This window comes from Bacteriovorax sp. BAL6_X (genome assembly GCF_000443995.1).
Lineage (GTDB): Bacteria > Bdellovibrionota > Bacteriovoracia > Bacteriovoracales > Bacteriovoracaceae > Halobacteriovorax_A.
In genome coordinates this window covers 173,015-230,685 of record NZ_AUMC01000006.1, presented here as the reverse complement: position 1 = coordinate 230,685, position 57,671 = coordinate 173,015, and the positions used below count along the sequence as shown (strand labels likewise).

Genomic DNA, 57,671 nt, shown 5'->3' with positions numbered 1-57,671 from the left:
CCCAATTTCTCGATGCAGCAGAGATATCGGAATAATTTCTTAGAATAAGCAGATGTGAGGCGCGTTATAACGTGCCTTGCCTTGTCAAAATCCCTTATAAATAGATAGAATTGCACAGTTTATTACAAAAGTTTGAGGCAATTTCTATGACTATTTCAGGGACGCTACCTATCGTTTCTAAAGTTGATCGCTCTAGTGACGACTTTAGAGAAAATTTCAATTTTCATTTTTCAAATGTAGAAGAATTAAGAAACAAAGTTAAACATGCTCATCTGGGGGGAGGGGAAAAATCTGTTTCTCGTCACCATTCTCGTGGAAAGCTACTTCCACGCGAGCGTATCGATAAGATCCTCGATGCAGGATCTCCATTTATTGAATTATCTTCATTAGCTGCTAATGGTATGTACGGCATGGATATTCCAAGTGCTGGTATCGTAACAGGTATCGGTAAAGTTCACGGTGTCTGGTGTATGTTTGTTGCAAATGACGCCACAGTTAAAGGTGGAACTTATTTTCCAATGACTGTTAAGAAGCACTTAAGAGCGCAAGAAGTGGCACGAGAAAATCGACTACCTTGTATTTATCTTGTTGACTCTGGAGGTGCTTTCCTACCAATGCAAGATGAAGTATTTCCAGATAAAGAACACTTTGGGAGAATCTTTTTCAATCAAGCACAAATGTCTGCTCAAGGGATTCCACAAATTGCAGTTGTTCTTGGTTCATGTACTGCTGGTGGGGCATATGTTCCTGCAATGGCAGATGAATCAATTATCGTAAAAGATAATGGAACGATCTTCTTAGGTGGGCCACCGTTAGTAAAAGCGGCGACAGGAGAAGAAGTTGATGCTCAAACTCTAGGTGGGGCAAAGGTTCACACAAGTGAATCAGGTGTAGCTGATCATTTTGCAGAAGATGAAGAAGATGCTCTAGCTATTACGAGATCAATCGTTGAAAATACAAACTTCGTGCAAAATGAAGAAGATTTTAATTTTGAAATGCCTAAGTATGACGCTGAAGATATCTACGGTATCCTTCCTCGTGACACTAAGAAGCCATTTGATATTCGTGAAATCATCGCTTGTCTTGTTGATGGTTCACGTTTTCATGAGTTTAAAGAAAAGTATGGGCCAACTCTAGTTTGTGGTTTCGCAAAGATTTGTGGTGAAAGAGTAGGGATTGTTGCTAACAACGGTATTCTATTTTCTGAATCTGCAATTAAAGGCTCTCACTTTATTCAGTTATGTGGTCAAAGAAATATTCCACTCGTTTTTCTACAAAATATTACAGGCTTCATGGTTGGTTCAAAATATGAAGCAGAAGGGATTGCAAAGCACGGTGCTAAAATGGTTACGGCCGTATCAACGGTTAATGTTCCTAAATTTACTGTTGTAATCGGTGGATCATTTGGAGCTGGGAACTACGGTATGTGTGGACGTGCTTATTCACCACGTTTCTTATGGATGTGGCCAAATGCTCGTATCTCAGTAATGGGTGGAGAGCAAGCTGCTGGAGTTCTTGCTACTGTTCGCCAAGATGGACTTAAGGCCAAAGGTGAAAAACCAATGAGTACAGAGGAAGAAGCGAAGTTTAAGCAACCAATCTTAGATAAGTACGAAAATGAAGGTAGTGCATATTACTCAACAGCTAGACTGTGGGATGATGGTGTGATCGAGCCACACAAGACTCGTGACATCTTAGGAGCAGCTCTAAAGGCAAGTAAGCAAGCACCTATTGAAGAGACTAAGTTTGGTGTCTTTAGAATGTAATTAATAAGAAAGGATTTTTTATGACAGGATTTACAAAAGAGATAAGAACAGGTGAAGAAAGTGGAATTTGTTTTATTACACTTAATCGCCCTGAAGTACATAATGCGTTCAATGATGAAATGATTGCAGCTCTTACAGAAGAATTCTTAGCACTTGAAAACGATGATAGCGTACGCGTTGTGATTCTAACTGGTGCTGGAAAATCATTCTGTGCAGGAGCAGATCTTAATTGGATGAAGAAAATGAAAGATTACTCGATGGATGAGAATATTGCTGACTCGAAAAAGTTAGCAGGATTATTCCATGCAATTAATAATCTTTCTAAGCCAGTGATTGGTCGAGTAAACGGTGCTGCCCTTGGCGGTGGTGTTGGACTCGTTGCTTGTTGTGACTTTGTTATTGCAAGTGAAAGTGCAAAATTTGGATTAACAGAAGTTAACCTTGGTCTAGTACCTGCTGTCATTTCTCCGTTTGTCATGGCCAAGATTGGAGAGTCAAATGCACGCCACTTATTTCTAACGGGTGAAAGATTTGATGGTAAACGTGCTCTAGAGATTGGCCTGATTCATAAGGTATCACTTGATCGCTACTATGATGCGGATATCGTTAGTATGGCAAAAGAATTAATCAAGGTTGCCCCAAATGCACAAAGAGTTGCAAAAAAACTTATTTTTGGTGTGAAAGAGCGTCTTGGAAATGATGAAGAGACGATGAATTACACTTGTGAAGTAATTGCCAAGCAAAGAATTTCTGATGAAGGTCAGGAAGGGATGACTGCATTACTTGAAAAAAGAAAACCTAACTGGAAATAAATAGTATGAAGAAGATTGAAAAAGTATTAATCGCCAACCGCGCTGAGATTGCACTAAGAGTTATTAAAACTTGTCGCAACCTTGGTATGAAAACTGTAACTCTTTACACTTTTGAAGAAAGAAATCTTCCTCAAAGAGAGTTTGCTGATGAGTCTTATTACCTAGAAGGGAAGCTTCTTAGTGAAACTTATCTAAATATGGATAAGATTATTCAGATAGCTAAAGATAGTGGTTGTGATGCCATTCACCCTGGTTATGGATTCCTATCGGAAAATGCTACTTTTTCTCAAAAAGTAACAGATGCAGGTCTTATCTTTATTGGCCCTACTCCTGAGCATATTGTTTTAATGGGTGATAAAAAGGGATCAAAAGATAAGATGATCGAAATCGGTGTCCCTGTAATTCCTGGATATAATGGTGAAAATCAAGAACCAGAGTTTCTTAAAGCTGAAGCTGATAAGATGGGGTACCCTGTTCTGATTAAAGCATCTGCCGGTGGTGGTGGTAAAGGAATGAGAGTTGTAAATGACTCAAAAGAATTTCTCGCTGAGCTTGAAAGTTGTAAGCGTGAAGCCTTAAGCTCTTTCGGGTCCGATATTGTTCTTATTGAGAAATTTATTACAAGTCCTCGTCACATCGAAATTCAGGTGATGAGTGATACTCATGGAAACCACTTCCACTTCTTTGAAAGAGAGTGTTCAATCCAAAGACGTCACCAGAAAATTATTGAAGAAACTCCTTCAATGGCACTTAGTGATGAATTAAGAAAACGTATGACGGACTCTGCTGTGAAAATCACTACTGCAATTGATTATCACGGTGCCGGTACTGTTGAGCTAATTCTTGATGGTGAAGAATTTTACTTCCTAGAGATGAATACTAGGCTACAAGTTGAACACCCTGTAACAGAGATGGTTACAGGTTATGATCTTGTTGAGCTACAGCTGATGGCCGCTAGTGGTGAAAAATTTGACTTTACTCAAGACGATATTAAGCAAGTAGGACATGCTATTGAATGTCGTATCTATGCTGAAGACCCTGATAATGACTTTATGCCAGCAATTGGCCGTCTTGAATATATCGGTGACGCTATCGATGGTGTACGTCTTGATACGGGGTATAAGAATGGAAACTCAATCACAGTTAATTTTGATCCTATGATTGCAAAAGTGATCACTTGGGGAGCTGAAAGAAACGAAGCTATTGGGACTATGATTGCAGGTCTTAACCACCTTCCATTTGAAGGTCTAACGACAAATAATGATTACCTTGTAAGAATCCTAAAACATGAGGCATTCTTAGCAGGGAATACATATACTCACTTTGTAAAAACATATGAAGCAGACCTTGCTCCTGCTGAAGTCTATGCAGAAGAAATTGCAGCTGCACTTGCTCATGACTTTTTAAAGGATGATATTCTTTTTGATTCTTTTAGAATGAGTGGAGATACTGGGGAAAAGAGAGTCTACGAATTTGGTGAAAACACTTTTGAGGCATTCTTCAAATTCTCCGGAGTAAGTACTTTAGTTGTTCGTTTTGAAGGCTTTACATGTGCTGTTGATATAGAAGAGGATGCACTTTGGATTAATGAAGTGCCATTTCATATTTTAACTCAAAAAGACGCTTATATTGTAAATAGTAAGCGTGTTGAAATTAAAAGAAGTGTTGCAAAACGTTCTGGTGCCGCAACTGGTGAGGCCCACGAAATGAGCTCTCCGATGCCTGGAAAGATCCTTAAGGTTCTTGTTGAGGCAGGTCAAGAAGTAAAGATTGGTGATGCTCTTGTTGTGATGGAGGCCATGAAAATGGAGCACACAGTAAAGGCGTCTCGTGATGGAAAGATTGATGCTATACTTGTTCAAGAAGGCCAAACAATTGATGGTGGAGTTGACCTCGTAGAATTAAACTAACTCGGATTAACTATGACTAAGAAAATTAAGATTGTTGAAGTAGGACCTCGTGATGGATTGCAAAATGAAAAGAGTTTTGTGGCCACAGAAGATAAGCTTGAGTTTATCAGGCTTCTTAGTGAAACAGGTTTATCAACGATTGAAGTAACAAGCTTTGTTCGTCCAGATAAAATTCCTCAAATGAAGGATGCTGCGAATCTTTATCCACAGGTGTTAAAGTTTACGCAGGAAAAAGGAATTGCAACCCCTTGCTTAGTTCCAAATCTAAAAGGTCTTGAAGTTGCAAAAGAGCTTGGGGTAACAGAAATTAGTATGTTCACGGCAACATCTAGTACTTTTAACCAGAAGAATATCAATGCAACAATCGAAGAGGCCCATGCAAGACAAATTGAAGTAGCAAAGGCCGCTCTCAATGAAGGTATGAAGGTTAGAGGGTATCTCTCGACAGTATTTGGTTGCCCGTATGAAAAAGATATCGAGGATAAAGACATTCTCGATGGAATTCAAAGATTATTGGATCTTGGATGTTATGAGATTTCTTTAGGTGATACAATTGGTGTTGCTAATCCGGACCAGGTAAAACGAATAACAAAACTCATCGCCAAAAATTTTGACTTAAAGCAAATGGCCATGCATTTTCACGATACAGAAGGGATGGCATTGGCAAATATCTATGCTTCTCTTGAAGAGGGGATCGAAGTTTTTGATTCATCTGCGGCAGGTCTTGGTGGTTGTCCATATGCTAAAGGGGCAAGTGGTAACGTTGCAACTGATGATGTTGTTAATCTCTTACATAAACTAGGTTATGAAACTGGTGTGGATATGGATAAGCTTCACGACGCTAGTTCATTTATCATTTCTAAAATCGGTCACACAGCACCGTCTAAGTTTTTTCAAGCTTATAAAGGAAGAAAGTAATGTCTATTTACGGCTACGAATTTGAACATTTAAAAATTGAAAAGAAAGATGCAGCCCTTTGGGTAAGTCTTGATAATACAAAGATGGCAAACGCTATCACAAATAAAATGATTGCTTCTCTTACTGAAGTTCTGACATTTGCTGATGGCGATCCTGATATTCGTGTAATTGTTCTAAGAGGCGAAGGGGAGAACTTTTGTGCTGGTGGCGATATCAAGGCAATGATTGCTCGCAAGGGTATGTTTGCTGGAGAATCATTTGAGTTAAGAAATCGTTACTCAAAAGGAATTCAAAATATTCCAAGAGTCATTGAAAGACTTCAAAAACCAATAATAGCTATGGTTCACGGTGGTGCAATAGGGGCCGGTTGTGATCTTGTGGCAATGTGTGACCTTGCAGTGGCAAGTGATGATGCTAAATTTGGTGAGACTTTCTGTAAGCTTTCACTTGTTCCAGGTGATGGTGGCCCATATTTTCTTACGAGAAAAGTTGGCTACACTAAAGCAATGGAGATGTACTTAACTGGCCGTATCTATACAGCTAAAGAGGCTATGCAAATGGGACTCGTTAATAATATTGTAACAGGTGAAGATCTTGAACTAGCGGTAAGTGCATTTGCAAATGAAATCTCTGCTAATGCTCCTGTTGCGGTTCAATTAACAAAAACTGCGATGAAACGTGCTGCACATGACGATTTAGAATCGCACTTAAACCTTATGAGTGCTTATCAAGGGATTGCTCAACGAACAAATGATCATTTTGAAGGATTATCTGCTCTAAAAGAAAAGAGAAATCCAGACTTCAAAGGAAATTAGTATTAAGCTTATCGTTTTGGCCTTCATGGTTATAGTTCTCTCGTCTTGCTCTAACACTCTCTATAGTGGAGAAGGTGAGAGAATATTGCATATTTCAAAACATGCTAACCGAGAGGCCATTACACTAAAAGCTAATCATGAAGTTCAAAATATGTTCTATGGAACTCTTCCAAAACAACACCATGTGAAATTAGGAAATGATTTCTTTCGACGTCGAAGTGAGTATGTCTCACGTATCGAAATTCAAGAGGTGGAGTCACCCCTTGATCAATTCATTAAATTTTTAAGCTTTGGACTCTTTTCAAAAAAACAAATTGAAGTAAAGGCCGCAACAGATATTGGAGAGAATGAGTATGAAGTTTACTAGATTTATCTTTCTTCCTTTACTACTGTTGGTTGCATCTTGTGCTTCAAGTGGAGTAAAGCTCAATAGCCAATTCTGCGGTTCAAGAAGTGGAGTATGGGGCAATTCCGAAGAGAAACTTCAATATCAAGTTTCAAAAAATATTTCTGGTTTTGGAATTGAAGAAAGAAGAATTCGCGATATCTTTAAGCAAAGAAGTTATGACTGTCGCATGGTTAGTAAAATGCGAGTCACAATTAAACAGGGATTCTTCGAGGCATTAATTAGCCTTATTCCTGGTTATTCTTCAAATACTGTTATCATTGATTTTAATCTAGAAGATTCATAAGGCCTGAAAAGAAGTCTTTCTTATAGGCGTCCACTTCTTCTTGTGACTCAAGGTGACCAAAGTTCTGGCGATCTTGTTTGACAAAGAAGCTCTTAGCTTTGTCCGTACAAAGAAATCGAGAGTGGTGACGTGTTAGCATATTTCCATAGATTTTTCTCTGCTTACAAACTGTCATAATTAACTTTTCTTGAGCACGTGTGATTCCAACGTAACAAAGTCTACGCTCCTCTGCGTCTCCTTCGCCGTTAACAATTGTTCTCTTGTGCGGAAGGATTTCTTCTTCAACACCAACCATATAAACTTGCTTAAACTCTAGGCCTTTAGAAGAATGAAGTGTCATCATTGTCACTTCATTCTTTCTCACATCATCATCCTCTTCATCATCTTTTGAATCTTGAGAGTCCTGTAACATGAGCTTTTCCATGAACTTATTAAGGGTTGCTTGCTCTTTAAAATTTTCTGTAAAGCGGGCCGCTGACTCAATGAAAAAGTGAATATCATCCTTTCTTCTCGAAGCCTGTTTAACTTGATCATAGCATTTATCAATATACTCAAAATACTTTAGATCCTCAGTAAGGCTTGTAATGGCCTGACTTAGCGGCTGTCTTTCAAAATATCCTTTTGCCGTTTCGATCAATTGAACAAATGCTGATATCTTCTCAGCTCTTGGCCCTGCAAGCTCTGGAGCACCTTTCATCGCACTAAAGAGATCTATTTGATGGGCCTCACTTTCTTCTAGGAATTTTTCTAGCGTCTTCATCCCTATTCCGCGATTTGGAACATTTAGAATTCTTCGAAGCGCCATCTGATCGGCCGGGTTCTTAATAACCGAAAGGTATGCCATGATATCTTTTACTTCTTTCTTTTCGTAAAATTTCTGACCACCAATAATTGTATATGGAACTTGTGAAAGTCTTAGCTGTTCTTCAATTGGGGCAGCTTGTGTATTTGAGCGGTAAAGAATTGCAATATCACCAAGGTGTCCACCTTTTGACTGGTGAGAGATAATATCCTCAACAATTATTTCCGCTTCATGATCAGTATCTTCAAGCTCCCAAAGAATTGGTTTGTGATCACTTGGTTTATCTGACCAAAGTGTCTTATCTCTTCGATCTGTATTTTCTTGAATAACAGCGTTAGCTAGTTTTAGAATTGGAGAAACTGAACGATAGTTTTGCTCAAGCTTAATAATTTTTGCTCGGGAGAAATCTCTCTCAAATCCAATAATATTTGCAATATCGGCGCCTCTAAATGAATAGATGGCCTGATCATCATCACCAACAACACATAGGTTATCGTGTGCACAAGTTAAGTGACGAATAAGTCTAAATTGAAGCGGGTTTGTATCCTGATACTCATCAACCATGATGTACTTAAAGCCATTTGAATACTCGAGAGCGATCTCAGGATTGTCATCAAATAGTTTTACAGTAAGTAGAAGAATATCATCAAAGTCGATGGCATTATAAAACTTAAGCTTTTCTTGATAGTACTCGTAAAGAAAATTGACTGCGTGATCGTATGGATCCTCACCATCAAAGAAAGGTGAGTCTGCAAAATTTTCAGGTGTAATCCCTTCATTTTTGAGCTTACCAATTTTTGATTGAATAACTTCTTTTTTAAAAGAGCCTTTATTATCGTGATAAAGTCTAAGTCCTTCACGAATGATACTCATCTGATCTGTTTGATCATAAATAGAGAAATTTTTATGATAACCAAGATGAGTAATTTCTTTCTTAAGAATTTTTAGACCTAGAGAATGAAATGTCGCTAATGTCATTCCTCGAGATTTATTCTTCCCAAGGAGACCGTGGACTCTTTCCTTCATTTCTTTTGCGGCCTTATTTGTAAATGATACGGCCAGGATCTGCTTACCTGGAATATGCAGGTTATCAACCATATGCGCAATACGGTACGTGATAGTACGTGTTTTACCACTTCCAGCACCTGCTAAAATCAGTACTGGACCTTCGATGGTCTCAGCCGCCGCGCGTTGTTTGTCGTTTAATCCTGCCAATGAAATCATGCTTATAATGTGCCTCTAGAGAGTCGATTAGGCAATCGCTTTATCAAATCAGCACTACTTTTTTAAATGCATTGCATCTTGATAAAACCGAGCTAAAGAGTCAGAATTTCATGCATGAACACAACACAGCTACGATCGATTTTATTGAATTTAGTAATTCTACTGGGTGCGCTATACACCCAAGCATCAGAGCTTCCTAGTCGAAGCGATATCCATGGGTTAATTGGTCATCAAACTTCCGTTAAATCTCAAGGCTCTCGCGGTACATGCACAATGTTTAGTGCAATTGGAATTGTTGAGCACTTACTTATTCGTAAGCACGGAGTTCTTCCTGTTGAGCTCGACTTATCAGAACAGTGGATGGAATATCTCATCATGAAGGATAAGAATACTGAAGGCTCGACAACGTCAAGAAATATGCGTGCCATTCTTGATTGGGGAGTAGTTCACGAGAAGACATGGCCTTACTCTCGTAAGAAATGGCCATCTCTTGATGAAGACTATCCAGAGATTACAATGGCCAAACAAGCCTGTGGCCACTTAGTTTCATTACCTAAATATTTAAAGTCATGCCTTCTTGGTCAAAGAGATCCTCGTTTATTTGAAATGGCCGATTATGATATTGCTCAAATCGACCCTGAATTTATTCCAATTAGAAAAGAGGCAATATATTTACGAGATACACTTGTGAATGATCTGTACTCAAGAAAGAAGTCTTATCTGTCGAAAGACCAATCTAAAATTAAGAAATGGTTAAGTGATGGAAAGTCAGTTATTCTAGGGACTAAGTTATACTATGGTTCGTGGAATTCTAAAAAAACTGAAACATATGAAATTCAAGAGCGAGATAAGTCCAAATGGTATGCTGGTATTGTTGGTTATCCTGAAGTAGGGACTCGTGATCGTCGAATTTCAAGAACCAATGGCGGTGGCCATTCGATGATTCTTGTTGGCTATGATGACGATATTGTCGTTAAAACAAGAATGCAGATGGAAGATGGTTCGTGGCAAGAGTTTGAGTACAAAGGTGTTTATTACTTTAAAAACTCTTGGGGCGTTAAAGGATTCGGAAAAAGATTTAAGTTAGATGGAGTAAGCTATCCAGGTTATGGAATGATTACTCAGAAATATGCACATGATTTTGGAAATTTTTTCTATATAGATTAAGGAGACGGCCATGGCCAAGAAGAAAGTAGCAAAGAAAAAAGTTGCTAAAAAAGCGACAAAAAAAGTAACGAAGAAAAAAGTAACTAAGAAAAAATTAGCAAAGAAAGTAGCAAAGAAAGCGACTAAGAAAAAAGTAGCAAAGAAAGCGACTAAGAAAAAAGTAGCAAAGAAAGCGACTAAGAAAAAAGTAGCTAAGAAAAAAGTAGCAAAGAAAGCGACAAAGAAAAAAGTTACTAAGAAAAAAGTAGCAAAGAAAGCGACAAAGAAAAAAGTTACTAAGAAAAAAGTTGCAAAGAAAGCGACAAAGAAAAAAGTTGCAAAGAAAGCGACTAAGAAGAAAGTAGCAAAGAAAGTTACGAAGAAAGCGACTAAGAAAAAAGTAGCTAAAAAAACAACTAAGAAAGTAGCTCCAAAGAAAGCAGCTAAAAAAGTAAATCCTTCAAAGGATCTTTTTGACTCTCTATTAGAACTAATCAGAGTTACTTCAACAGTTCTTCCTGACGATATTCAACGTGTTGTTCTTGACGCTCTTCACAGAGAAGAAAAGAATACAACTGCTGAATACGCAATGAATATTATTCAAGCAAATATTAAGATGGCAGAGAAAAAGTCTCAGCCACTTTGCCAAGATACAGGGACAATCGTATTCAAGGTTTATCACCCAAGAGACTTCGACCAAGCTGCATTTAGAAAAGTTTGTGAAAAGGCCGTTCTTGAAGCAACTAAAATTGGTTACCTAAGACAGAACTCAGTTGATTCACTAACAGGTAAGAATGATTGTATGAATGTTGGTGGTGGACATCCTGTTATCAAATTTGAGCAACACAAGTCTAAGAACCTAGAAGTTAAGCTTATGCTTAAAGGTGGGGGATGTGAAAATGTTGGTGCTCAATACTCTCTTCCAAATACAGAACTAAACGCTGGACGTGACCTTGATGGTGTAAGAAAAGCAATCCTTGATTGTGTTCAAAAAGCACAAGGTAAAGGATGTGGACCAGGCGTACTTGGTGTTTGTATTGGTGGTGATAGAGGAACAGGACACGTCGCAGCTAAGGACCAATTCCTAAGAAAGCTAGATGATACAAACGCTAAGCCAGAACTTGCTGCTCTTGAAGCTGATATCGTTGAAACTGCAAATAAACTTGGTATTGGGCCAATGGGATTCGGTGGTAAGACAACACTTCTAGGTTGTAAAGTTACTGACCTTAATCGTTTACCAGCATCATTCTTTGTTTCTGTGTCTTATATGTGTTGGGCATTTAGAAGACAAGGAATTGCACTTAAACCTAATAACCAAATTAAAAACTGGCTATACTAAGAGGCGTATATGAAACGTTTAGATTATCCATTTACAAAAGAACAAATTAGAGAACTTAAAGTTGGAGATATGGTTTTAATCTCTGGAAAGATGTTTACGGGGCGCGATGCTGTTCACAAACGTCTTCACGAAGGGACAAAGCCACCAGTTGATTTAAATAACCAAATTATCTACCACTGTGGACCTGTTGTCCTTGAGAATGAAGATGGGACATATGAAGTTAAGGCCGCTGGCCCGACGACTTCGATCCGTGAAGAACCATACCAGTGGGAAGTCATGCGCGACCACGGTATCCTTGGTGTTATCGGTAAAGGTGGCATGGGACAGAAGACTCTGGACGGGTGTCGTGAGTACGGATGTGTTTACTTCCACGGTATCGGTGGTGCTGCACAGGTTTTAGCTGAGAAAATTAAGTCTGTAGACAATGTTTATTGGCGTGATCTTGGTTCACCTGAAGCAATTTGGGAATTAACTGTTGATGAATTTCCTGTTGTTGTAACAATGGATGCTCATGGAAACTCTCTGCACTCAAAAGTTGAAGCGGAGAGTGCTGAAATTCTAAAGGGACTAGTTTAGTTTTAACTAAGCAATTTGAGGTTAGAAGAAGTGAATAAAATTTTATATACGCCAAGTAGCGAGCGAATTCAGTCATCAAATATGATGGAGTTTATAAGACAAATTAATAAGTCCCAAGGACTAGATTGTAAGTCTTATCACTCGCTACATAAGTACTCGGTGGATAATCCAAAAAGCTTTTGGAAAGAATTCGTGAAGTTCTTTGATGTTGATTATAGTGGCGACCTAGAGCCAGTATGTACCGACCTTAGCTTTGATACTTATGGATGGTTTCCAAAGGTAAAATTAAACTTCGCAAAGAATCTTCTAAAAAATGGCCGAGATGTATCCATCGCTCTAAATAGCGTTAGAGAAAATGGCCAAACTCAAAAAATCTCATATAAAGACTTAAAAAATACGGTAGCTGGCCTTCAAGAAGTTATCGCTCCTTATATTTCAAAGGGCGATGTTCTTGCTGGCTATATGCCAAATATTGCTGAGACAGCCGCTTCAATGTTAGCGACAACATCTCTTGGTGGTGTCTTTACGTCGACGTCTTGTGACTTTGGTATCGAAGGTGTTATTGATCGCTTTGGGCAATCAAGGCCTAAGATTCTCGTAACAGTTAGTGGTTACGAGTACGGTGGTAAGTATTTCGATTTAACAGATAAGATTAATGCTGTTGTTGAGGCCGTTGACTCTATTGAGAAAGTCATCGTTGTTGACTTCAAAGGTGAGGGGTTTGATGCAAGCTCTATTCATAAGGGAGTTAGCTGGAGTGAAGTTGTAAAACCAGTCGATAAAGAGATCGAATATACAGAGTGTGACTTTGCTGACCCTCTATATATTATGTACTCATCTGGAACAACTGGAAAACCTAAGTGTATCGTTCATAGTATTGGTGGAACTCTTGTTAATCATATTAAAGAACTGGGGCTTCATACTGATCTAAAAGAAGACAAATCAATCTTCTTCTTCACGACTTGTGGTTGGATGATGTGGAACTGGCTTGTTTCATCATTATACTTTGGTTCAACTGTTGTTCTATATGAAGGATCTCCTGGTTTCCCAACATTTGGCGACTTTGTTTCACTTATTGAAAAAGAGCAGCTAAATATTTTTGGGACGAGTCCAAAATTCTTAAAAGCATTAGAAGATTCAAATATTGATCTTTCTAAGTATGATATGTCATCTCTTGAAACAATCCTTTCAACAGGAGCACCATTACTTCCAGAGCAATTTGACTACGTTTATTCGAAGTTTAAAAAAGACATTCAACTTTCAAGTATCTCTGGTGGAACAGATATTATTGGTTGTTTCTTCTTAGGAAATCCAATTCTTCCTGTCTTTAGAGGGGAGTTGCAATGTGCTGGACTTGGCATGGATGTGACTTGCTTTGATTCACGTGGAAAGAAAGTTGATACAGGTGAAGAGGGTGAGTTAGTTTGTCTTCAAAGTTTCCCTTCGCGCCCAATATACTTCTTAAACGATGATGATGGTGAGCGTATCAACAAGGCATACTTCTCTGAATTTAAGGGAGTGTGGCACCACGGTGACTTTATTAAGATCACTGAAGGTGGTGGAGCTATGGTTCTTGGCCGCTCTGATGCTACTCTAAATCCTGGTGGCGTAAGAATTGGTACTGCAGAAATCTATCGTCAAACTGAGACAATCGACTTTATCGAAGACTCTGTTTGTGTTGGAAAGAGTGTCGATGGTGATGTTGAAATCTGGCTCTTTGTCGTAACTAAAGATGGTCACGAGCTAACTAAAGAAGACTGTAAGTTTATTAAAGCGCGTATTCGTGAAAATACGACACCAAGGCATATGCCAAGACGTGTAATTCAAGTTAAGGGAATTCCATATACTCGCTCTGGAAAGAAGATGGAGATGGCCGTAAGCCGTCTTATCAATGGCCGTGCACTTGATAATGTTCAGGCCGTGGCAAATCCTGAGACTCTGGCATATTTCGAAAACTTCTAGTTAATTTAATAAATATATGAAGTACAAATAAAAGATTGGGAAATGGTCATTTAGTTGAAATGGCCAATAGTATTATAAATAGTCCGATAGGAAGCCAAAATCCCCAATAATACTTTGATTCTTTTGCTCCTCTGTACCAGTCTTGAGCGGGTTCGATGTTAGGTGATAAATAATGATTTATTCTATATTTTGATAAATTATTTTTTTTTCGATATTGGCTTGCAACGAAATTAAAAAAATAAACACTTAGGCAAGATAGAGTAATTTTCAATATAGTCATAGGTATGTCCTCTTAGTCAAAAGTATAATCTATTCCCATAGAATAATCATCTGGATTAAGTATTCCTCCACTAGAATCAAAATCTAAGCTTGATGCGCTTCCTGACATGATCTTATCTGTCGCGAACCAATATGTTTCCATTGTAAATTTCCAGCCTGCAGACATATCACTAGACATTGCGCTGGTTATTGCCCCAAGAAAAGGAGATGATACTTCCCATAGTCTTTGAGCTACATTAAGTTTTTTATTCCCAAAACTCAGACCATTATAGTTAGTAGATGCATGTAGTAAATCTGTCCCAGTATAAGCGTTGTATATTCCTTTTGCTCCACCTAAAAAGATATTTGCCATACTTAAAGTGTTCTCTACAATAGGCTTATATACTGTATTCCATGCCTTAACTGCTCCGTTGTTAAGTGTGTTTACTTGTTTACTATATGTAGCATCATTCATAATACCTACTGAATGAGCTAACCATAAAGCTCCTCGACCTATTCCATAAGCTGCTGCTCCAGTTCCTCCTATAACAACTCCTGTTATTCCTATTGCGGCAGTTGCACTGCGCCCACTCGGATCGACAAAGTTAATAGGATCCCCAGAAGCATATTGAAAATAATTCCAATTGTTTTTATGCTTTAGAAGTTTTTCTGGTGAGTATATAAACGTCGGGTCAATTGAGGCCCATTCTTTGTAGTAGGGAAGATAGGCACGAGTTTGTGACCAATAAATACCTTTGATATTTGGTACTTCTAAAAGGTGTGCAAATCCAAAGATTGTTAGTGACTCAAGCTTTTTGGCAGCATCATCTTTCGTATAGATAAGTTTCTTAACACCCCAGAGGCTATACTCACGTTCCCAAAGCTTTGTTCCTGATTTATCATACATGGCAATGACAGACCCTATGTGGTCGGTAAGGACTGGGTAGATAACTTCGTTTATTACTACTGCTATAATTCTATTGTTAACGACTAGTTTATGCACAAGATCTTTTGAGTTTAAAAGATAAGTGTCTTTGTTTACTTTATAAAGAATTTGTTCTTCATTATTATAAACTGCTTTTAGGCTTTTATCACTATCGTAGTAAATACTATTATCTTTAGTTCTCGATAATAGCTGATCTTGCCACTTAAGTTGATAATTGCGATAGTTTTGTACTCTACCTAAATTATCTCTCTTCACTCTATTGTTAGAGTTTTTCGATGTGCCACTAATAAGCTCAAAAGCGTCGTCTTTGTACTGATATTGATTGTTACTAGTAATATTTGTCGATTTGCTTATCTCTTCGATTTTGGACACTTTATTATATGTGTAGCTAATGCAATCGCTAAGTATACAAATATTGGATAGCTGCTGATTACTATAATCAAGCTTGAGAGATAAAATTCCATAGTTTACTTCTGTCAGCTCGCTATCATTACTATATGTTAGATTAATATCGGCAATGGCCTTAATTTCATCATTATGTTTATAGCTTATGTCGTATTTTATTTTGTTATTTAAATTTACGCCATTTAATGTGAAAGGGGTGTTGTAACGATAGTCGATAAAGAAATCTTCGTTTAACTCATGTCTTTTAATATTCTCGTATTTGTCATATTTAAATTTTTCCTCAATTTCGAAGAGCTCGTCATTATGTACGATAGTGAGCAGTTTTTTTCTTATCTGATCATTTTCGTATTCTTTGTCAAAGTATAAGAGATCGTTCTTTACAAAGCTTTCACCAAAATTATCCATTGATGTTGAATAGGTCGGTCTTGATTTTTCATCTAATTGAAAGGCCATATCGTTTTCTACAAAGCTTGTTAAGTCCTTTGACCATTCTCGTTCAATAACTGAGGAACCATTTAATGAGAACTTAGAAAAAGTTCCGTCATCGTGAAGTGTCCATTTACCACCATTTGATGAAGAATTGATTTTAGATAGTGAGCTATACGTAAAGTCGACTTTTTCTGAGTTATTACTATCAGTAACGATTTCTTTTTTTAGATTAACCTTTTTACTTCCGATGTAAATTCCATTGATGTATTCAATATCAAAAATGTCATCATTCATAGGAATATTATATTTAAAGGTATTTGTCTTATTTGTTAGCTTATTAGTCTCTTTAGATATTCGTCCAAGCGAATCATGAATATTCTGACTAATAATTGTAGGGCCTTCTAGTGTCTGTAAGTTTCTACCTTTAAATGAAGTAACAGTGTTTAATAGTCTCTTATTACTGTTTTGTAATTTCGTTGATTTAATACGTCCCCAATTATCGAATTCAAATTCATATATATCATCTAAGTAATTAGCGATGTACATATTATTACTAATCTTCTCGTTACTTAAAATGGTTTGGCCATCAATATGAAATGACTTAAGTGTATTATTGTTGTGGTATGTGAAAGTCTTTTTATTCTTTCCATTACTATTTAGTTTTTCTACTTCTAGAAGTTTACCATTATATAGATCTATTTTTGTTTTAAATTCAGCAGATGTATTTCTAAAGTATTTAGTAGTTCCGTTGGGACGATATGATGCGACCTGATCTTTTTCAAAGATTGAATTTGTTTCTTTAATCAAATCTCCAAATTGGTTATATTCAAAGTTAAGCTTCGTTCTTAGTTCTTCATACTTTTTAAGAAGGCCAGACGTATCATAATGATATTTTTGATGGTTTTTCTTTAAACCATTTTCTGAGACATATGATTCTTTCTTAACGACAATGTAATTATTTTTAGTTTCGTAGTTTTCAACTTTCTTTACCTTGCTTGTAAAGTCTTCTGTTGAGACTGTTGTCGTTAATATCTCCCTGATCTTTAAATAGTGATTTCTTACTACCTTTATAGATTGTTTCGAATTTTTCATAATTGTTGTATTGATTTAGCGCATTTACTAGTGTCTTGTGATAAGTTTCACGATTTGTGCTATAGTTAAGATTTACTAAATTACCTACATTAATTCGATACAGGTCAAACTTACTCTTCTTAGGTAAATTTACTATCAGTTTGTTATTAACGTTATCCTTATAAAGATTGTTGTTTTCTAAAATTACGTCATATGATTTTGTTAAATAGTGTTGCTTTCCATCGATATCATATTTTTCATCAAGGTTATAGTAATCTGATGGCAGGCTAAAGAAATTTAGCGTTAGCTTATAATCATTTTCTCCATTAGCTAACTGTGCTTTTACATTTTCTATGAAGTTCTTATTATATACACCTGTCACAACTTTATCTGCTTCTAAAAGATTCGTAAGGGCAATATTGATGTTAGTATTTGAGAAGTCTTCATTCGTGAAAACTATTTTTTTAAATACTAGTGAACGAATTAATTTGTATTTTTCAGTTAGTGTAAGTTTCTTTACTAAAGGTGATATTATTTTAACGGCCCTTCGGTTATACTTTTCAAATGTATTTAAGTGGTAAATTGAGTTTAATGAGAACTCAAGAAAGTCTGAAAACTCCTGAGTGCTAATCTCTTCTAAGTTTAAGTTTAGATTAAGTAGATAGAGTGTCGAAATAAGTGACTCTTTATTCATCTCTGCATTGTTGAGGTGATAGTAGTTTAGTGCCTCAGCAACAGTTGTCTCTTTATACTCATTATTTAAAATGATATTGAGTAGTTTTGCCTTTGAAATATTTTTAGCTTTCATTAACTCAGTATTTAATTCTTCAAGTTTTTGTAATACTTCTACTGAGAAATCACTCTCTTGCCTCAGTCGGCGATCGTTTCTTCTAAGTCTTTTTTGAAGAGTCGATGCGATATCTACTTGTTCTCCTGTAATTAGTTTTTGTATATCAAGTTTTAGTTGATCCACTTTCTGTTGCTCAGTTTTCAGAGAATCATTAATATTATTAGTAGTAGGCTTTAGCTTATTGTCGCTACAGGCCGTAAAGAGAAGTGATAATGTCACCATCGTTAAGATTTTATTGTTCTTCATTTCTAATCCCAGATTTATTAGTTAAGTGATTTTGTTTATAGCAAAAATAAGAATTGCGTTCATCTAGATTGTAATAATTCTTTGCTGTTTTCACTTTTGACAAATTTATTCACGTAAATTTAGTGAGTTAAGTCTACTTCTGACAATCTTTTGTGTAGCTAGGTTAACCGATATTTAGGTACTTATATTTGGTTTTTGTTCTAGACATTGAGCTGGTTTATACTAATGAAGGAGACTTTGTAGATGGATCTTACGTGTATTTAAGTACTTAGCAAATTAGTTTACTCAAGTAAGTTGTTGAAATTATGCATAAGTTTGTGAATTAATCCCTAAAGTCAATTATTTTGCTTCCGATTAGTTCACAAAGGATTAGTTTATGAGGAAGTTGATTTTACCATTTTTATTATTATTGTTAATGCAAAACGGCCATAGTTTTGCATCTGATGGTGTTAATTGTGTAAACGGAACTCTCGAAACTCTAGATTCTGTAAATGAAGAGAATATTCGTAAAATTGCCAATGTTAGATCTTACGGTGCAAATCCAAATTATCCAAAAGATTGGCCTGCAAATATGAAAGAAATTATGCAGCCAAATGTAAGGGCTGTATGTGATGCCTATTTTTCGGCCAATGATATTGTGCCAAGCTATAATTCAATTATGGAGAATATAGATAAGCACTACCCAGGGGGCCGACAAGAGTTCTTCTTTAAGTATATGTTAACGATGGATTGTTGGGCGTTTCGTAAAAACTTCTTCGATGATTTAAGTTACTCTGGAAACTACTCAAGCTATCTTGGGACGATGATGAAATCTCAATTTGGAGGAGTTGATCCTAATGCTTATATACGAATTGAAAGAGAGGGAAAAATTGTAGAAGGACCAATTTTTCATGTTTTCGCCTATCTTGAAAAGAATTATCCAAATTCTAAACGTGCGAGAGAATATGCTGCTGTAATGAGACGCCTTAGGTCAGGAAAACGTTTTAATTTATTTCCTGTAAAGTCAATTGAAGAGATTAAAAAAGAAGATCCTTATATGCCAATTAATGTGAATTAAGGAACAGGTTGAGAGCTTTATTTTATTTTCTACTTATTCAAATATCTTTTTCTGCGAATGCACAATGTCGTATGGGGATAGCTACAATCTTTAATGGTGGTGATACAATTGAAGAAATTGCTTCAAAAATTAATCGTGGAACAAGAGTTAATGTAGGAAAAAAATGTGTTGAAAAGCTTGGCTTCGATGCTAATTCTGATACATATTGTGAATGCGTTTCTAATGATGAGAAAACAGATTTTGAGCAAAGTCGAAAGGCATTTCGACAAAAAAGTGGAAAACAGCTTAAAGCTAAAATTTTCGAGTTAGCAGAAAGTATCAAAAATGATAATTCAAATTTAAGTCTTAATTGTAGTTTAAATGATACGCTTTCTAAGAATTGCGATCAACAAATGATTGATGAATTATTTCCAGAATATAAGGGTCTTGATCTAGGTAGTGAAATAGGTAATGATTACTTAGAAATCTTTCAATCTTCTAATTCAGATAATAATACAATTAATCAATTTAGATCAAATATCTGTCAATCTTCTTTAGGTAATATTGCAGGGGTTGGTGTACCTTCACAAGAAGAGCTTGATGACTCTTGTCGAAAGTTTGAAAACGAAGTGATTGGTTTTTGTAAAGGAGAGTCTCTTTCAGGACCTGAGTTTGATAAATTTGACTTTGACCTTGCAACGACACCAGATATTGATAACTTTAATTACTTTTGTAAAATAAAAGATCGTCCATATCGAGAAGATATGTCTAACAATATTCTTTCGACTTTAAAGAATGCCCATCAATCACTTGAAGCACCGGTAAATCCAACTTGTACTAAAATTTGTATGGATGAAGCACCTTATTCAATACATGGATGTCATGTAGATAAAAATAAGGCCCTAGCTGAATTTAAAAAAGCAAATTGTATTGAAAATACGGAAACTCCGGATTGTAAATTTTTGAAAGAAGCAATAGGAAACCAATTATTAAAAGATTTCAAATCAGGTGAGTTAAATGAAGATGATATTGCCTTCTTTAGGAGTCATCTGCATGAAGATGATTCTAATGAATTAGAAGAAAGAATTGAGCTTGCAAAGATCGAGTCTAACTCAATGAAGAAGGGCTCACTTGTTTCACAATTCTTTGCCAGCAAAGATGGTGAGGCCCTTGACATTGGTGGCCCAGAAAAGAATGAAAAAGTGGCACAAACTCCATCTCAAAATGATTCCTCTGCTGGATCTCCAATCGCAGCCAAAATGACTGGACCTTCTCAGCAGCCACCGACAAAACAAGCAGTGGAGTCTGTAAGTGTAAGTGATGGTGTTAGTTCTGCTTCTGTACAAATGGCATCAGGTAGAAGCGGTCTTAGAATGGGAGCACGAACAAGAAATAATCGAAATATTTCAAAAAATACGAAGCAGATTGTAGAGACTATTAAAACATTAAGACAAGCTGGAAGTAGTCTTGCCGATGCCCTAAATCAACAGCAAAAAAGACTAAAAAGAGAAAGAGAAAAATTAGCACGTGAAAATCAGGATAAGTACCAACGTTATGATGCTGAAACTCTTGAGCCAATCCAAAGAGGTAGAAGAGGAAGAGGTTCAAACGGATCAGGTAATTATCCGATCGCAAATGTTGCAAGTGCCGGGTCAGGTGGTGGATCAAACTTTGCTACAGGTGGCGGTGGGTCTTCTTCAACTGGAAGTTCAACATTTACGCAACCTGAGAAGAAGGCAACAGTAGTTGATATCACTGGGCGTTCAGCACCAAATATTGATTTAAATAATCTTCAAAGTTCTGGAGCAACGCTACCGGCTTCGATTACAAATCACCCAGATGCATCTGAGATTTCAAAGATGTTCAATGGCCTTGCTTATGAGAAAGATGAAAAGGGTAGAGGTATTGCAAGTGAAAAAGGTGAGGTTAAAAAGATCAAGGTTTCTTGGGGTGCTGAGAGTATCGACCTAGGCTCACTTCTTATTAACGCCAAAGACTTAAAGCCTGGTGAAGAATTTATTGTCTACAAAGGTGATATGGATAAGTTTGTAAGGCTTACTCCTGCTTATCGCTTTCAAGCTGGAAAGCGAGTTTTCATCGGCTATCGTGTCGAAAATCGCAATCGAAAAAATGCGGACTTGGCCGCGAGTCTTTATGCCAAGAAATTTTTAATTCTATAAATTGGTTTTCTATTTTAGAAATAGATGCAAGAAGAGAAGCAATTCGCTTTTCATTTAAATGATAGAAATTTAGGATTCAAAAACTTTTGAGCTCATACTTGCTCAGGACAATCTTGTCCCGAGCTAACCTCTTAGGCAAGGGAATGCGTATGAGTAAAAAAGAAAGCAAAATCGCTGGATTTTGCAAGCAGGGCGCCCACCTGCTTGTAATTTTAGCATCGATCTTTATTGCATTCAATGTATATTAAGTGATTTTGCGCCCTTGAAAATGACTTCAAGGGCCTTTTGATTTATTGAACTTCTTCAGAAGGAAGGTCGTCTGATGAACCATCATTTGGCTCTGTCGGCTCTTGTTTAACTGGAGCTTCTGTAAGTCTCTTGTAGATAACAATAAGACGATCTTTTTCAGCATTAAAAAATAATACTAAGTAGAAATCATCTGATTGTTCTTCTCTAAAAGATTCTAGGTTTCCTGATTGTTTTAGAGAGTCGGCCTTAGTTGAAGAGTAGAAGTCTTCAATCTTCTTTGTATCTTCATATGAGAAGCGAGTAGAACCAACATGATCTGTGGCCAGTGTATCCATGATAACATTGATCTTTTCGTCTTTTAGAAGTAGTTGTAGTCTGCTGTCATCTGCATTAAGAATCGCTTTTTGTAGCTCTTCTTTAAGTTCTTTAGAAAAGTCAGCGTATGAACATTTATTAGAGATAAATACTAGCTCATTTGTCGGCTTACTTTCTAGGCCAATTAACTTTTCCTGAGTTAACTCAAGACAAGGCTTTGGTGTAGGCTCTTGTCCCTGATCTCCAGTATTCGCAAACACTGGCAGAGCAAGTAGTAGTGCTAGTATAGTTTTTTTCATTTCTCTAATTCCCTAATATTATTTGTTGATACAGGCATCCTCCCATAGTTGAGGTTAACAAGCAAGTCTTTGCGCAGTGAGTTGTATAATGTACTTGATATAACTAATTGATTTTCTTAGCACCAGAATAGCGTAAACGGATTTCATCACTTAACCATTGGCCAGCAACGTCTTCTGCCATGAAATCGTCACAGTATCGGGCCGGGTTCCCACGTGGAAACTTCTTTTTACCATGGTAGAAGCTTAAGCAAGTTTGAGCGTAACTTTCGATATATTCTGGGAAATTCTTAGCAAACCTCTTGATAATAACTTTCGTTTTTGTGCTGGCCTTACCATTTCGACGATGAAAGATCTCTCCTCTTAAAGGATGATATTTAAGAAGATCATCGAGTACTTTCTTTCTGCTGTCGTAATTGGCCGATAGTTCTTCCATTTTATTCCAGGCCATATTCATCACAGGCCCAGGGATTGGATTGGTTAAAAGGTAATTGGTTAAGAAAACAGATTTCATTTGTTTATCAATTTTATCAAAAGCATTGAATGTAAGAAAAATGATCTCGCTATTATAGTTACTTGGCCTAAGAAGTGACTCTATATCGGCCTTAGTAAAACCATTTAGGCAATCTGGGTTAAAGATATCCTTGGCCTTATTAATTATTGAAGCTTTTGAGTCTATGCGAGAAATCTCTTTGACAATAATTTGTAGGAAAGCCTTCTGGCCTTGATCCTCGCGACAGTAGTAAATTGAATCGTTACTTTTTAAAGGTGCTTTGACTAGATTGTCATACTTATTCTGAAGTGGTGCCGCTAGGGCCTTATAAATATCAAAGTCGATATCAGGATAGCGGGCCGAATGAGAAATATAAGTATCTAAGTCTTTTTGACAGTTTGAACACTTTTGAAAATAAAGTCGAGCGTATTTAGAGTAGGCAAGAGTGAAAAAGGCATAGGCCTTAAGGTTCTTATTCTCAATAAACTTTGTAATTCTTGTGAACTGGGCCTTGTTGACTTCGTTCTTCTTTATAAGATCTTCGACATATGAAGTTGCCATCTCTCGTGTCATCTTCTTCCATTCAAAATCTCTTTGAGACGGCCTAACATCTAGAAAGTGCTTCATATATTCAGTGTGGGATTTGTCTTTATAGAGCACACGAAGGTCATCCATCGTATAGGTGATGGCCGATACCTTTACAGCTAGAAGCGATATAAATAGACAAACCAATACGCGCATTTAAATAATATCCTCAATCACAGAGAAGAGAGTTTCTTTTTTAAAAGGCTTCTTAATAAAGTGAACTTTGCCTTGGAGCTCCTCATTGTCTAGCTCTTCGTCACCGGAGATGATGATATACTTCAATGTACCAGCTTTTGGGCCATTCTCAAATCGACGCACAACTTCAGCACCATTGATAACAGGCATATTCTTATCTGCAATGACCACTTTAAGGTTGTCGCTAATATTATCAAAGTAGTGCTCCACGTCAACTTCACCGCTCAGGGCCAGTGTCTCATGGCCTTCTTGACTCAAGGTAAGGGCAAAGAGCTCTGCAATATTCTCATCGTCATCGATAAATAGGATCTCTTCATTCATAAGTATAGTTTCTCAAATCTTAACTAGTTTCAAAAGTAATTTTTAGTAATTTATTGCTATGAGTTAGATGTGTGAATTTTGTTTTTTAAACCTTCACTTTAGTTTATTATACCCGCTGATAATTAAATGACAAAAGAAATCAACTTTTCGTTGAGAAACACACTTTAATTGGAGTTAATGTGAAGTTACCTGTGGTTAAAAGCACACAATTAAATGATTCATTTCGCTTAGATTATTATGATCATTTTGAATCTCTTTTATTTGATGGTTCACAAATTAAAGAGTCTATTAAAAAAGATTTACTATTTTGGACGGAGTTTGATTCTTCATTCAAATTTCAAATAGGTCTCGAAGGTGTTCAGTTTTTACTTGGAATTGATAATGATGAGAAAGTACTGCGCCTTTGTAATATAAAAATGGCCAATGAAATCTTTCTTCTTGATAACTATGTCGGAGAAGAAAGTGAAGATTATAAGAAATTCAAAGCACATGTAACAAATGTTATGAGTGTTAAAATTGCAGACTTTCCTGGTGTAAGTAATATCATAAGTCATCGCTACGGACTTAAGAAGCTTGATGAAATCGAGGACCAATCTGTTAGTGAGATGTCTGATACAATTACAAAGAAACTTCTTACGTTTCTTAATGATTATAGACCAGTCTTCTTTGAGAAGATCTCTGACTTTGCTCTAGGTCTTACTGCAAATTATGCACTTCTAAGAATCCACTTATTAAAATTCTTAGCAATCTTACCATCTCTTGATCATGATATGGAGGGAAAGGAAGTTAAGCGTATATTGAGAGAGTCTTTAAGACGACTTATTCTCGATTCGAAAAAAGCAAAGAGATTAGATCTAAAAGGTGATCGTCAACCTCTGCCTCCGCAGTTAGTAGTCCTATTTTACTTTGTTCTTTTAATTGTACGTATTTTTCCTGCGAAGGCCCTTGCTAATATTGTTCGTTTTAAAGTCCGCTTTATGGCCAAGAGATTTATCGCTGGTGAAACAATTGAGAGTGCACAAAAGAACTTTGCAGCAATTTTTAATACTGGAAGAGATGTTACTCTGGATCAACTTGGAGAACTTGTTGTTTCTGAATCTGAGGCTGATAACTATATGAATGAAGTTCTAAAACTAGTTAATGGTTTTAGTATGCACATCACTCCTGGAAGTCGCAATAAAGCGGGGATCTTAAGAGCGCACGTTTCTATCAAGGTTTCTGCCCTTTGTTCCGACTTCAAACCTGAGGCATTTGATTATACATATAAGCTAGTTGCTCCTAGACTTATTAAAATTCTAAAGACTGCAAAAGAACAGCAAGTCTTTATCAATATCGATGCTGAACATTACCACTACCGTGATATCGTTTTTGAAATCTATAAGAAGGCCCTTCTTGAAACTGAAGAACTAAAAGACTATGCAGACACTGGTATTGTTGTTCAAGCATATCTACGTGACTGTTACGAGCATCTTCAAGATGTTGTCGAGCTAGCAAAAGAGCGTGGCATGATTATGCCTATTCGTCTTGTTAAGGGGGCCTATTGGGATGCTGAAACTGTTGAGGCCGAGGCCCATGGTCACAATGCTCCAGAATTCTTAAATAAAGAAGAAACAGATATCAACTTCAGACAAATGATCTATGAAATGTATAAAGCATTTCCACATATCAAGCTTTGTATTGCTTCTCATAACTTTGCAGATCATGCGTACGCTGAAGCACTAAGAGAGATGAAATTCAACGATATTGATGAAATTGAGCACCAATGTCTGCATATGACTTACGAGGCGCTATCGACTGCGATGGCCAAGATGGGATGGGCCGTAAGAAATTACGTTCCAATTGGATCTTTGATTGTTGGAATGGCCTACCTTGTTCGTCGAATTATGGAGAACTCTTCTCAAGTTGGTGTTCTAACAATCATGAGAAGTCATAAGAAGAATGCAAAACTTATGGCCCCAAATGAAATCTTTGAAAAACACCAAAGTGAAGGTCTTTTAAACCTAGACTCGACGTTAACTCACGTTCATGGACAATTTAGTAATTGCCCTCCACTAAAAACTTACCTTGAAAAAGAGCTTAAGTATTTTAGAAATGAATTTGAAAAATTTGCATCTGGAAAAGATTATTCAACAGACTTTTCTCTAACTGGAGAGTTGGAATCAGTTCTTTCTCCTTCTGATGGCAAGAGTATTGTTGGAAAGATAACTTTCGCAAATATCGACGATACTGAAAAAGCGATTGCTTCAATTGATAATTCTTTCTATGAAGGTGAGTGGTCTAAGTCTGCTTGGCAAGAAAGAGCTGCTGTTATGGCACGTGCTGCTGAAATTATGTATCTTCGCCGTAATTACTATTCTGCACTTATTATGCATGAGTCTGGAAAGGCCATTGGTGAAGCTCTTGCCGACGTAGATGAAGCAATCGATTTCTTAAATTTCTATATTAGAAAATTATCAGAAGTTGGTGATAATGAAGAATTCAAGGCCCGTGGCCCATTTGCTATCATCGCACCATGGAACTTTCCACTTGCAATTCCTTGTGGAATGACAGCATCAGCTCTTTTAACAGGCTCTACTGTTATCTTAAAGCCTGCTGAACAAACACCTCTTATCACATGTGAACTCGTAAATTTATTTCATGAGGCAGGAGTGCCTAAAGATGCTCTAATTCATCTTCCTGGTATTGGAGAGACCGTTGGTCAAAAGCTTATTGAAGACCAGCGCATTGCTGGTGTTATCTTTACTGGTTCAAAACCTGTTGGTGTTCATATTGCTAAAACTTGTGCCAAGAGACTTTATGAGAATCGCAACACAAACAAGAGCTATCCTGTACGAGTTATTACTGAAATGGGTGGAAAGAATGCTGTGATCGTTACAAATAATGCTGAGCTTGATGAAACTGTTTCTGGAATTCTTTATTCTGCTTTTGCACATGCTGGACAGAAGTGTTCTGCCGCTTCTCGTGTTCTTGTGCATAAAGAAGTAAAAGATAAATTAGTTGCTCGTCTTAAGCAGGCCGCTAATGATATCTATGTTGGGCCAGCAACAGACTTTGCTAGTTTTATCAATCCTCTTGTTAGTCAAGAAGAGAAAAATCGCTTAATTGCTCAAGTAAAAGAGGCCAGCGAAGAAGCTAAAAAGTACGGAGGAGTCGTACACGTTAACCGCTCAGAGGAAAACCTTCCTGGTTACTGTGTCGGGCCTACAATAATAGAACTGCCAAAGTCACGTGCTTTAGAGAAAGAAAGCTATGCTTCAAGGGAACTCTTTGCTCCTGTTATCCATATCGTTGCTTATGATGATTATGAAGATGCGTTGAATATTTTCAATAGTGTTGAGTACGGTTTAACTGGTGGAGTCTTTTCTCAATCTCAAGATGATATCGATTTCTTAACTAAAGAGATGTATATCGGAAATAATTATATCAATCGTCCAATCACTGGTGCTCGTGTTGCTATCGAGCCTTTTGGTGGCTTTAAAATGTCAGGAACAGGCCCTAAGGCCGGTGGTGCTGACTACCTAAGAAGCCTCTTTGTTCGTAATAGTTCGCAAGATCTTAAGTCTTCAAAGTTTGATGAAGGAAGTGATTATGAACCAGTTGTTTCTCGTAGCTCTTCTTCTGATCATTTTGTAAGACGTGAAAAGATGCTTTCAGCACTCGATGAGATTATCAGTAACTTTGGCCCTTTATTTCCTGGAACTTTCGGAGAGCAGAGGCATGCTCTTAAGGACTTGAAGAAATGGCTTGAGGTTGATTATTTAGAGCTCTTAAATAAGGGACGTGATAATCGCTATATCCCAGGACAAATTAATTACTCTGTCTTCGATTGCAATAAGGACCGTGCGCTTTATTTAAGCTTAAATGAAGAGATTAATATGCAAACTTTCTTTGCTGTACTTATGTCTCTAACGACTGGGACAGGAGTTACAATCCTTTGTTCAAATGCTGAAGCTTACCGTTGGTGGAATTACCTAATTGATATTTTAAAGAAGAATCGTTTCTCTAAGAAGAATATCGATTGTTACCACGTAAGTAAGGAGAAGATGCATACTCTTCTAAGTGAGAACTTTGATGTGGTTATCTGTGATGGTGATCTTAAATCAATAAAAGAATTCAATAGTGCAGTTGGTGAAAAGAATGGACAATTTGTTATGACGTCATTTATTTCACCACTTGAAGACTATATTAGTGGTTCTTATTTTGATCTATTCCATATGTTCTCATCTGAGCGAAGCTACGCTGTCAATATCATGAAGCACGGAGCACCGATGGAGTTAGACTCATAATGAAGTATCGTCACTTAATCTTAGGAGCGGGCAATATGGCCCGCGCTTTAATTCCTGGTTTCATCCAAAACTCTCAAGATTGCGAGTTCTTAATTTTTACTCCTAGTGGAAGTAAGGCGAAAAGCTTTGCAGATGAATTTGGTGCGATTTGGGTTAAGGATCTCGAAGAATTACGTAATACTCATATTGATTACCTCTGGGCCTGTTTTAAACCTCAACAGTTAAAACAAGTTGCGCTAGAAATTGATTTTTTAACTCATCCATATTTAACAATCGTTTCACTTCTTGCTGGAAGTGATGCTAAGGCCCTAACCGAATTCTTATCAACTGATCAAATTATTCGAATTATGCCAAATACTCCGGCCCAAGTTGGACTCGGAGTAAATGCTCTTTATAAGACTAAGACTGTTCATCAAGACAAGTGGACTGCTTTTTGGCAGGCATTTAATACAAGTGGAATTAATACAGTTTTTGAAAATGAAGATGATATTGATACGATAACTCCTTTTTCAGGTTCAGGACCTGCATACTTCTTTGAAGTTGCACGTATCTTAATTGAGGATATGAAAGCACGCGGCATTGATGGTGCCCTTGCACATCAAATGGTTGCGGGTACAATAGAGGGGGCAGGTCGCATGCTATCTGAAAACTCTGATGCCGAAACTCTTCGAAATAATGTCACATCAAAGAATGGTGTCACTTATGAGGCCCTTGAATCCTTTAAAGAGTCGGGGATGGAGGAGATGTTTAATCGTGCAATTGAGCGTGCATACCAGAGAACGCTTGAATTAAAAGGAAGTAAGTAATGAAAAAAATTTTAGATAAATTACCAGAAGGTTTAAGAAATACTGCTTTTGTAAGACTTTTTGGCCTTACAAAAGTTCCGATGATTTTTTGGCTTAGGCCAACTGTTCTAGAGCTTAGCGATGAAGTAACGGCCATTAAGATCCCACTGTCTCGTCGCTCTAAGAATCACCTCAATAGTATGTACTTCGGTGCTCTCGCTTGTGGAGCAGACCTTGCTGGTGGATTTGCAGCAATGAAGAAGACGATGGATAAAGGAAAGAGAGTATCTCTTGCTTTTAAAGATTTTCATGCTGAATTTTTAAAGAGAGCAGAAGGTGATACAGTCTTTACTTGTACACAAGGTAAAGAGATTGATGCTTTTGTTGAAAAAGTTTTAGCAAGTGATGAACGTCACAACCTTCCACTGGATATTACTGCAACTTGCCCAGATGTTACCGGGGATGAACCTGTCGCAAAGTTTACGATTACTTTAAGCTTAAAGAGAAAATAATTGCTCCTTGGGTGAACCGCTTAGGCAGGGTTAGGGGAGTCGATAAAGATGCACTCTAGCCCGTAAGTTTCTTCAATTAACTTCTTTAGAGCAAGAACGCCAAATCTCTCTGTTGCGTTATGGCCACCAGCAAAAAAGTGAATTCCTTCTTCACGTGACTCGTGCCAGTCATGTTCACTCATTTCACCTGTAAGATAAGCATCTAGACCTTCTCGAACGCAGTAGCGCCAGTCTGAGTTTGCACCACCAGTAATGATTCCCATTGACGAGATCTTTTCATCGTTTGGTTCACTATGAATGATTTCGTGATTAAGGACTTTCTTAAGTAGTTCCTTTAACTCACTTGGTGTAAGTGGATTTTCAAAACTACCTTGGATACCTGTAGGCATTCCTTTGTAGTCACCATATGGTTTTAAGTTTGTTAAACCGATTTGTTTTGCAATTCCGGCAGCGTTGCCATCTTCAAGATGGGCATCAAGAGGTAAGTGGTAGCCGAATAGATTGATATCATTTTGAATAAGAGGTTTCACTCTCTTTGCGAAGCTTCCTGTAATAGTTCTGACTCCGTGGAATTTCCAAAAAAGCCCATGGTGAACAATCATAGCATCTGCGCCAAATTCACAGGCCTTTGCAATAGAGTCTCTTTGTGCTGAAACAGCAAATGCTATTTTTGAAATCTCTGGACGACCTTCGATTTGTAGGCCATTTGGGCCGTAGTCGTTATACTCGTAAGTATTAAGGTGTTTTGCTAAGAACTTTCCAAGCTCACTTGCTGAGACTTTTGTCATAATTGATATCCATACCGTTAAAATTATTGTGTTGGTTGGTTATCATTATCCCCTTGGTGGCCAGAGAAATCAACTTTGAACTTCTCAAATCCATGAGTCTTATCCGTATTCTCTGGTTTTGTTACACTTGAGCGGATTTTACTTATTGTGTGGCGCAGTTCCTGGTTTTCTGGGACCAGTTTTAGTGCAACCTCGAATTCTTCCATGGCCTTATCAAAATTATTAAGCTGCATATAGGCGCGGCCTGCATTGATATATGGGTATTCGCGATTTGTGTACTTAGGTGCTTTTTTTGCAAGCTCATACCATTTAATTGATTCATTGATATGACCCTCATTTAAAAGAAGTGTTCCTAGATCATTGTAAGGTGCACCATATTCTGGATCGATTTCAATGGCCTTTAGGCAAAGTGACTTCGCATCTTCAATATTTCCCATTTGTGAAGTTACCCAACCCATAAGAGTAAGGACTTCTGCTGTTTCCTTATGGCCACGGGCCATATTAAAAAGCTCTAGTGCCCCGGCCAGATCTTTTTTAGAAACTAGTACATGGGCATCTGAAATATATTGTTCGTACTTTTCTTCTCTCTTTGCATTCATACCAAGGATTGGTGCAGTTTTAGAGTGAGCAAGGTTTAGGATTTCAAGGGATTCTAAGAAGTATAGTGGAGGAGTGAAGTCCTCTTCGTACTCCATATCTTCATCGTCTTCGTCCACGCGTCCACCTTCAATTAGTGTGAATGGACCTTTTTTAATGATTTCTTTTGCAACAACGATTTCTTTCTTTTCTTTAATATCGATTGCTTTTAAAAGTCCCATTCTTGGAGTGGCAACATCAAGTGATGAGCGCTCGATTAAGATTAGGTGAAGTTCTCTTGTGTACTTATATGATAGGTTGATGAGACGAGTGATCACGCCAACAACTTCATCATCATTTTTTGGAGCGAGAGCAATAAAGCTTTCAATAAAGTTATTCATAAGCCTTAAGTTTTCACGCCCTTGACGAAAATTATTTTGGTGGAGAAGACTGAGATCACCAAAGTGAGATAGAATTAGCAATTCACTTACTAACTTATCATATTCAGAACTAAACTCTTCAATAATAAGGCGCGCCTTAGCATCGAGGTGAGTTTCACTTAATTCACAAATAGCATGTAGAATCCTATCTAGGTAGCTTCTTGATTGTGTGAGTTCGCTTAATAAAATTTCTTGAATAGTATTCATCTTAGTGATTTCTTCCCTTGAATATTCATATTTCGTCCCTGAAATATGCACTCTATGATTCATCTTGTCTACGTTGTGACGCATCAACATATCGTTGATATGTTACTTTATACATATACACATTACGTGCCAAAATTTCTAATTGTAACTGTCCGATATTTGATAGGTGAAAATTAGATGGGGCCAAAATATTGGCCCCAGTGTCTATAATTTATTTCGTTTTGGTCTTCTTAACGAGTGCTCTAAGTGTTCATTATTCAAGGGTTTTTGTTTCATACTTAAGAAGATTTCCCGCATCATTGGCCTTATCATATGCCGTTGAGATTCTTTGGAAGATATTATCCGATTTAGAACCAATTGCTGACTTACCTTTAAAGTTAAGTGAACTTAGATTGCGATTTTGGTTCTTCTTAAACATATTACTAAATGGATTCCCATTATTTTTCTTTTTAACTGAAGCTGTTCCTCGTCCACCGACAAAGCTTGGGCCACGGCCACCAACGTAGCTGATACCTTTTAAACCACTTCCGGCATTTCCTGATAGAGCTTCCGGTTGACCTGCATCTCCTGCCGATGATCCTCCGCCACCGCCTCCACCACCAGGGGAGCTTCCTCCTCCTCCGGCACCTTGTGCGATCTGTCCACCTTCAGATACTGTGGCAGCTGGACCGAAGTTACCTTTAAGTCCACCACCAGTTTTTGCTTTGTTAACAACAGTTGATGTATCTACACCAGCTGATGTTGGGTCATCAGTACTTGCGGCCGTTGCAGCAACTGCCTGATCTTGATCTGTATGTTGATAGGCCTGATTCGTTCCAAAGCCACCAACAGAGTAGTCCCCAAATGATGGAACATTAACTGTATTTGCCCAACCTGATTGGCATTGAGCGTGTGCAGGATTGGCCTGACAAAACTCCATATAGACATCTTGATTTTCAAAGAAGTCTTCTGGTAGTTCCATCGTATCCATTCCTTCAATTTTTCCAATGGCATTTGAAATCATTTTTTGTTGTTTTCCAAGCTGGCTTATCGCCATTTGTTCTTTGGCAACATCAACTCCAGCTTCAGCTGCGATTTGGTTACCAGCTCTCTTAGCATCACCATTTCTTAAAAAACCAAAACGCCCAAAATTCTTCTGGCATATTTCTAGTGATGATCCAAGAGATCCACCACCTGCTGCATCTTTTAAATGAGGGGCCGATTGTTGGATCTTTGTTAATGCTCCCTCAACAGGTTTTTTACATAGTTCATTAGTTTCAAAATATGTTTCACTCGTTGGAATACTTGAAGACATTGTTAAGATTGTCCCAAGTCTTGCAGCTTCAATTGTACGACGTGTTTCGGCCATTGATTGTTGCTTTGCTAGCCCATCTTTTTGTGATTTTAGGGCAGTTGTTGTTACGTTCTCTGTCCCATCCATATTCATTAATTTATTTTGTTGCTCATTACTAAAGTCTTGGGCCTGAAATTGTTGAAAAGTTGCATTTGCAGTTTTTCCTAATTGAGCGGCATTGTGTGCAAGAACTAGGTTAGAACACTCGTCATAATCAAGAGTTTCAAGACCTTCAAGCTTACAAGTGATACGTCCATCAATTGAAGTGAGCTTCTCTGGTTTCTGATATTGATCCTCGGACTGACGGTCTTCTGAAAAGTTTTCACCAAATGCTGCAGCAACTTGGTTACATGCAGTAACATTCTTAACGGCAGCAGAGATTGCATTACCATCAACTTCATCAGGGTTAGCTTCATGAATAAAAACAGCGACGGCCTTAGTATAATCAATGGATGAAGAGCTACCATTGCGGTAAACTTCTTGGGCAATATCCTGCCAGTTTACATTACCATTTTTTCCCGAAACTTTAAATGCTCGCTGACATTTTATAGCGCCAGTACTACCAGTAAAGTCTGGTTCGACATTTTGGAAACTAAGTTTTGAAACTGATTTTGAACATGCTTTAAAGGCATCGATATTTGATTTTTGCTTTTTAGTCATCATTTCTTGTAAACAACCATCCCAATTTGCATGTTTTGGATCACCCGAACCATGATCGTCTTCATCTTGAGGAGGAGTTGGCTGATCTGTTAGTTCATTGGAAAGTTCTCTTTCCTTTTTAGAGATAAGATCTTCACATGCCTTTTGGACATCTTCATCTGATACCTTATCAAGCCCATCGAAAGAGTGGTTGAACTGGTGCTTATTTCCTTCGCTATCTTCACATGTTAGCGACGCATAGGCAGAGCTAAGTGGCACTGAAGCTAGTAGAAGAGATAGGGTAAATGTGTTTAATAAAGTTGTTTTCTTGTTCATAAGTGACTCGAAAGTTAGGTTTTCCTTACTTAAATTATAAGTTCTATTCGGTTAATTTCTTTTAAAAATTGAGTATTTAAGCATGTTTTAGACATTTGAGGGGTGTTGCACAAGATAAGTCCTTAAAAATATGTTCATTTTTGAGGGCCGGCCATGTAAAATTAAATTTTACGAATGCCCATGATTGTGGCCATTTAAGAAAATTTAATAACTTAGAGGTAGGATATATGAATTCACAAAGAACACTTACAATCGACGATTTTAATATTGAAGAAGCAATCTATGAATTTCAGGTTCAAGAGACTCACCTGGATACTTTCGGTCATATGAATAATGCGACTTATCTGACGATCTTTGAGCAGGCCCGTTGGGATATGATTACAAAGAATGGTTGGGGTATGGATCGCATTATGCGTGAAAAAAAAGGGCCAGTTGTTTTAGACATTAATATCACTTTTAAGTCTGAGCTACGCCTAAGGCAAATGGTTAAAATTCGCTCAAAAGCTACGAGTTTTGTTAATAGTAAGGTTCTAGTTTATGAGCAGGAAATGTTTGATGATAGTGGAAAGGTTTACACTAAATTCAAAATGACTGCTGGTCTATTTGACCTTAAAGAAAGAAAGCTTATGGGTCACGACCCTGACTGGCTAAAGGCCGTAGGACTTACTTTAAAAGCCTAAAGAAGTGATGATAGATTCCTTGTGAGCTTGCTTTTACTTCATCTAAATAAGTAAGCTCATTCATCTTCTTATGATTTAATAATTCACAAAATAACTCATAAGTATATTCTTGGTGATATTCGGACGAAACCTTATTGTAGCTAATATGCCATGCCTCTGGTGCAACTCCACCAAGGTCTTCAACGTATGGCCTATAGTAAGAATAACTTTGCTTGTTCTCAATCTTAGAATTTAACCACTTACTAAAATTAGCAAATGGGCCACCTTCAGAAAACTCTTCAGGTATGAGTTGAATGTGATAGCCTTCTGGCCAGCTATTGCCATCCACCACATCAAGCTCCGTTCCCCAGTGGTGGCGAGATGTTCCGGGAAGCGCTGACCAATTAATGATGGCCGCTACTATTTCTGAAGGGGATAGTTTGGTGTGATCGAGTTCTACTCCATTGCGATCATAGATAGGACGTTTACCGGCGCATTTTTCATTCCAGATTCTTAATTGGTCATCAAATGAACGAAAGGAGCTTGTGACATAGAAGTCGATACCTTCTGTTAGAGCATCTTCTTTAAAACGTTTAAAGTCATCAAATGAATCTTTGTGGAAGTAGCGGTTGATACTCTCATCATAAATGAGGTGATCTTTTGTCATACCGAATAGAACTTCCTTGTCTACCTTACTCATATAAATTCCAATTATTACTCAGAGAATAATTTCTTTAGTCCTGACTGAACATAGCGGTGTGAGATAACTTTGAAAATAGAAACCGACTTATCTTTGATAATATCGTTATCTCCATAATCATATTTCTTCTTAGAATCACCGTTACCAGCTCCTGCTCCAAAGCTTAGAACCTGCGAGCTTGAGCTGTCGTCAAACTTCCAACGATTAGTGTCGTTATTTGTTGTTTTTCTAACCGTTTTCTTTGTTGGTGCTGCAAGTCCCTTGGCCGGAAGCTTTGCTGAAACACTTTCTACGGCATTTTGGAATGAAGGCTCTGTTGGTCTTAGACGAGCAAAGGCCTCACTTGCACCACTTCCATTAAAGATTGAAACGTTATTATTATCACCATACTTACCGGCCTGCTTAGCAAGTTCATCGCTGATCTTACTTAGCCCAAGACCTGTGTTTTTCTTAAATGGATTCTCTAGTTTTTTCTTAATTGCATCCATTGCCTTTGCCGCCATGGCCGCTTGTGCATCAGTTGTTGAAGCATTGTAAGTTCCACCGTTTCCTTGTGTTGTTGCATTTGCCGCTCTAATGGCCTCTGAGACATCTAGTCCTCCGAGTGAGCTTAAAGCAGTAGGGGAAACCGTAATCTTCTTACAAGCATTTTCACCTTTATTATTCTTTAGCTTTCTACAGTTACACTCACGATCGAATTTTCCATCAACATAGAAACAACCTTGTGGGTTATTATTTTGGGCCGCGCGAGTTGAGTCAGCCGAAGTGATAAATGAACCATTGTACTTGTTCCAATAGTCTTGACATGTCTTCGATTTTTCACGGTTAGGGTTTTTATTTCCTTGTGCTGTATAACAGTAACAGGCCGGATTACTTAAACTATCTCTTCCATCTGGACAGAACGAAGCAACACTTTTCACATACTTTTCTTTTAAAACTTTAATCTGTTCAACATTTGAATTAGCATCTTTATTATTCTTCTTTGCTTGATTTGAAACAGTCAGTGCAGCAGGTACTGTTACTGCTGAGGCCACAATAACTGTACATGGATTATTAGTTATTGAGCGAAAGCCATTTGCCATATCACTGAAGTTCCACTTTGAAGCACCACCTGCTTCACCAGGTGACTGGTTCATACAACTTGTTCCAAAAGATGAGAATGTTTCATAAACGGCAACTGCTGCAGCTGCTGTATAGCCAAGAGCTAGTGTTTTGTATTGTTTGGCCTGTTTAGAAGATACATCTGCTAAGTATTGTTGCTCTTTCTCAAGCATATCAAATGCTGCTATCTGAGCGTTCTTCATCGTTTCCGGATCTTTTGAGATCTCTTCGTATTCTTCTTTGAATTCTTTTGTTTTCTTCTTTACGTCTTCTTTGTTGACCTTTGTCTGATAAAAGCTATAGGCTGAAACCGCTCCCACCAGCATACAAGATTTACAGCTTGAACGGTTTTCATCTTTTGATACATTCGATGAATTAGAGTTGGCGTTATTTTGTTGATTACCTGATGAATCTACTGACATAGAATCATCGCCGTTAAAAAATTTAGGAACAACGAGGGCCGTAACACCTGTCACAATCCCCCAAGCTTCAGCAAAACCAGTAATGAGATTTCCTTTTCCTTTACTCTCAACTTCACTATCAGAAACTCGACCTGCATTTAATTCATTAACTGTTTTTTGTTGTCTGGTATCTGCTGCTGCTTTCATACAAGCATTGCGCTCACTCTCACTAGATTTAGAATCACAGTCTTGGTATTCATCTCTGTTCTTAATTGAACCTTCTGTATACATACAGCGATTCAAGCTTGCGTTGAAAACTTGTCCTGTCGGGCAGTTTGTTGTCGCAAAGACTTCGAAGTGTCCAAGTGCAAAACTTAAAAATATGAGTGTCAAAATAATGCCTTTCATTTTTACTTTTCCTACTTTTTTAGGCTATCAATCTAGTTACTTACTTAGTATAACAGCAAAGCCTTAGTTATTAATAGTAGGGCAATAGCTGTTTAATGATTTAAGTTTCTGTTATTACAGGGGTATAGTTGTGAATTTTAGACGTATTTTGGTGTTGTTCTTTGTTTTTGTAAGCCTTAAAACTTTGGCACTGCCTTTAAGTGATCTACAAACAGGTGATATTATCCTGTTAGATTTGGACTGCTTTAGTTGTGAGCTAATCGAAAATGAAACAGGTGGCCCTTTTTCACACTCTGGAATTGTGCTTAAGCTAGGTTCACAAGTCTATGTGGCCCAGTCTCTTGGAAGTGTTCATCATATTCCACTTCAGGCCTTCCTAGGATATTCAAATAAAACTCCTCATGTGATTCGCCCAAAACATATTAACTTTTCTAAGAAAAGAAAATTACTTGAAAATTACAAGAGAAAATATCTTGGAATGGATTTTGATCACGACTATGTTTGGGATGATGGAAAGCTCTACTGTTCAGAGTTTATTTATAAGCTTCTTAAAAGTGTTTACGCCATTGAGAAGTTTAAGCCGACTCCTATGACATATGATAAGAATCCAAAAGGTTGGGAGATCTACTTTGGTGGAAAACTTCCTCCAAGCGGGAAGTTAGGACTTTCACCAAATGATTTCTTTTTCTCAACAGGATTTGATGGTGACTTCAGGGATATGGGGCCGCTATATTAAATTGTGAATCAATTTAATCAGGCCCATTTAGAAAGAGACCACTTTCTCAAGTCACAGACACTTATTGATTTAGCTCAAAAAGCGCTTTCTATTACGTCTCTTAGCGCTCAAGATCTAAAGGCCTTGGAAATTGGCTGTGGACAAGGTCTTAACTTGGCCGACTTCAACTTTTCTCAGCTGTTAGGCGTTGATATCTCCGAGGCCGCAATAAATAAGGCCAAAACAAACTTTCCAAATTATGAATTTAAATGTCTCTCAAGCCTTGAGTTAGGGCAATTTCAAGAGAGCTTTGATTTTATTCTCGATGCTCACCAAATCCATTACTTACAATCTCAAGATGAAATTTGTCGCTATATAAATGGTGTCTACGGACAATTAAGTAATGGGGGAGTTTTTTGTTTTGAAGCGATGGTTAAGAGTAAGGAGATGATCCTTTCTGATTTATCTGTTACTGTTTTAGATTACCTTGAATATGAGCGAATCGTGACAGAAGCCGGCCTTCGTATTATTTATTTGATGTTACCGAGTGGGCGAAAGATTATTGCCGATAAAAAAAGAAGGGCCGCTCTTTCGAGCGACCCGGATGTCTTACTGGTCATTGCTACTAAGGAAGATGCAGCAAATTAGTTACAGATTCCCAAAATATTTTCGACTATTCTTCGTCGTGTGGAGTACGCCCCACTACTGATTTCTTCTCCTTTTTTTGCTTGAGTCTTTCTACGTATAGAAAACGAATATCTCTTGCAGTTAGTACATCACCATTTGCTAATTTGATTTGTGCACCATCTTTTAGTCCTTCAAGATTCCCAAAAGTTTTTCTGATTTTTGCTACTTTTGTGATATCGAGAAATTCACCATTGAACGTTTCAATTGCCATTGCACGGTCTAGTTTTTGGATCTGCTCTGGCGTGATTCTCTTCATCGTTCTTGCATGAACTCTTTCTTGGACTGTTATCGATAACATAACTAATCCTAAAGTGATGTAAAGTGCTCTCCTTAATGTACTTTTCATAATGGCCTCTTTTCCGCTAAGTTCGTTCTTCCTGAAGCCTTCAGCTTTAAACATCCTGTTTAAGAGCTTTGTTGCTATAGTAAAAGCATGAACTGTGCCAAAAATTGAACACGTACAATCAGTTACTTACAGCGTAATGGGTGGTGTCGTTAGGTCAAGGGGCGCTTTTTGGCCCTATTTACGAACAAAAAAGGCCCCAAAATGGGGCCTTTCTGCTTATTTGAATTGTATTTAGATTAAGCTTTAAGACAGTCTTGCGCTTGCTCTGGATTTTCTGTGCACTCGTCTTTTTTGTCACAAAATTGGCAATCTTCACCAATTAGCTTTCCAAGTCCACCACAAGAGCCTTGAAGTTTTCTATTTGATAGAATTACACCAACGGCCATTCCTGTAATCGATAGAGCAAGTACAGCGAAAGTAATAAGGAATAGTTTAATGTTAGCATCCATAATATTCTCCGATAAAAATTATCTGATTAGATTACTCTGTCACTTTATCAAATCCTGGCGTTGATGTCTCTAAATACTTTCCTGATCCATCATCTGAACGGTAGATAAAAAACGCCTTCAATTTATTTTCTTTAGCGAAGGCAATGGCCTTCTTTGCACCCATGGCCATTAGCGCCGTTGCCCAAGCATCGGCATCCATGCATGTGTCAGAGATAACACTAACAGAAGCAAGTTGTGACTCTACAGGTGAACCTGATTTAAAATTTATCGTATGCTGATAGCGCTTGCCGCCTTCTTTGAAGAAATTTCGGTAATCACCTGAAGTCGCAAGGGCAACATTTTTGATTTTTACGACCTTAACAACAGGGTTATTATCTTTGTTATTAGGGGACTCAACTCCAATTCGCCATGGACGTGTCAGAGATTCACCCATTGTGCGAACTTCACCGCCAACTTCTACGAGGGCATTCTTAATTCCACGTGATTGGAGTAGTTCGATGATTGCGTCAACTCCAAAGCCTTTGGCCGATGCCGATAGATCAAGATAAACACCATCAATAGTTTTTGTTAAGGCGCCGTCTTTAAAAATGATTTTCTCAAAACCAACCTTATTCTTGGCCGCAACAATGTCCTCTTTAGATGGAATCTTGCGTTTGCCATTAGGCCCGAAACCCCAAAGGTTAACAAGAGTTCCAATTGTTGGATCAAATGTTCCATCAGTCTTCTTTGCAACGTCTAGTGCGTGCTTTAGCGTTCTTGTGAAGTCTGGGCCTGGGTAGAATTTTTCATTCTTTGTCATTTTATTAAAGAGCGAAATTTCCGAATCTTTAATATAAGTACTCATGGCCTTATTGACTTCATCTAGTCGTATCTCGATATCTTTCTTTACAGAGTCTTCGTCAAAGCCAGCCGGAGCAAGATACTTGATATGATATGTCGTACCCATGGTTGGGCCAGTGACACGATAAATTTGCAGTTTTTCACTATTGCAAGAAGTTAAGACTCCTAACAATAGGATCATTCCAAATATAAAGATTTTGTTAAGTCTCATTAATTAAACGCCTGTTCCTCAAGAATTTTTCTTTCGCTATCAAGGTCTCTCTTGTCGGCCTTTTCTTCGCTAAATTTTTCGCCGTAGCGCGCCTTAAGCTTTGTAATATTTCTCTCCATGACATCTTCAAATTTGATTCCTAGCTCATCTCCAACAATGGCCATATACCAGAAAAGGTCTCCCAATTCTTCCGCTAAATTTACGCGGTCAAGCTCCTTACCATAGAATATATGCTTCTTTAGGGCATCTAGGAATTCACCGGCCTCTGTTGATAGGCCAATTCCTGCGTGAAGTAGTCTCTTAATTCCATTGTCATTTAGGCGAGTATTCATTGCATCAAAATCTCTTGATTCTGTTCTGATTGCATCACTCATATATTTCTTTGAATCCATAATTTCTCCTGTCAAAAGTTGGGTAGTTGATCGAACTTTATCACTTTGATTTTTATCTAGTCAAAGCTTGCCTGTGCAAAAAGAAAACTTCACGAACTGTTAACATATAAGGTATATTAACGTGCCTAAATTATTAATTTTGTAATAGCCGCAAAGCGGTAAAATGGATTTTAATCAAATGGATAAATTCGACTTTTCAACACTATCAAGTTCAGACATTTCTTACATTGACTCTCTCTACGAACAATACGAATCAAACCCGATGGAAGTAGAAGAAAGTTGGCGCAACTTTTTTCTAGGTTTTGAATTCGGTGCCGGTAAAGGTAGCACAGGTGCCGGTGGTGAAGTAAGTGATGAGAAGTTACGTAAAGAATTCAACGTATTCAGACTAATTCAATCATTTAGATCAAGAGGACACCTTCTTTCGGACACTAACCCGATTCGTCCAAGGCTTGATCGTCATGCTCATATCTCTCTACAGGATTATGACCTGACAGATGCTGACCTTAACGAAGTGTTTACATGTGGTGAGTTTGTTGGCCTAGGTGCAACGACTCTTAAAAATATCATGGATCACATGAGTAAGCTTTATTGCGGAAAGATCGGTGTTGAGTATATGCACTCAACGGATACTGAAATGAGACGTTGGTTTAGAGAGGAGTTTGAAACAACTTATCTTAAAAAAGATTTCAGTGTTGATAAAAAGAAAAGAATTTTACATAAGCTAAATGAAGCGAATGTTTTTGAAAACTTTCTACAAACAAAATACACGGGACAAAAAAGATTTTCGCTCGAAGGTGGAGAGTCGACGATCCCGGGCCTTGATGCTTTTATTAATGAAGGTGCAAGATTAGGGGCTAAAGAGTTTATTATTGGTATGGCCCACCGTGGACGTCTAAATATTCTAGCAAATACTCTTGGGAAAACTTATGAGTATATCTTTTCTGAATTCGAAGGAAATTCTCTTGAGCAATTAGCTGGTCAAGGAGATGGAGATGTTAAGTACCATATGGGATTTACATCTGTAACTAAAACTGAAGACAATAGTGAAGTTTACTTAAAGCTTCTGCCAAACCCATCACACTTAGAGACTGTTTCTCCGGTTGCTACTGGTTATGCTCGTGCTCAGATTGATATCGCATACGGAGGAGATGAGAGTAAAATTATCCCAATCGTTATTCACGGTGATGCTGCTGTTGCAGGTCAGGGAATTGTTTATGAGACTCTTCAAATGTCCGAGCTTCCTGGTTACCGCACTGGTGGTTCTCTACACTTTGTAATCAATAACCAAATTGGTTTCACAACTGACTTTACAGATGCTCGTTCGTCTCACTACTCAACATCAGTTGCTAAGATGCTAAATATCCCAGTTATTCACGTCAATGGTGATTGTCCAGAAGACGTTGTTTACGCATGTGAGCTTGCTGTTAAGTTTAGACAAAAATTTAAGCGTGATGTTTTCGTTGATATGGTTTGTTACCGTAAGCACGGCCACAATGAAGGTGATGAGCCGAAATATACTCAACCAGAACTTTATGGGATGATATCAAAGCATAAGAACCCACGTGAAATGTATATCGAAGAATTAGCTAGTCATGGTTCTGTTGATAGAGCTGTGGCCAAAGAGATGCAAGAAGAATACAAGAGTCTTCTTTCTGATCGTTTCAACAATGTTAAACAAAATGTTATTCCGAAGAAAGTTCCAGGCCCACACAGAGAGTGGAAAGATGTTCGCTTCTCTACACTTGAAGACTTCGCAAACTCACCTGATACTAGTGTTGATAAGAAGACACTTGAAAATATTATTTCATCAATCACTCAAACACCTGAAGGCTTTAAAACGTTAAGAAAGGCACAGAAACTTCTTGATCAAAGAAAGGCCGCTTTTGAAAGTGACCAAATTGACTGGGCACTAGCTGAGCTTTTTGCATATGGATCAATTCTTACAGAAGGTAACGATGTTCGTTTCTCTGGAGAAGACGTAATACGTGGAACATTCTCTCACCGTCACGCAAAAGTTTTTGATGAAAAAACTAATGAGGCTTATTGTGGTCTAGAACACTTAACAACTGGTCAAGGTGACTTCTATATCTACAACTCTCTACTTTCAGAATATGCTGTTCTTGCCTTTGAATATGGTTATTCTCAAGCAACACCACATGCTCTAAATATTTGGGAAGCACAATTTGGTGACTTCACAAACGGTGCTCAAATTGTCATCGACCAGTTCATTTCTGCTGCAGAAAGTAAGTGGAGAAGAATGAGTAACTTAGTTATGCTTCTACCGCACGGTTATGAAGGAGCGGGGCCAGAGCACTCTTCTTGTCGTCCAGAAAGGTTTCTACAACAATGTGCTGAAGAGAATATGGTAATTTGTAATATCACAACTCCAGCGAATATGTTCCATGCTCTTAGACGTCAGCTTAAATGGGAGTTTAGAAAGCCATTAGTTGTTTTCACTCCAAAGTCTTTATTAAGACATCCTTTATGTCAGTCAAAAGTTGAAGATTTTACTTCTGGTAAATTTGAAGAAGTTTTTGATGACTCTTGGGTTAACCCAAAAGACGTTAAGAAAGTTGTTCTATGTACTGGTAAGATCTATTATGACCTATTAAAGTACCAACAAGAAAATGATCGCAAAGATGTCGCTGTTGTTCGTCTTGAGCAACTATATCCACTTCCGACAGATAAAATTAAGGCAATTCTTGATAAGTATCCAAATGCAACTCATCGTTGGGTACAGGAAGAGCCTTCAAATATGGGCGCTTGGATGCACCTCAATCGTTGGCGTGATACATTCAGAGAAATTGATTGTATTTCGAGAAAAGCATCAGCTTCTCCAGCGACAGGTTACGCGTCAGTACATATGAAAGAACAAGAAACAATTGTAGAGAATGCATTTAAATAAATAAGGAAAAGAAAATGGCAATCGTAAAAATTACTATTCCACCAATTGGTGAATCAATTACAGAAGTTGCTCTAGGTGAGTGGCTAGTAGCTGACGGTGACTACGTTAGTGAAGGTGATGAACTAGTTGAAGTTGAATCAGATAAAGCAACTCTTCCTCTTCCGGCCGAAGAAAGTGGTGTTATTAAGATTATCGCTGAAGAAGGTGCTGAACTTGAAATTGGTGCAGTAGTTGCTGAACTTGATACTTCTGCATCGGCTCCAGCTGGAGAAAGTGCTCCTGCTGAATCGACAACAGACAATACTTCAGTTACAGCGAGCGCGCCAGCAGCGAGCTCTTCCAACGACAAGAATTATCCATCTCCAGCAGCAGCAAAGATTCTTGCTGAAAAAGGTGTGAGTGCAAACTCTGTGGCCGGTTCAGGTAAAGATGGAAGAATCACAAAAGCTGACGCTATGAATGCAAGTGCTGCTCCGAAAGCGGCTCCAGCAGCAAAGGCAGCTCCTGCTCCAACGATTGAAACTCAAGTTCCAACGATTGAAACTCAAGTTCCAACGGGTGGTGCAAGCAGAGCAAAAGAAGAAGTAAAAATGAAGCGTATCCGTAAGACAATTGCTAAGCGTCTTGTGGAAGCTAAGAATACAACGGCAATGCTAACAACTTTCAATGAAGTTGATATGTATAATGTAATGGAGCTTCGTAAGAAGTATAAAGATGCTTTTAAAGACAAGCACGATATCGGACTTGGTTTCATGTCTTTTTTCACAAAAGCATGTACAAAAGCTCTTATGGAAATCAAAGGTGTTAACGCACAAATTGATGGTGAAAATATCATTTATCACGACTATGCTGACGTTGGTATCGCTGTTTCAACTCCAAAGGGTCTAGTTGTTCCAGTTATTAGAAACGCAGAAAGTTTAAGTCTAGCTCAGATCGAAAAAGAAGTAAGAAGACTTGCTCTTAAAGGTCGTGATGGAAAGCTTACTGTTGATGAAATGACTGGTGGAACATTTACTATTACAAATGGTGGTGTTTTTGGTTCAATGCTTTCAACGCCAATTATTAACGTTCCTCAATCTGCGATTCTAGGAATGCACAATATTGTTGAAAGACCAGTAGCTGTTAACGGACAGGTTGTTATTCACCCTGTAATGTACCTTGCACTATCTTATGACCACAGAATTATCGATGGTAAGGAATCGGTAACATTCCTTAAGATGGTAAAAGAGATGTTAGAAGATCCAGCTAGAATGCTTCTTGATATCTAATTAAGTTAGGTGCCATGCACCTTTTGTTTCGCAAATGCGAAACCAAAGGTGCATGGCACCCATAAAAGGAATAAATATGAGTAAAGAATTTGATGTTGTTGTAATTGGTTCAGGTCCTGGTGGATATATCAGCGCTGTTCGCTGTTCACAACTTGGAATGAAAGTAGCAATCGTAGAAAAATATAATACTCTTGGTGGAACTTGCCTAAACGTAGGTTGTATTCCATCAAAAGCATGGCTTGATTCAAGCGAGAAGTTTCATGAGGCGACTCACGAGTTTGAAGCACACGGAATCACAACTGGAAAAGTTAAGGCCGACATTAAGAAGATGGCCGAGCGTGTAGCTGGTGTTGTTGCTGATACTTCGGGTGGTATTACTTACCTGATGGGAAAAAACAAAGTTGAAACTTTCCATGGTTTTGGATCATTTGTTGATGCACACACTTTAAAAGTTGAAGGTGAAAAAGAAGAAATTCTTAAAGCAAAGCATTTCATTATTGCTACAGGTTCAAAGCCTGCGACAATTCCTGGAATTGAAATTGATAAAGAAAGAATCATAACGAGTACTGAAGCTCTCAAACTTGAAACTCTTCCAAAGCATTTTATCGTTATTGGTGGTGGTGTTATTGGCCTAGAGCTTGGTTCTGTCTTTTTAAGACTTGGTTCAAAAGTTTCTGTCGTTGAATATGCAGACTCAATCCTTGCAACGATGGATAAAGATTGTGCAAAAGAGATGACTAAAGTTCTTAAGAAACAAGGTATGGAATTCTATACTGGTCATGGTGTAACTGAAGTCGTAAGAAAAGGCGCAAAAGTTGTTGTTAAGGCCAAGAAGAAAGGGGAGTCCAAGTCGAATGAAGAAGAGATTAAACTTGAAGGTGACTACTGCCTAATGGCCGTTGGGCGTCGTCCATATACTGATAATCTTGGTCTTGAGAATGCTGGTGTAAATCTTGATGAGCGTGGACGTGTAATCACTGACGATCACTTAAGAACTAACGTTCCACATATATATGCAATCGGTGATGTTACAACTGGTGCAATGCTTGCTCACAAAGCGGAAGAGGAAGGTGTTGTTGCTGCTGAGATCATCGCTGGTCAAAAGCCACATATTAACTACAACCTTATTCCAGGTGTTGTTTATACTTGGCCGGAAGTTGCTTCTGTTGGTGTCACTGAGCAAGAATTAAAAGCAAATAAAACTCCTTATAAAGCAGGTAAGTTTCCATTTAAAGCAAGTGGTCGTGCCCGTGCTTCAAATGAATCAGCTGGTTTCGTAAAAGTATTAGCTTGTAAAGAAACTGATGAGATTCTAGGGGTTCACATTGTTGGCCCACGTGCTGCAGACTTAATTGCTGAAGCTGTGACTGCAATGGAGTTTAGAGCTGCTGCTGAAGATATTGGACGCATTTGTCATGCGCACCCAACTTACTCTGAAGCATTCAAAGAAGCTGCTCTTGATGCTTTTGATAAAAAACCGTTGAACATCTAGTGCGGCATCTTAGCGACGCTAAGATTTGACGCACTATAGGCTCCCCAGAACTTTAGCTAAAAAAATATATTCAACAAGCCGACGTTTATGTCGGCTTTGTTGCCTCTGGAGCTATGGGAAAGTCTCTCTTTCTTATCTCCCCACTCGACAATTCAAAACTCCCATCCAAAAATATCTTTCGAATTAGGTATCCATCGACTTTCTCATTAGCACGACGCTTTTGAATGAGCTGCTGTATTTCTTGAGATAAGTTACAAGAGTTTACTGTTTCTATTCCATCAGTGAAGTAAATTGTTCGAGGAGGACACTTGAGCTCAAGAGTAATCTTTTCTTCGTCGTCAAAGTAGTGCTTTAGGCCTTCTGAATCTGCTAACCAAGGGTTTTGATCATCGATGATCATTAGATCATCATCTTTTTCTTGAAGCTCCTCAAATGCCTTAAACAATCTCGTTTCTTCTTTATGAGAAAAAATAAAGCTATAAGGGTTATGGCGTGGAAAGGTGAGTTTAGTTAGTTTCTTTTTGTGAGAGAAGCTATGTCCAAGGCGGTTTAAAAGTTCACCATGGGACTCGATGGCGATAATAGGAGCATCTACTTCTGTTATGATTTCATTTAGAACCTTTCCAACAGGGAAATAGAGAAAGAAGTAATCAATTTTATAGTCTTTGATTAAGTCTTTATGAAAGATATCATTGATAAAGATGTGTTTTGAATCTGATAGCTTAGCTGCCGCATAATCAATTCTCTCTTTGACTGGCTCGATGCTTATCACTCTAATATTTGGAAAAAAGTGATTGGCTACAAAGGCCATCTTTGCGTAAGAGGCTCCGATATCACAGATGGCGATCTCCTTAGCATGATTCAATTCATTGATTCTTAGTAGAATTTCATAGAAGTCTGAGAGGGAAGTATTAATGGCCTCTTCTTGTAGGCCACAAAGATAGAATTCTCCTGGTGAAGTTCGTTCTCTCTTGTTTAATCTTGCTTCGATTTTTTCAACAACTTGCACCTGAAAGCCAATTAATTTGGCCAATTCTTCTTCTCTTCTTACTAAGTGATTTTTATTGGAAGTTTCCACAATTCAATACCTTATCATCTCTCAAATAGAAGTTTGTAAACAAAAACAGAGTAAACTACTAATATTATTAAATTTTAGTTTAAATCTTACCGATATACTAGTTAGAACAGCTGAGGATATATTGAAGAAAATCTTTATAGCAGATACATTCACAACTTTTAGAGAGATCGATATTAATGATCTCTACGTTGAAGCGCTCTCTGGTGTCGTTTTCTCTAATCAATTTGGTTTTGATGTTAAGAAGTCACAGTGGCTTGAGTTATCTAAGATGAGTTTTCCTCGAGTTGTGATTGATGCTTTAAGGCCAAGCCCCGAAGTATTTGAAAGGCCAGTCTCTGCGCCAGACGGATACAGTATTAAAAAAGAAGAGTTAGTGGGGAAGAGTACTCATAATAATGAATTACTAAACGCAATTTCTAAAATTGTTAAAGATGAAATATCTACAATCGGAGATCAACTTCGAGAAGAGTTTAGTCAAAAGATCTCGAGTGTAGAAGAGAGAATTGGAGACATTACTCAACTGGTTGGCTCATCAAGTAGTGACCGAAGTGATGTGATTATTGGTAAGTTAGAGTCAATCTTAGATGAAACACATCTTATTAGTGATGTTAATCGTAAAATTACAAAAGTTTTATCGACGGCACGTGAGCTGGAAGATGGAAACTCAAACTCTCAAGAATATCAATCGAAGTTTAATGCTTTAAAAATTAAATATAAAAACCTTGCCGTTGAAAATAAAATTGCAAGAAAGAATCTTTCAAAGGTAATTGCAAAGGCCAAGGCCTTAAATGCAAAGCTTGAAGTCGCTGAAAAAGAATTAGAAAATTTTAAGAGTTATACAGATAGTAAAATCGGTATTTCTGCAGTTAATGAAGAAGTGAAAATTGAAGATGTGTCACTACTACACGAAGCAAAAAGTGCTGGGCCTAAGATTAATCTTATTTCACGTAACTCTCTTACTTTAGAAGATGAGGACCGTACTGTTGAGATCGACTTAAGTGAAGAAGCTACTGGAGAGTTTGATATTTCAAGTGGTGGCCTTGAAATAGCAACTCGTGCTCAAGTTGATGATTTAGAACTTGATCGCCTAAATATTGAAGGACTTAAGAATGGTAAGTCTTTCGAAATCTCAAATAAGAAGTCATGGCAATATGACACAGGTGCCGGTGTTGTTGGGCCCTTACGCTTTGATGAAATGCTAGTTGATTTAGAAAAGAACATTATTACGCCTGAAACACTTGTTAAAAGGAAGGCCGGTGCCACATGGGTTGCCGCTAAAGAGTGCCTTGAACTTAATACGCAAGCGAAATTGGTTTCAGAAGATAAAGAAAATCCAGAAAATAATAAGTATCTAATTGAAAGAACTGAATACCGAGTTGATCTTCAAGAATTGATTTCATTTTCACTTGTCGGAGTTCAAAAAGAGTACAAGGGCTACCTGACAAATCTTTCCCTCAGTGGGGGATTTATTGAAGTTACAAAATTTGAAAAAGAATTTGACAAAAATACTCGTGGCACAATCTATATCTCAGAGGGGCTTTTTGGGCGCGCTATCGCAGTTGATTTCACTATTATGAGAGCTTCAAAGAATCGTCCTAGAGGCTTTGGAATGCGCTTTGAATCTGTATCGGACTCGATCATGGAAGTGATTGGGGAGCGAATGATTGAAATTCTTAATAATAATGACGAGTCAATTAAAGCTGCATAATTTAAAATTTTGCAATGCGTTTCAAAAAAACGGACTGAATCACTCTAAGTCCTTGATTAAATAAATGTATCCGTTGATAATTAAGAAAAGGAATGGTGGTTCGGGCGGGACTTGAACCCGCACGGGGTTGCCCCCACTGGATTTTAAATCCAGATTGTCTACCAATTCCAACACCGAACCGCTATTTGTGTTTAACGATTTTGGACTATAACGTGTATATTTGTCAATTCAAAAAAACTACTAAATTCATTTTTCTTTTACTTGTAATTTTCATTGTTGGATGTGCAACAAAAAAAATTGTACTACCAACTTCTCAGGTTAAGCCGACTTGGTTTTCAGGAGAAGGTAATTTCAATTATCTAACTTATGAGGGGAGAGTCGTTCCTCACTTATTTTTCGACTTTGCACCACGTATGGATATGCGTACTAAGCTTGTTGACGTCTTTATTACAACGCCCCGTGATAGTGAGGTTCATTTCGAACTTGACTTAGTTAGTGGTCGAATTTTTAAAGAGCGTAAATTTTGCAAAGAAAAAGATATTTGGAATGATTACACATCAAATATATCAACTCCAAACTTTTCTTGGGCCGTTATCCCAAGACTTCTGGGGCGAAATGGAAAGCCTCAGCGTGTGGCCGTCTTCGGTGACTTAAAATACCTTGTTGATGGTAGCTTCCCACGTGAAGAAACCATTCAAGTTCAAATCATCGGTGGCCATATCTTAAAGTCTTGCTTAACAGGACTTTGTGACTTAAATGATGACTGGAACTCAGAAGTCATTCTAATAGCAAAGAGCATGCTTGATGAGTCTCTTCAAGAGGTCCAAGGGCTAAATTCCCTAAAGAAGTATGTGGACTGGAAATATGCGAAGGCTTTTATTGAAAATTCAATGGGGCGTAATGATGTGGGGAGAAAGCTTAAGGGTGCCTATCGTTTAGAATCTCCAATCCTACCTAATCGTGCTCTTAAGTATGTTATCAACTCTGGCCACTTGTTTACTAACAGTGAATTGCAAACATTGAAAACTTCATGTCGTAAGGTATACGATGATGCCCTTGTAATTTTTAGTAAAGAAGAAGGGATCTCTCAACGATTTGTTGAGTTTTATCGTAACCACCTTGATCGTTTTAGTTTATGTCGAAAGTATGTGCGTCCTTTTAATATTCAAAAGGAGAAGGATAAGCATTGGAAGCTGGAATTTTTAACGGCCTTTGAAAATGCAGTTCAAACAGGCTACTATTTTGACTGTCGTTTAAAGACATGGGTACGTAATGTTAGGGATAGCAAAGGTAGATTTGTTGTCGATCAAAGAAAATTAATTGGGGGATGTCGCGATCGTGAAATTGCAGCTTCATTTCCTGCAGCTGTCACATTATTATCTAGTGCTGCTAACTCAGGGGCCCCTTATTATCGTTATATTGAATACGATAGTGGTGCAGACACATTCAATCAAAAGATATATAATTGGGTGTGGTCAAATGGGAAGAAACAAAGTTGTGCTCCAGATAAAGAAGTTGAGACAATCTTTCCATACGATGTAAGACTTAATTTAAAGTAATTGGAAAATTAAATAGATGAATATTTTTGATATCACGAATGAAATTCAGATAAAATCAAAAGCAGAGCTTTCAATGCTTATGCTTTCATACTTTGATGATCAGCATATCGTTTTCTCTGGCCTGTCATGTCTTGATCTCTTAAACGCAGCTGAGCTTAAGGAAAAGTATAATCTTTTAAACTCGCGCTTTTTACTCATTTACCAATTTCAAAACTTGAATGACCACAAAAGATATTTCTACGCCCTTTCATTAGGCTATGGACAAACAGCGCTTTCATTTGCTCACTTGTTTGAGTCTATGACTTGGTTTGAGGCCGAAGTTAATCGAAACTTTGGCGTTCATTTTTATCGAAAAGAAGACCGTATACAATATGAGGTTATTACACCAGCTAGCAAGTATCACTTAGAAAAAGATAATCTCGAAGGTTCTTTATGTGAATCGTACCATTCACCTTTAAAAAATACAGGTGAAGAAGTCGAAGTGCCGGTTAAAAAGTTTAATAATCCATTTTCTACTTCTATAGTGCGTTTTAATATCAATGAAAATCGTATAAGTGATACCTACTTTGATTTTGATTTTAGTAAGTCAGAATCTTTAGAAAAGAAAATTGAGGGGAAGAGTCTAGAAGAGGCCATCTCCTTATTATTGAAATCAAATTTACCTCTAAAGAGTATCACGTCTTTGTTATGTCTTGAGCTAACTGAGTATATTGAAAACCTAGAGACAAGTAGTTCAGTGAAAATTCATCGTATGTTTATTTATGAAATTCTTTGTGCTCTTGAGAATCTAAAGTGTTTAGAGAAAGTCTTTAACCTGTCATCATTTACAGAGTTACATCAAATTTTAAATTATCAATTTGAGACACTAAATAATTTAACAAATCTTTCGAAGATGCAATCCAAAGACGAGCTCGGTGAATTAATTAATTGTGAAGATCGTAAATGGGTCTATGATATTAGAGATCGAATTCATGATTATCAGGAAATTATCAATGATATCATCCAGACGATAGAAGGGAATAAGTACTTTTTAAATTTAGAAAGCTACTTCCACTCAAATCTTGGTGCCCTAGACTTTTCACTTAAGTCGATGCCTCTTCAAAGCTATGGTTATCACTATAATAGTAAAAAGTATGAGCCTTTCTACGAATATAGCGATCTTATAAATACTGAGTTCCTCGCTTTGAATGGAACAACTTATGAACTCCTATTAATTCGACTAAAAGAATTAAAGAATACCTATTCAAATATTATTAAAATTTGTGAAGAATATCCTATTATAAGGAAAGATGTTGAGCTAAGCGCTGGCCCGGTAAAAACGGGGATATTTCTTGCGACAACACAAGTATCTTCAGGTGAAATTTCAATAATTTCATATCTTAAAGATAATGGTGTAATCGATCGCTTTCACTTAATTTCGCCGACAATGGCAAATATAAAATACTTCTCAAAGAGACTAAAGAAATTCGCTCTTTCACAAATTGCCTGTGAATGGAATGCTTTAGGTATTAGTGAAGAGGAAATTGTAAAATGATTCTATCTAAAAATATTTATCAAAGCCGTTGGCGTATTGCGATCTTTTTTAAGAGGGCCGCTTTATATTTAAAATTAAAAAGACTTAAGTAGATCTTTTACGGGTACTCTCGTATGCGGAAACTTGATAGGTGTTTGGTTAAATAATTGTTCAATTTCACTTATAAAGATACTACGATCTAATTCAATCGCTCCAAAAGATTTAGTAATAGGTGTCACCATTTGAGTATCAAGAAATGGAATCTGATTTCTTAATACTACTGAAAGAATTGCTAATAGGGCAACCTTTGAAGCATTAGACTCTTTGTAGAACATGGACTCACCACTTAGGAAATGCCCCATGCTAACTCCATAGAGCCCGCCAATAAGTAAGTTCTTCTCATCTCTAACTTCTACACTATAGGCTAGATCTTGATGGTACAAATTAAAATAACCTTCAATGATTTCGTCAGTAATCCATGTACCTTCTAAAGAGCCTGAGTGAACTTCTTGGCATTGTCTGATAACTTCTAAAAAGTCTTGATTAAATGATATTGTCCAGTCACTTTTTCTGACAAATTTAGCTAGAGAGCGACTTACTTGAATGTCGTCGAAACGAATAACACCTCTTTGTGGGGGTGAAAACCAAGCAAGGGGATACTCTTGGGAAATTGGCCAGGGGAAGATTCCACTTTGATAGGCCAATAGGAGAGAGTCATGGTGTAGGTCTCCACCAATTGCTAATAGCCCTTGCTCATCTGCGATCTCAACTGGGGGAAACTCAATTATTGGCACTAATCATGGCCTCCATCATAAGAGAGCTCATTGCTGCTCCTACTTCTAGTGTTGTTCGAGAGCCTTCCTTGCTTAAACCTACTAGCGGAGCAATTTCAACCATGTCTGCACCAGTTAGCTTAAAGGCATTAGTAAACTCTTTAATCATTGTAGCACACTCATGTGGCATTAACCCTTCTGGCTCAGGTGTTCCTGTAGCACTCGCTACGCTTTCATCAAGGGCATCAATATCAAAACTGATATAAATCTCTTCGATTCCTTGTGCCTTAAGTTCTTTAATTGTTTTAAGTGCTAGTTCCTTTGCGCCAATCTCTTTTACATCTTTGGCCCAGTATTGATTTAGGCCAAACTCACTTTCCCAGTGCTCTTTTGATTTTCCTGTTGAGCGAATACCAAATTGGTAGCAATGCTTAGGTGTTTCTAGATCATCTAATACATGCGTTAGCCATGAACCAAAGCAGTAATCAATTCCTAGTCTTTCTCGTAAAAGGTCAGTGTGTGCATCAAAGTGAATAAGCCCAACTTTCTTACCAAGCGATCTACGATTATTGATCCAGGCCTTAACTAGTGGAAAGCTCACTGAGTGATCTCCTCCAATACTAAAGATCTTTAGTTCTTTATTTATTTTGAAAACTTCATCAACACTTGCTTTTGCAATACTAAGTGGAGAAACACTTAATTGTTTTCCCCCGTATAGTGCATTCTGAGCACTCTTTATTGTTTCGTCATTTAAATACTTATCGTGTAATAGGTGAGGTATTACCCTAATATCTCCTAAGTCAAAACATTGCTGGTACACTTCAAGATGTTCTTCTATTAGTGTATTTCTAAGAAATAAAGGCCCCCAGTTTGCACCTCTTTGAATTCCGCCGCCGCAGTCAGAGGCTACTCCTAAAATAGCGCAACCATTAATAACTGCAAGCTTTGAAAGTTCACTAGTCCAAGCTGTTTTGATATCTTGATCTTGAGTTGTGTTATAGAGAACTTTAGTTAACTTATCTTTTCTTTCCTTGGCAGTATTTACTGTGAATACTCCAAAACCTGGAGGGCATAGATAATCATTTAATAATGTTTCATTTGTTTTAGTCATATATATGGTCCTTAAATTAAAAAATTACCCTTTACTCGAGAGCTTAGCAGAGCTGTTTTATAAAGCTCAAGTTTCTGATCATGAAGATAGTCTCTAACAACGCGTTTTTCAAATTTTATAATAGCATCGTTAATCCCCTTATAGACTCCTGCAATATGTGAGCTGAGGGTTATGTTAGAAAGGTGATTGAACTCACTAAACTCAATTGGCTCTTTTTCAAAGACATCAATAATAGCATGGGCCTCTTTATTTTTACTCAAGAAACTTACCAAGGCCTGTTGATCGATTAGCTTGCCTCTTGCAGCATTCATGATGAGAACGTCATTTTTTAAGAGGGAGAAAATATCTTCATTGAGAAGGTGATGTGATGTCTTATTTAATGAACAGGCCATGATGATAATATCAGAGTTAGTCAGTTCTTCTTGAAAGTACTTAGTATTTTGTTGTTTATTTTCGTATGGATCATAGTAGCTAACATTAACATCTAGTGTTTCAAGTGCATTCCCTAGTCTTTCTCCAATTGGACCACGTCCAATAATAAGAGTTTTTTTTGTGTGAAGTAGCTTCCTATTGTAAGTCCTAGCTTGATCCCATTGATGACGCTGAGGAATATTTCCTTGATGATTCAAGAGGGATTGAAGGTAGAATTGTGCCACTGCATTTGCTCTGATCTCATTTCCTAACACAATAGGGAAGGTTGCGTTTTTCACAAAATCAAGTGAGAAGTTGTCATAGCCTGAGTTTGGATGAATCCATAATGCAATATTTGTATGCTTAAGCGAACTTACGATATTTTCGTTATCTGTGTAGCTAGTTGAGATTACAATAACATTTTCATTATCTGGAATCTCAATAGGGGTATCCACGCACTTGACGCCAAGTTGCTCTAGAGATTGCCTTTCTTTAACGCGAAAGGCCTCTCCTTGATAGCTTGATATTTCTGGTCGATAGAAGTAATAGTTCATATCCTTAATCTAGCAATTTTTTCTTTTCTTTACTAGAAGGCGCTATAAATTAAGTCCTTCTTGTTCATTTTACACTTTTTATAAGTGCGATATCGACCATTTATATTTGAGTAGCGATCACTATCTGCAATTTTTATTAAACGACATGATTTGTACATCTTCGTATATATATCTCTTGAGCTATCATATTCAAAACCAAGATTATTTCCCATTTGTTCTTTTGAAATTTTGAATAATCTTTGCTCTTCGTTTGCTTTTATGGAACTAATAAACTCAATTTGAGAGTCCTTATAATATGCATTCGCGATAATCTCATCTGGGGATACTGTATTTCTGCCTAGAATATAGCTTGTTGGCCACCTTTTGTGTCCAAATGCGTGATATGGAACTTCTGAGCAGACAACTTTATCAAGAGTTGTTACATCAAAGTTAAAGTCATATTCCTTGTCAAGTTGTTCAAGAGCGACTTTCGTTACCATCTCCTTTGTCCACTTATTATCTAATATACCTTTTTCACGAATAATAGTAATTTCATCGATTTCTAAAAATTCCTCAAGTGAAGCAAGGCGACTACCTGGTCTAATCGACTCGACAATAACTTTACCCGCTCGAATCTTGTTGTGGTACTGCTGTATAAAAGGAGTGTTCCAAAGACCTACATTTTTTAGCTTCTCTTCTGTTCCAAGATAAATTGCGACATGACCAAAGTGGCCAGGAATAAAAAAGTCTGTTGCTGCAAAAGGTGTTTTCTCCGCAATAATATCAAGTGGTTTAAGTATGGACTCAAGGTCGTTTAAAATCATTTCATTTTCATGCATATAACCGTGGCGGAAACGTAATTTTCCAACAAGATTTCCAAACATTCCTGAGACAAAGTTCGTCGTTCGATTAAAGATTTCAGTGAACCAGTCACCAACATCGTTAATTTCTATTTCAGGAATTCTTTTTGCAAGAAAACGTTCTTCGATTTCAAAATTATCAATTAGTACAATACCTCTTGTTAAATCAGGGTTTAGTAGTTTTAGATAGTAGTAGCGGTAGTCAATATATAGTTTAATATCATTTTGCAGTTGACGATTAAATCTTTCACTTCCTGCAATTTTTGAGAATTGTTTAATAATTTCAATCTTCTTTTCATCATCAATTATTTTAATTATCTCTTTCGATAATTTTTTTATTGTTGGATTTTTATAAAAAACGTCATGAACTACCAAGTAGAGATTTACATAATTAATTTTTGCAAGCAGGTTTGTGACCTTTATTTGTGTATATTCTAATTCTGAATATGAACGGTTGTTGGATAGGCTTTTAGTTGTGTAAAGACTTGATTTCTCCATAATTAGAATTAATGTGTCTAGTAGTCTTGCAAAAATGGCCAGGTCTGCACCTTTAATAGGTTTATCGTTGTTTGCTTGTCGGTAGAGAATATTAGAGTATTCTTTTGTAACATTCACAAGTTTATTACTGGCATTTATTATTTTTTCGAGCTCTCTAATATTTTGGCCATTGTTTAATGGATCATATCCTGCTTCATTGACTCTTTCTTGAATTTCACTAATCAGAGTCACCGTTGAATAGAATACTTTTTCATCTTGCATAGTTTGAGCCTGCGTATTGAATACGTTCACAGTTAAGAGGAAAATGGCGATAATAGTTTTCATTTTATGTCCTAAATATTGATTTGTTTCGCGCCATTATGCCATTTTAAGTACTTAGCGTGTTGTAAATTGTAAAATTTTTAATTTGTCTATTCTTTAGTGGTTCAAACTATGTTAAAAGGTATGTATATTTAAGCACTTAGAATGAACTGAAGGGAAAAGTATGATATCGATCAAGTCGAAACGCGAAATTGAATTAATGAGAGCTACGTCGAAGTTAGCGGCATCAACTCTTGAGTATATTGAACCATTCGTAAAACCAGGTGTAAGCACAGAGGAATTAAATAATCTTTGTCATGAATATATTATTAAAAATGGTGCATATCCATCACCATTAAATTATCACGGTTTTCCAAAGTCTGTTTGTACTTCACTTAATGAAGTTGTCTGTCATGGAATTCCAAATACAAAAGATGTTCTCAAAGATGGTGATATTTTAAATATCGATGTCACAACATACTTAAATAAATTCCATGGTGATACAAATAAGACCTTCCTTGTTGGAAACGTTTCTGATGAAGTTAGGAAGCTTGTTGATGTTACTTACCAGTGTATGATGGAAGGGATCAAGCAAGTTCGACCAGGTGGTCATATTGGGGATATCGGCGCTTCAATTATGGAGATTGCACATGATCACGGCTATGGCGTTGTTGAAGATTATTGTGGACACGGAATTGGACGTGAGTTCCATGAAGACCCACAAGTTGTTCATGTTGGTAAAAGAGGTAAGGGCGCGGAGATGAAGCCTGGGATGACTTTTACGATTGAGCCTATGATCAACCTTGGTACAAAAGACTGTAAAGTTCTTAAAGATGGTTGGACTGTACTTACAAGAGATAAGAAGTGGTCGGCGCAATTTGAACACACTATTTTAGTTACAGAAAGTGGCTTTGAGATTCTAACTCTTAGAAGCGATGAGGTTCATCCTTAATAGTGAATACGACTCTAATCGCACCAGATTTAAAAATTAATAATCCATGTCGAATTGAG

46 protein-coding genes, 1 tRNA gene and 2 pseudogenes (2 of these 49 running past the window's edge) are annotated in these 57,671 nt (G+C 37.4%); 28 read left to right on the top strand and 21 right to left on the bottom strand.

The features are described from left to right. From M902_RS05420 to M902_RS05385, 8 genes are all read left to right on the top strand, one after another. Positions 1-35 carry the final stretch of a hypothetical protein gene (locus M902_RS05420; RefSeq protein WP_021266722.1) on the top strand. The gene continues 2,608 nt to the left of window position 1, outside the view, so only the last 35 of its 2,643 coding nucleotides appear in the window; its start codon lies off the left edge, out of view; its stop codon occupies positions 33-35. Between the two features lie 111 nt (positions 36-146). Beyond that, positions 147-1,766 carry a carboxyl transferase domain-containing protein gene (locus tag M902_RS05415; RefSeq protein ID WP_021266790.1) on the top strand — a complete coding sequence of 540 codons (1,620 nt, stop codon included), beginning with the start codon at positions 147-149 and terminating at the stop codon, positions 1,764-1,766. Positions 1,767-1,786: 20 nt separating this feature from the next. Then, positions 1,787-2,578 carry an enoyl-CoA hydratase-related protein gene (locus M902_RS05410; RefSeq protein ID WP_021266767.1) on the top strand — a complete coding sequence of 264 codons (792 nt, stop codon included), beginning with the start codon at positions 1,787-1,789 and terminating at the stop codon, positions 2,576-2,578. Between the two features lie 5 nt (positions 2,579-2,583). Further along, positions 2,584-4,488 (top strand): biotin carboxylase N-terminal domain-containing protein, encoded by a 1,905-nt coding sequence (locus tag M902_RS05405; RefSeq protein ID WP_021266897.1) that lies wholly within the window; start codon positions 2,584-2,586, stop codon positions 4,486-4,488. Positions 4,489-4,500: 12 nt separating this feature from the next. Then, the gene (locus M902_RS05400; RefSeq protein WP_021266931.1) at positions 4,501-5,406 is read left to right on the top strand and encodes a hydroxymethylglutaryl-CoA lyase; all 906 of its coding nucleotides are present in this window, start codon (positions 4,501-4,503) and stop codon (positions 5,404-5,406) included. After that, a complete protein-coding gene (locus M902_RS05395; RefSeq protein WP_021266737.1) occupies positions 5,406-6,221 on the top strand; it encodes an enoyl-CoA hydratase-related protein in 816 nt (271 codons plus the stop codon). The genes M902_RS05400 and M902_RS05395 overlap by 1 nt, the downstream gene beginning before the upstream one ends. 85 nt (positions 6,222-6,306) lie before the next feature. Continuing rightward, a complete protein-coding gene (locus M902_RS05390) occupies positions 6,307-6,588 on the top strand; it encodes a hypothetical protein (RefSeq protein WP_021266600.1) in 282 nt (93 codons plus the stop codon). Next, positions 6,575-6,913 carry a hypothetical protein gene (locus M902_RS05385; RefSeq protein WP_021267082.1) on the top strand — a complete coding sequence of 113 codons (339 nt, stop codon included), beginning with the start codon at positions 6,575-6,577 and terminating at the stop codon, positions 6,911-6,913. The genes M902_RS05390 and M902_RS05385 overlap by 14 nt, the downstream gene beginning before the upstream one ends. Here the strand turns inward: M902_RS05385 and M902_RS05380 are convergent. Beyond that, positions 6,894-8,939: an ATP-dependent helicase gene (locus M902_RS05380; protein WP_021267019.1), complete on the bottom strand. Its 2,046-nt coding sequence runs from the start codon at positions 8,937-8,939 to the stop codon at positions 6,894-6,896. The two genes, M902_RS05385 and M902_RS05380, sit on opposite strands and share 20 nt — an antisense overlap. A 114-nt stretch (positions 8,940-9,053) precedes the next feature. On the opposite strand from M902_RS05380, the gene M902_RS05375 reads away from it, so the two are divergent. The 4 genes and pseudogenes from M902_RS05375 to M902_RS05365 all read left to right on the top strand — a co-directional run bounded on the left by M902_RS05375 (position 9,054) and on the right by M902_RS05365 (position 13,962). Next, positions 9,054-10,106: a C1 family peptidase gene (locus M902_RS05375; protein WP_084710461.1), complete on the top strand. Its 1,053-nt coding sequence runs from the start codon at positions 9,054-9,056 to the stop codon at positions 10,104-10,106. A 124-nt stretch (positions 10,107-10,230) separates the two neighbouring features. Continuing rightward, positions 10,231-10,308: pseudogene (locus tag M902_RS16610) on the top strand (histone protein); the annotation flags it as partial. A gap of 249 nt (positions 10,309-10,557) precedes the next feature. Further along, positions 10,558-12,000: pseudogene (locus tag M902_RS16820) on the top strand (FumA C-terminus/TtdB family hydratase beta subunit); the annotation flags it as partial. A gap of 30 nt (positions 12,001-12,030) precedes the next feature. Continuing rightward, complete coding sequence (locus M902_RS05365; protein WP_021267074.1) at positions 12,031-13,962, top strand: acetoacetate--CoA ligase; 1,932 nt, start codon at positions 12,031-12,033, stop codon at positions 13,960-13,962. Between the two features lie 292 nt (positions 13,963-14,254). Here M902_RS05365 and M902_RS05355 read toward each other — a convergent pair whose 3' ends face one another. Further along, the gene (locus tag M902_RS05355) at positions 14,255-17,092 is read right to left on the bottom strand and encodes an RHS repeat domain-containing protein (protein WP_040314167.1); all 2,838 of its coding nucleotides are present in this window, start codon (positions 17,090-17,092) and stop codon (positions 14,255-14,257) included. Next, the gene (locus M902_RS16465) at positions 16,977-18,167 is read right to left on the bottom strand and encodes a hypothetical protein (protein WP_021266645.1); all 1,191 of its coding nucleotides are present in this window, start codon (positions 18,165-18,167) and stop codon (positions 16,977-16,979) included. Before M902_RS16465 ends, M902_RS05355 begins: the two co-directional genes overlap by 116 nt. A gap of 415 nt (positions 18,168-18,582) precedes the next feature. On the opposite strand from M902_RS16465, the gene M902_RS05350 reads away from it, so the two are divergent. Both M902_RS05350 and M902_RS05345 read left to right on the top strand, forming a co-directional pair. Then, on the top strand, positions 18,583-19,224 hold the full coding sequence (locus M902_RS05350) for a hypothetical protein (protein WP_040314165.1): 642 nt from the start codon (positions 18,583-18,585) through the stop codon (positions 19,222-19,224). Positions 19,225-19,295: 71 nt separating this feature from the next. After that, a complete protein-coding gene (locus tag M902_RS05345; RefSeq protein WP_156979725.1) occupies positions 19,296-21,383 on the top strand; it encodes a hypothetical protein in 2,088 nt (695 codons plus the stop codon). A gap of 290 nt (positions 21,384-21,673) precedes the next feature. On the opposite strand, the gene M902_RS05340 is transcribed toward M902_RS05345, so the two are convergent. The 3 genes from M902_RS05340 to M902_RS05330 form a co-directional block, all read right to left on the bottom strand. Continuing rightward, positions 21,674-22,246 (bottom strand): hypothetical protein, encoded by a 573-nt coding sequence (locus M902_RS05340; RefSeq protein WP_021266840.1) that lies wholly within the window; start codon positions 22,244-22,246, stop codon positions 21,674-21,676. 103 nt (positions 22,247-22,349) lie between these two features. Next, complete coding sequence (locus M902_RS05335) at positions 22,350-23,477, bottom strand: hypothetical protein (protein ID WP_021266936.1); 1,128 nt, start codon at positions 23,475-23,477, stop codon at positions 22,350-22,352. Beyond that, positions 23,478-23,837, bottom strand: a complete 360-nt coding sequence (locus M902_RS05330; protein WP_021266736.1) for a response regulator — start codon at positions 23,835-23,837, stop codon at positions 23,478-23,480. A 179-nt stretch (positions 23,838-24,016) separates the two neighbouring features. Here M902_RS05330 and M902_RS05325 point away from each other — a divergent pair, with 179 nt between their 5' ends. The 3 genes from M902_RS05325 to M902_RS05315 are packed head-to-tail and all read left to right on the top strand — an operon-like array spanning position 24,017 to position 29,420. After that, entirely contained in the window at positions 24,017-28,123 is a 4,107-nt protein-coding gene (locus M902_RS05325; protein ID WP_021266795.1) for a proline dehydrogenase family protein, read from the top strand. After that, positions 28,123-28,929 (top strand): pyrroline-5-carboxylate reductase, encoded by an 807-nt coding sequence (locus M902_RS05320; protein ID WP_021266587.1) that lies wholly within the window; start codon positions 28,123-28,125, stop codon positions 28,927-28,929. The genes M902_RS05325 and M902_RS05320 overlap by 1 nt, the downstream gene beginning before the upstream one ends. Next, on the top strand, positions 28,929-29,420 hold the full coding sequence (locus M902_RS05315) for a PaaI family thioesterase (protein WP_021266673.1): 492 nt from the start codon (positions 28,929-28,931) through the stop codon (positions 29,418-29,420). The genes M902_RS05320 and M902_RS05315 overlap by 1 nt, the downstream gene beginning before the upstream one ends. 20 nt (positions 29,421-29,440) lie before the next feature. Here M902_RS05315 and M902_RS05310 read toward each other — a convergent pair whose 3' ends face one another. The 3 genes from M902_RS05310 to M902_RS05300 form a co-directional block, all read right to left on the bottom strand. After that, positions 29,441-30,208, bottom strand: a complete 768-nt coding sequence (locus tag M902_RS05310; protein ID WP_021266774.1) for a Nif3-like dinuclear metal center hexameric protein — start codon at positions 30,206-30,208, stop codon at positions 29,441-29,443. Between the two features lie 23 nt (positions 30,209-30,231). After that, positions 30,232-31,515 carry a tetratricopeptide repeat protein gene (locus M902_RS15780; protein WP_052607399.1) on the bottom strand — a complete coding sequence of 428 codons (1,284 nt, stop codon included), beginning with the start codon at positions 31,513-31,515 and terminating at the stop codon, positions 30,232-30,234. Positions 31,516-31,684: 169 nt separating this feature from the next. After that, positions 31,685-33,739, bottom strand: coding sequence for a hypothetical protein (locus M902_RS05300; RefSeq protein ID WP_021266606.1), 2,055 nt, complete (start codon positions 33,737-33,739; stop codon positions 31,685-31,687). Positions 33,740-33,966: 227 nt separating this feature from the next. Between M902_RS05300 and M902_RS05295 the strand changes: the two genes are divergently transcribed. Then, a complete protein-coding gene (locus M902_RS05295) occupies positions 33,967-34,419 on the top strand; it encodes a thioesterase family protein (RefSeq protein WP_052607398.1) in 453 nt (150 codons plus the stop codon). Here the strand turns inward: M902_RS05295 and M902_RS05290 are convergent. Both M902_RS05290 and M902_RS05285 read right to left on the bottom strand, forming a co-directional pair. Continuing rightward, entirely contained in the window at positions 34,403-35,098 is a 696-nt protein-coding gene (locus M902_RS05290) for a M15 family metallopeptidase (RefSeq protein ID WP_021266632.1), read from the bottom strand. The genes M902_RS05295 and M902_RS05290 overlap by 17 nt on opposite strands. 14 nt (positions 35,099-35,112) lie before the next feature. Next, complete coding sequence (locus tag M902_RS05285; protein ID WP_021267123.1) at positions 35,113-37,008, bottom strand: hypothetical protein; 1,896 nt, start codon at positions 37,006-37,008, stop codon at positions 35,113-35,115. 130 nt (positions 37,009-37,138) lie between these two features. Between M902_RS05285 and M902_RS05280 the strand changes: the two genes are divergently transcribed. Both M902_RS05280 and M902_RS05275 read left to right on the top strand, forming a co-directional pair. Further along, positions 37,139-37,744, top strand: coding sequence for a YiiX/YebB-like N1pC/P60 family cysteine hydrolase (locus M902_RS05280; RefSeq protein WP_021266883.1), 606 nt, complete (start codon positions 37,139-37,141; stop codon positions 37,742-37,744). A gap of 3 nt (positions 37,745-37,747) precedes the next feature. Further along, positions 37,748-38,371, top strand: a complete 624-nt coding sequence (locus M902_RS05275) for a class I SAM-dependent methyltransferase (RefSeq protein ID WP_021266960.1) — start codon at positions 37,748-37,750, stop codon at positions 38,369-38,371. Positions 38,372-38,396: 25 nt separating this feature from the next. On the opposite strand, the gene M902_RS05270 is transcribed toward M902_RS05275, so the two are convergent. The 4 genes from M902_RS05270 to M902_RS05255 form a co-directional block, all read right to left on the bottom strand. Continuing rightward, positions 38,397-38,756: a hypothetical protein gene (locus tag M902_RS05270; RefSeq protein WP_156979723.1), complete on the bottom strand. Its 360-nt coding sequence runs from the start codon at positions 38,754-38,756 to the stop codon at positions 38,397-38,399. Positions 38,757-38,992: 236 nt separating this feature from the next. Beyond that, the gene (nqrM, locus tag M902_RS05265; RefSeq protein ID WP_021266554.1) at positions 38,993-39,205 is read right to left on the bottom strand and encodes a (Na+)-NQR maturation NqrM; all 213 of its coding nucleotides are present in this window, start codon (positions 39,203-39,205) and stop codon (positions 38,993-38,995) included. A 31-nt stretch (positions 39,206-39,236) separates the two neighbouring features. Next, positions 39,237-40,256, bottom strand: coding sequence for an FAD:protein FMN transferase (locus M902_RS05260; protein WP_021266919.1), 1,020 nt, complete (start codon positions 40,254-40,256; stop codon positions 39,237-39,239). Continuing rightward, positions 40,256-40,648 carry a nucleoside triphosphate pyrophosphohydrolase family protein gene (locus tag M902_RS05255; RefSeq protein ID WP_021266999.1) on the bottom strand — a complete coding sequence of 131 codons (393 nt, stop codon included), beginning with the start codon at positions 40,646-40,648 and terminating at the stop codon, positions 40,256-40,258. The genes M902_RS05260 and M902_RS05255 overlap by 1 nt, the downstream gene beginning before the upstream one ends. Positions 40,649-40,811: 163 nt before the next feature. Between M902_RS05255 and M902_RS05250 the strand changes: the two genes are divergently transcribed. The 3 genes from M902_RS05250 (at position 40,812) to lpdA (ending at position 46,316) form a co-directional block, all read left to right on the top strand. Beyond that, positions 40,812-43,556: a 2-oxoglutarate dehydrogenase E1 component gene (locus tag M902_RS05250; RefSeq protein WP_021266772.1), complete on the top strand. Its 2,745-nt coding sequence runs from the start codon at positions 40,812-40,814 to the stop codon at positions 43,554-43,556. A 14-nt stretch (positions 43,557-43,570) separates the two neighbouring features. Further along, a complete protein-coding gene (gene odhB / locus M902_RS05245; RefSeq protein WP_021266834.1) occupies positions 43,571-44,824 on the top strand; it encodes a 2-oxoglutarate dehydrogenase complex dihydrolipoyllysine-residue succinyltransferase in 1,254 nt (417 codons plus the stop codon). 76 nt (positions 44,825-44,900) lie between these two features. Then, a complete protein-coding gene (lpdA, locus tag M902_RS05240; RefSeq protein ID WP_021266615.1) occupies positions 44,901-46,316 on the top strand; it encodes a dihydrolipoyl dehydrogenase in 1,416 nt (471 codons plus the stop codon). A gap of 85 nt (positions 46,317-46,401) precedes the next feature. On the opposite strand, the gene M902_RS05235 is transcribed toward lpdA, so the two are convergent. Next, positions 46,402-47,394, bottom strand: coding sequence for a hypothetical protein (locus M902_RS05235; RefSeq protein WP_021266630.1), 993 nt, complete (start codon positions 47,392-47,394; stop codon positions 46,402-46,404). 121 nt (positions 47,395-47,515) lie between these two features. Here M902_RS05235 and M902_RS05230 point away from each other — a divergent pair, with 121 nt between their 5' ends. Then, complete coding sequence (locus M902_RS05230) at positions 47,516-49,102, top strand: PilZ domain-containing protein (RefSeq protein ID WP_021267101.1); 1,587 nt, start codon at positions 47,516-47,518, stop codon at positions 49,100-49,102. Between the two features lie 93 nt (positions 49,103-49,195). On the opposite strand, the gene M902_RS05225 is transcribed toward M902_RS05230, so the two are convergent. Then, positions 49,196-49,282: transfer RNA gene (locus tag M902_RS05225), tRNA-Leu, on the bottom strand. A 32-nt stretch (positions 49,283-49,314) separates the two neighbouring features. On the opposite strand from M902_RS05225, the gene M902_RS05220 reads away from it, so the two are divergent. Together M902_RS05220 and M902_RS05215 are read left to right on the top strand one after the other, a co-directional pair. Further along, the gene (locus tag M902_RS05220; RefSeq protein WP_021266930.1) at positions 49,315-50,661 is read left to right on the top strand and encodes a hypothetical protein; all 1,347 of its coding nucleotides are present in this window, start codon (positions 49,315-49,317) and stop codon (positions 50,659-50,661) included. Positions 50,662-50,677: 16 nt separating this feature from the next. After that, positions 50,678-52,195: a hypothetical protein gene (locus M902_RS05215; protein ID WP_021266902.1), complete on the top strand. Its 1,518-nt coding sequence runs from the start codon at positions 50,678-50,680 to the stop codon at positions 52,193-52,195. A gap of 74 nt (positions 52,196-52,269) precedes the next feature. On the opposite strand, the gene aat is transcribed toward M902_RS05215, so the two are convergent. The 4 genes from aat to M902_RS15775 are packed head-to-tail and all read right to left on the bottom strand — an operon-like array spanning position 52,270 to position 56,684. Beyond that, positions 52,270-52,968 (bottom strand): leucyl/phenylalanyl-tRNA--protein transferase, encoded by a 699-nt coding sequence (aat, locus tag M902_RS05210; protein ID WP_021266825.1) that lies wholly within the window; start codon positions 52,966-52,968, stop codon positions 52,270-52,272. Continuing rightward, positions 52,955-54,058, bottom strand: coding sequence for an arginase family protein (locus M902_RS05205; protein WP_021266955.1), 1,104 nt, complete (start codon positions 54,056-54,058; stop codon positions 52,955-52,957). Before M902_RS05205 ends, aat begins: the two co-directional genes overlap by 14 nt. Before the next feature lie 11 nt (positions 54,059-54,069). Continuing rightward, a complete protein-coding gene (locus tag M902_RS05200) occupies positions 54,070-55,023 on the bottom strand; it encodes an NAD(P)-dependent oxidoreductase (RefSeq protein WP_021267059.1) in 954 nt (317 codons plus the stop codon). 32 nt (positions 55,024-55,055) lie between these two features. Then, complete coding sequence (locus M902_RS15775; RefSeq protein ID WP_021266798.1) at positions 55,056-56,684, bottom strand: YiiX/YebB-like N1pC/P60 family cysteine hydrolase; 1,629 nt, start codon at positions 56,682-56,684, stop codon at positions 55,056-55,058. A gap of 160 nt (positions 56,685-56,844) precedes the next feature. On the opposite strand from M902_RS15775, the gene map reads away from it, so the two are divergent. Further along, positions 56,845-57,612: a type I methionyl aminopeptidase gene (gene map / locus M902_RS05190; RefSeq protein ID WP_021266875.1), complete on the top strand. Its 768-nt coding sequence runs from the start codon at positions 56,845-56,847 to the stop codon at positions 57,610-57,612. Positions 57,613-57,614: 2 nt separating this feature from the next. Then, positions 57,615-57,671, top strand: partial view of a (2Fe-2S)-binding protein gene (locus M902_RS05185; RefSeq protein WP_021266954.1) — the 5' end (the start) only. 642 nt of this gene lie beyond the right edge of the window; only the first 57 of its 699 coding nucleotides appear in the window; the start codon lies at positions 57,615-57,617; its stop codon lies off the right edge, out of view.

Bases quoted from the DNA above. Each gene is read 5' to 3' on its own strand.
- M902_RS05415 (WP_021266790.1), top strand. From the start codon at position 147: ATGACTATTTCAGGGACGCTACCTATCGTTTCTAAAGTTGATCGCTCT.
- M902_RS05410 (WP_021266767.1), top strand. From the start codon at position 1,787: ATGACAGGATTTACAAAAGAGATAAGAACAGGTGAAGAAAGTGGAATT.
- M902_RS05405 (WP_021266897.1), top strand. From the start codon at position 2,584: ATGAAGAAGATTGAAAAAGTATTAATCGCCAACCGCGCTGAGATTGCA.
- M902_RS05400 (WP_021266931.1), top strand. From the start codon at position 4,501: ATGACTAAGAAAATTAAGATTGTTGAAGTAGGACCTCGTGATGGATTG.
- M902_RS05395 (WP_021266737.1), top strand. From the start codon at position 5,406: ATGTCTATTTACGGCTACGAATTTGAACATTTAAAAATTGAAAAGAAA.
- M902_RS05385 (WP_021267082.1), top strand. From the start codon at position 6,575: ATGAAGTTTACTAGATTTATCTTTCTTCCTTTACTACTGTTGGTTGCA.
- M902_RS05380 (WP_021267019.1), bottom strand. From the start codon at position 8,939: ATGATTTCATTGGCAGGATTAAACGACAAACAACGCGCGGCGGCTGAG.
- M902_RS05375 (WP_084710461.1), top strand. From the start codon at position 9,054: ATGAACACAACACAGCTACGATCGATTTTATTGAATTTAGTAATTCTA.
- M902_RS05355 (WP_040314167.1), bottom strand. From the start codon at position 17,092: ATGAAAAATTCGAAACAATCTATAAAGGTAGTAAGAAATCACTATTTA.
- M902_RS16465 (WP_021266645.1), bottom strand. From the start codon at position 18,167: ATGAAGAACAATAAAATCTTAACGATGGTGACATTATCACTTCTCTTT.
- M902_RS05350 (WP_040314165.1), top strand. From the start codon at position 18,583: ATGCAAAACGGCCATAGTTTTGCATCTGATGGTGTTAATTGTGTAAAC.
- M902_RS05345 (WP_156979725.1), top strand. From the start codon at position 19,296: ATGGGGATAGCTACAATCTTTAATGGTGGTGATACAATTGAAGAAATT.
- M902_RS05340 (WP_021266840.1), bottom strand. From the start codon at position 22,246: ATGAAAAAAACTATACTAGCACTACTACTTGCTCTGCCAGTGTTTGCG.
- M902_RS05335 (WP_021266936.1), bottom strand. From the start codon at position 23,477: ATGCGCGTATTGGTTTGTCTATTTATATCGCTTCTAGCTGTAAAGGTA.
- M902_RS05330 (WP_021266736.1), bottom strand. From the start codon at position 23,837: ATGAATGAAGAGATCCTATTTATCGATGACGATGAGAATATTGCAGAG.
- M902_RS05320 (WP_021266587.1), top strand. From the start codon at position 28,123: ATGAAGTATCGTCACTTAATCTTAGGAGCGGGCAATATGGCCCGCGCT.
- M902_RS05315 (WP_021266673.1), top strand. From the start codon at position 28,929: ATGAAAAAAATTTTAGATAAATTACCAGAAGGTTTAAGAAATACTGCT.
- M902_RS05310 (WP_021266774.1), bottom strand. From the start codon at position 30,208: ATGACAAAAGTCTCAGCAAGTGAGCTTGGAAAGTTCTTAGCAAAACAC.
- M902_RS15780 (WP_052607399.1), bottom strand. From the start codon at position 31,515: ATGCGTCACAACGTAGACAAGATGAATCATAGAGTGCATATTTCAGGG.
- M902_RS05300 (WP_021266606.1), bottom strand. From the start codon at position 33,739: ATGAACAAGAAAACAACTTTATTAAACACATTTACCCTATCTCTTCTA.
- M902_RS05295 (WP_052607398.1), top strand. From the start codon at position 33,967: ATGAATTCACAAAGAACACTTACAATCGACGATTTTAATATTGAAGAA.
- M902_RS05290 (WP_021266632.1), bottom strand. From the start codon at position 35,098: ATGAGTAAGGTAGACAAGGAAGTTCTATTCGGTATGACAAAAGATCAC.
- M902_RS05285 (WP_021267123.1), bottom strand. From the start codon at position 37,008: ATGAAAGGCATTATTTTGACACTCATATTTTTAAGTTTTGCACTTGGA.
- M902_RS05270 (WP_156979723.1), bottom strand. From the start codon at position 38,756: ATGAAAAGTACATTAAGGAGAGCACTTTACATCACTTTAGGATTAGTT.
- nqrM (WP_021266554.1), bottom strand. From the start codon at position 39,205: ATGGATGCTAACATTAAACTATTCCTTATTACTTTCGCTGTACTTGCT.
- M902_RS05260 (WP_021266919.1), bottom strand. From the start codon at position 40,256: ATGAGACTTAACAAAATCTTTATATTTGGAATGATCCTATTGTTAGGA.
- M902_RS05255 (WP_021266999.1), bottom strand. From the start codon at position 40,648: ATGGATTCAAAGAAATATATGAGTGATGCAATCAGAACAGAATCAAGA.
- M902_RS05250 (WP_021266772.1), top strand. From the start codon at position 40,812: ATGGATTTTAATCAAATGGATAAATTCGACTTTTCAACACTATCAAGT.
- odhB (WP_021266834.1), top strand. From the start codon at position 43,571: ATGGCAATCGTAAAAATTACTATTCCACCAATTGGTGAATCAATTACA.
- lpdA (WP_021266615.1), top strand. From the start codon at position 44,901: ATGAGTAAAGAATTTGATGTTGTTGTAATTGGTTCAGGTCCTGGTGGA.
- M902_RS05215 (WP_021266902.1), top strand. From the start codon at position 50,678: ATGAATATTTTTGATATCACGAATGAAATTCAGATAAAATCAAAAGCA.
- M902_RS05205 (WP_021266955.1), bottom strand. From the start codon at position 54,058: ATGACTAAAACAAATGAAACATTATTAAATGATTATCTATGCCCTCCA.
- M902_RS05200 (WP_021267059.1), bottom strand. From the start codon at position 55,023: ATGAACTATTACTTCTATCGACCAGAAATATCAAGCTATCAAGGAGAG.
- M902_RS15775 (WP_021266798.1), bottom strand. From the start codon at position 56,684: ATGAAAACTATTATCGCCATTTTCCTCTTAACTGTGAACGTATTCAAT.
- map (WP_021266875.1), top strand. From the start codon at position 56,845: ATGATATCGATCAAGTCGAAACGCGAAATTGAATTAATGAGAGCTACG.